This window comes from Paenibacillus sp. FSL L8-0641 (genome assembly GCF_038006265.1).
Classification (GTDB): Bacteria; Bacillota; Bacilli; order Paenibacillales; family Paenibacillaceae; genus Paenibacillus; species Paenibacillus polymyxa_D.
The window spans coordinates 135,001-192,671 of sequence record NZ_JBBOUW010000002.1 but is presented as its reverse complement, the minus strand read 5'-3'; the positions used below and the strand labels follow the sequence as shown (position 1 = coordinate 192,671).

Below are 57,671 nucleotides of genomic sequence, written 5' to 3'. Positions count from 1 at the left end.
GAGCTGCGCTAATGTCCAGCAATAACTCTTCTACTACTGTAAAGATTGCTTCTTCCGCCTCCTCTGAGCGCTTTCCCTGGCTTGGTCTGCTTGCTTTGGCTATGACAGGATTCATCTGTATTATGACGGAAACGATTCCGGCTGGCTTGCTTCCGCAAATAAGCAAGGGACTTTATATTTCAGAGGCAATGGCGGGTCAACTGGTCACTGTCTATGCCATCGGTTCCCTAGTGGCTGCCATCCCTGTAGCTATAGTTACCCGCCAATGGCGGAGGCGTCCGCTGTTACTTCTGGCTATTTGCGGGTTCCTGGTTTTTAACAGTGTCACCGCGATTTCTTCCAGCTACATACTGACGCTGGCTGCCCGTCTACTGGCAGGAGTTTCGGCTGGAGTTCTATGGGGGATGATCGGCGGTTACGCTCTCCGCATGGTATCTGCTACATTGAAGGGGAGGGGGATGGCCGTTGCCATGGTTGGAACGCCGATCGCCTTGGCTATTGGTGTCCCAGCGGGGACGTTTCTGGGGAACCTTATGGGTTGGCGTTCTGTTTTTGGAATTATGTCACTACTGACAGTTATACTGATCGCGTGGGTGCTTTGGAAGGTGCCGGACTATCCGGGACAGTCCTCCGATAAGCAAGCTTCGATCTATGCAGTCTTCCTTACACCGGGGATTCGGCCCATACTATTGGTTGTACTGACCTGGATGACAGCCCATAATATTCTTTACACTTATATTGCTCCATTTCTTGCGGCCAATGGGATGGGGGAGAGAGTGGGGCTGGCGCTGGCTTTCTTTGGCATTGCTGCTCTCATAGGTATATGGATAACTGGCGTATTCATCGACCGTTGGCTGCGTAAGCTTGTTTTGATTAGTCTTATTTCCTTCGTCTTAATTTCTATTGCCATGAGCTTTAGCAACTCCAATGTCCTTATGATCTATATCATTGTTACGGTATGGGGTTTAACTTTCGGTGGCGCAGCAACGCTGTTGCAAACGGCGCTTGCTCAGGCTGCAGGGGAGAGCAAAGTGGATATGGTTATGCCGATTAACACGACCGTATGGAATCTGGCTATCGCTGGCGGTGGGATGGCTGGGGGTATTTTACTTGAAACTTTTGGTGCGGGATCATTTTCATGGGCGTTATTCATACTCTTATTCCTTGCGCTTCTCGTGGCTTGGGGTGGCAAAAAGTATTCGTTCCCTCCACAGTAATATGGTAATTAGTGAAGATTTTTTTAAAAATTTTCTTGTTATGACTTCTAACTTTAATGCACAGAAGATGCTGTCCCAAGGGCAGTTGCAATAAAATAAGGAGCATTGTTCAGGCCGATGTTGTCGACAGGGCAATGCTCTTTGTGTTTGCATTCAATCTTACTATAAAAATGAGGTGCAATACGCACCAGACTGGACAGCCTGTAGTTCGACTTCGCCATCCTCCAGAACTAGTAGCAACTGATGCTCTGTGTCTGCGAACGGCTTGTCGCCTAAGGGGAGTTGGGTATGTACATAGACTATACTATGATGGTCCTTCTTCGTTCCTTCGTAAAGCCAATAAAATGACCCATACTCTTGGTGTAAAACTGATTACGGAGGATGGGAAATCTACAATAAAAGAGAATTTTGCGTTGGTTGAAAAACATTTATTGAAACAATGCACAATTAGATTAAGCCTATATTTATTTCTTAGAAATGTTATCCCGCCGGGTAGGGCTTTATTTGTTTCGTTCTATTTAGTAAATAGTCTGTGCTTGTATGGTGGAAATTAGCTAGTCTAATTAAAATCTCCGTTGGAATGTCTATTTCCCCACGTTCATAATTGCTGTATATCCGCTGGCTACAATTCAGATAATCGGCCATTTGAGTTTGAGTCAATCCTTATCTTCACGTAAATCTCGAATCCGTTGATACATCATATTCACCTCGAACTAAGAATATCTTAGCGAAATAATCGCTATTGATTTTTAGCGAATAATTCGCTAAAATTAGTCAGAGGGTTAATAATACATATCATGAAGGAGTAGAACATGAGTATCTTGGAGAACTTTTATTACGGAAAATGTAACCCAAGTGAACGAATCAAATCGAAAGACACTGAGTTTGAACTGGTCTCTCAGAGAATAGCCGATGCTGAGGAAGCCCTCAAAACAAAATTGCCAGAACAAGATTACAAATTAATTGAAGAGCTTACGGATTTACAAGATGTTTTAATTTCCTTATTGTCCGCTTCGGCTTATATTGAGGGTTATAAAATTGGGGCACTAATAATGATTGAAGTATTTGACGGGAAAGAAGAGTTGAAATAGGTAGTTCAGAAGATTGTAGGGGGCGATTATAAAAAAATTTGAAAGGTAGCTCCTTTATGAGGAGTTACCTTTTTTATTTCTAAAAGTAGCTAGCCTGCGGGATAAGGTTTTTTTTGTTTCGTTCTGTTTAACAAGTAGTCTGTGCTTGTGTTATGGAAATCAGCTAGTTTGATTAGAATCCTTGTAGGAATATCAACATCGCCGCGTTCGTAATTGCTATAAATTCGTTGACTGCAATTCAAATATTCAGCCATTTGGGATTGAGTCAAATCTCTATCTTCACGCAAATCTCGGATCCTTTGGTACATCTTCTCACCTCCAAACCTAGAATATCCCAGCGAAATAATCGCTATTTATTTTTAGCGAATATTTCGCTATTTAGTCAGAGGATTTCATTTAGGTTTAGAGCATGAAGGGAACAAACGTATGTGCATCCATTTATTGTTTGAAGTATATGATTTTGAGACTCAATATTTTTACCAAATATGCGCACCCACCGTTTCTTACTGCGCTTGCTTCTGTAGACATGATTTATGTTCCCTAATTTGGTTTGTTGAAAAATCAAAAGGCCGGCACATTGGCCGACCTGGTTCACCGAGGCTCGAAAGCGGCGGGGTGTTCCTTATTTAATTTAGCATGATATAAATATATCATGCTAAAAGTCTAACGAACGGCCATCATTCGTCAAAAGTTATTTAATAAACAGTCTCTTTTCACAGGTTATAATAACCATTTATTGTCCAAATACTATGAATAGATATTATTACAGGAAAAAACAACTACTATATCCCTCTATTTTACAAGTATATATAATTCATGTTAGTATATTGATGAAAATACCAAATATATGAAGAGAGAATTGATTTTATGCAAAAGTTTAAGCAATTGGGTATCGCGTCATTATCAGCTCTTATGTTATCATCGTTTACACTTCCTGCTTTCGCTAATGCTCAAGCTGTAAACAACGTAGAATCTTCTATAACTTCAGAGACTAAGATAGACTTGGAAAATGGAATTGTTGATGAAAGAGTAGAGCAAGAATTAAGACAAGTTGATTATGATGACCTTTTCAAAACTGTAGGCACTAATCTTGGAATGGTCGATACTCAACGTCCATCTGGGGAAGTAAGTACACAAGGCTGGAGATCAAAGTTCGCAAAGGAAGTAGCGTTAGAATTAATTTCTAAACTGAAAAATATTGGATCACGTGCTTGGAATGAACAGATAAAAATTTATGTAGATAAGATACCACTTTTGACCGACGGTGCAAAAGAAACTTTGAGATATTATCTTGGTTATCAAGTAATAATGCAAGCTTTGGATATCATGGTAGATTTCACAGGCACAGCAGAGGACGGTCTTGCTTACGCCTTAAAATATGTTGGGTTGCCTGCGTGGTTGGCCGAACCCGCATCCAGAGCTATTGTCTTCTTCTTGCTGTAAAATCGGAAAAAAGGGGGACTAAACGTGTACATACTCGCATTGATTATACTTATTACTACAGGTTTGGTATCCATAGCTGATATTTTGTTTGATATAAAAGATTCCGGTGAAGGAATCAGGTTGATGGTTAAAACTTCACAGGCTCTATTCTTTTTATCATTGTTGTTTTTTACAGTAAAAAGCGGTACCAAGAAAAGAGACTGAACTCGTCACACACAGAAAAAGGGTGGAGTTGATAAACTATATCAACTCCACCCTTTTTAGTTATTCGTCGTACGTGTTGATATAACCACTGCTTCTATTGGCTTAGCAAACAACTTCACTTCCATTGTTTGTTTGTTATTTAATCACTTCCAGTCTCAATGCAGCAGCTAAAATACTCAATACCTCGATCTTGATCCTCCTAAACGTGCCCTCGCTAATCCCCATTTCCCCGCAACTAATGTAATCAAACTCTCCTCATCATCCAAATAACTGCGCTGGATAACCTCTCGTTGTATACTGGACAATTTGCTCATTGCAAGCTCCAGCAGCCGATCTTTAGCCTGAAGCTTTGCCTCCCTGTTCACGTTGTATGTGGCGATGTTCTCCGTTTGCTTGGATATTTCATTTGTCGATTGATGCTCTCTATATGAATACGCCTAAGTAATTGCTGCTTCCCGACGTACAAAGCCAATCTGACGATTCTGACGAACTGTTTCCAAATATTCCTCCACCGCAAGGCTGGTTGCTTTTTCGTCGACTAAGTCCTCCTGGTAACCATATTCCAATAAAAATTTTCGATAACCCTTAGTCATAGCGTGCTGCTCCTTAGGGAGATTACCTTGATGTAAATTGACTAAAATAAGATATATATTTCGAATATTCTGCTGAAGATGAGGCATTAGAAAGGTACTTCTTTATAATGAGGAGGAGCTGTATTTAATAAATATAAGTCAGAGGTCGTAGGGATTAAGTCTTCTAATTCATATAACAATTAGTAATAAAGATGGTTTTCCATAAATTTGAATAATGTTATTATGCCTTAATGAACTCAACCGAGGTAAATTATGACAACAATTAAAGTGACACCTGAACAACTTATAACTGTCTCTAAGAAATTTGAGCTTGCGCAGCAAACGGCGATGCAAATGAATAGTCAGTTATCGCAGCAAATTTCGTTTATGGAACGATTTTGGGAGGAGATAACAAAGGAGCAATTCTATTATAGTTTCCAAACATCTCAGAAGAATATGGCTGACTTTGTTACACTAACAGATTCGATTGCTAGAGAACTACGGCAGCATGCAAATAAATTTAGATTAGCAGATATGATGGAGGATGGGAATCTAGACCCAGGTTGCTTGCCACCTCCACCGAATACTTGCGCAGTTCCTGTTGCAGATACACGAAATGCGCTCCAGAAATCGGCGGATAGCTTAACGGAGCTTGGTCAGGATTTTGTAGCAGCTAATTCAGAACGATATGAGAAAAAATTTGATTCAGTATGGAGCTTCCTAGATTATATGTCGTACGGCATTCCGAAGGGAATGTATCAAGGGTACATGGAACGGGCAGCTAAACAAAACGATTCATGGAATGATATGCTCAATTTCGGTACATTTGGTGTAACGGGCATGATTCAGGGAGCATTTAATCCCACAAATGCATGGTCAAAAGAACACTGGGCTAATATGATCGGTACAGCAGGATTATTTGGAGGAGTTAGTTCAGTAATCAAACCTAAGATTAGTTTGAAATCATCGGTTAAGTATGAGGGCGCAGTGGACTTACGACAAATTTCTTCGGACGGTTTGCGTAATGAATTGCCATTAACAGATGTCCAGAAAACGGAGATTATTCAGTATACTAAATCGTTGGATTTTCCCGAAGATAATATAATAATGAGTAGACCTGGTTTTTATGATGAGTGGAATACAGGTATGATGTACGATAGATTTATTATAAATACAGATGTATTACCAGCAGAGCATACAGGAGTTGGAACCTTAAGTGCTAACTCACGTGTGTCAGCCAAGGCAACGATTGCACATGAAATTGTGGGACACTATGAGGCATATAAGGCAGGGAGAGCATTTGAATTATATGATGTTGCTCCAGATGCATTTAAAAGAAATTTTGCTCTAGATGAAGCCCAAGCTAGTATAAGAGCTGCAAGGTTCGCTCCCGATTTAACATCAATAGAAAGGATGACGCTACTGAGGGATGCCATAACCCGATTAAAAAGTGCTGATTTGCGTATAGGTGATGTTAAGGGAGAACTTTATATTGAAGAACGATAAAGGGGTAACGTTTAAAATGGAAAAAATAATGGATGTTAGTTTAACTTTTGAGTCAAAAGATGAAGGTACAATTATAGTAGGAACAAACAAAGGATTAGACCATTTAACCTACCCAGAAATAAAAAAAATCATAGGTGATAAAATTCTTATTAAAAATGCAAATCAAATTGAGACGGTATTAAGCGTTAGCTCTGTTCAAATTTCAACTTCAATGGCTGAAAGGAAAAATATTGGAATATGCATTGGCAAGTTAGCATCTCCTGATCTTGTTCAAGTTGGGGCAAGTATTTACAGTTTGGAACATTAATTAATATCAGTTTAAAGGTGGAATAAAATGAATATATTAAAAAAATTGAAGAAGGAAAATGTTCAATAGATGAGTTAGAAAATTTGCTAGAAGAAAAGAACCCCATAGTTTTATATCATGCAATGACACATATCGGAAAAGAAGGTATTCGTACAGAGGAAATATTTAAAAAATTAAATGGATTATCTTTAAAAAGGGAACATCAAGATAAGCTGATAGGTCATTATAAAGTAGGAGACTTAGCAATAGCTACTATGATAAAACTTGGAGAAAAAGAAGATGAGATGACTGGGTTTAAGATATTAGACGAATTTGAAAAAAAGATGGTTTTCCGTTTATGTGAAGAAATCGAATGGTAATGCCTCCTGTTCGTCTGAATGCACTTAATTCAAAACTTATTTCACCTCGAACCATGAGGAGAAATAAGTTTTTTTCATATCTAATGGAGGTGGACCAAATGAATAGAATACTTATTCAAGCTGTAGAGCGTTTGTATTCAATTCATTTTTGAAAGTTTAGGTGTGTTGTTGAGGTCCAGAAGGCAAAAAGCAAACATCGTAGGTTTAGACAGGTAAAGACAATCGTTATCGATGCTAGTGCGCTTGGACTCCGTAACAATCCGTTTAATATTAAACCCAATTTCATTGAACACCTAAATATCCTTGATCTAAAAATGTTAGTGAAAACAGTTTGGCTTGGATCGTTGAATATGGTTACTGTTACGCATATCCGCGACTAAAAGAAAAGGATCGGGCATTAATGAGAGGGGATAAATGTTATTTATAGATTGAAGTTTGAATTGTAAGATAACTCATGATTGATGGCTATTCTGGTTAGAACTAGTCGCATAAAATGGCATGAATATAAGCTTCGCAACAGCCTGGAATTATTAGCATACTCCACAAGTTGCAAAGCTGTCGCCCAATTTGAACGGTCTGTTAAAGGACAGAAGCCGACACTTCTTGTTGTCGATCTTCGCATTTCCCCCCGGCAACGATTAGAATCGCATGCTTTGCTCTCCCCGGAAGGATAAAGCCTTGGCGAACCATGCAGGAATGATGCCCAATAGTATCGACCACTTGTTCCAAAGTGGCGTTTATGGTATTATATTCCTGGATATCGTTTTCCCGACTGTTTAGCCTAAAATTCGCTTCAACGCTTACTAACGACATAATATTCCTTTGTAATTGTGTAAAAGCTTTCAAGTTCAACTCTAAAGTTAAAGTTTTCAATCGGTACGTGTAATGAAAAAGAAGGGAGGGGAATTTGGGAATACGATCGGTAGTTCGTTAATATACAGGGTTGCCTATGAACCAGACACTATATTTGAGCACCTTGAACTTTGGGGATTGACATTTGTGCACAAACAGCTCGAAGAGCACCATCTTGCATGAAGACGACTGTTATGGCTTGCCATCGGTGAATTAAGGCGCTGATTTATTGGGCGAAAATAAAAATGATGAACTGGCTAATTCGGCTTGATTCGAGTCTCCACCGTAAAATGAAAGCGGTTACAAATTTAGAGGGGAGGCTATAATATCTGCTGAAAATGTTACAAGTCCAAGTTTCGGAGCACCAACCTTCAAATAGGATACAAAATTACTAATTAAATCTATGCATAGGCAATTTGTAAACTTTTAATAGACATAATATATAAAAATGGAGGAATATGTTTATGATTAAAAAATTTTCGGTGTTTTTATTAGCTTTTACATTATTGCTGAGTTGTTTACCAATGGTACCTGTACATGCTGCTAACAATGCAATTGCAAAGCTTCCAGGGAATTCGAATCCTCTTATGGACCATAAATTGGGCGCTGATCCCTATGCGTTGGTCTATGATGGAAGAGTCTATATCTATATGTCCAGTGATACGTATGTGTATAACAATGACGGCTCGATTAAAGACAATGACTTCAGCGGACTGGATCGCATCCAGGTCATCTCTTCCGCGGACATGGTGAACTGGACGGATCACGGTGCCATTCCGGTTGCCGGTGCGAACAACAAGAACAACGGCAGAGGCATTGCCAAGTGGGCCGGCAACTCCTGGGCTCCGGCCATTGCGCAAAAAAAAATCAATGGCAAAGATAAATTCTTTCTCTATTTTGCCAATGGTGGAGCCGGCATTGGCGTTCTGACCGCAGACACGCCGATCGGCCCTTGGACAGACCCCCTGGGCAGAGCTCTTGTGACACATAATACGCCGGGAATGGCTGGTGTAACCTGGCTTTTTGATCCGGCTGTGCTGGTGGATGATGATGGCACAGGGTACTTGTATAGCGGCGGCGGCATTCCGAACGAATCCGATCCGGCCTCCATTGCGAATCCGAAAACTGCCAGAGTCATCAAATTGGGCGCAGATATGACCAGCGTTATTGGGAGCGCTACCACCATTGATGCCCCGTACCTGTTTGAAGATTCGGGCCTTCATAAGTATAACGGAAAGTACTACTATTCCTACTGTATCAACTTTGCCGGGACACACCCGCCACAGTACCCTGCAGGTGAAATTGGCTACATGGTCAGCGACAGCCCGATGGGTCCCTTTACTTATAAAGGGCATTTCCTGAAAAATCCGTATACGTTCTTCGGTGTGGGCGGCAACAACCATCACGCTGTATTTAACTTTAAGAATGAATGGTATGTGGTGTACCATGCCCAGACGGTCAGCAAGGCTCAAATTGGAGCTGGGAAAGGCTATCGCTCCCCGCATATTAATAAGCTGACGCATAATGGAGATGGAAGTATCGCTGAAGTGCAGGGGAATATGACAGGAATCGCTCAGTTCTCCAATCTGAATCCGTATACCAGAGTGGAAGCAGAGTCCATGGCGTGGCAAGCGGGAGTCACAACCGAGCCTACTCAAGCCAGCGGCGGTCCCATTAGTAATCTGAATGTGACAAACGTACACAATGGAGATTGGATCGCTGTAGGAAATGCCGACTTTGGTAGCGGTGGAGCCAAGAGGTTTAAAGCAAACATAGCGTCCAATGCAGGCGGTAAAATAGAAATACGTCTGGACAGTGCAACGGGTCCTCTGGTTGGAACTCTTAATGTCAGTTCTACTGGAGGAACACAGACCTGGAAGGAAGTCGAAACCACTGTAAGCAATGCAACAGGAGTCCACAAGGTTTTCTTAGTGTTTACCGGAACAGGGACTGGTAACTTATTTAATATTGATTACTGGCAGTTTACACCCAATACTACTGGAACAAGGGTTGAAGCTGAGGATATGACTCTCGGTGGGACTTACGCTGGGAAGATCAGTTCTCCTTTCAATGGGGTCGCTTTATACGCCAATGATGATTATAGTGCATACACTCAGTATTTTGCCAACTCTACTCATAGTATTTCAGTCAGGGGTGCTTCGAATAACTCCAGTACCGCCAGAGTAGACTTGCAAATAGGAGGAACCACAGTTGGCTCCTTTTATTTTACGGGAACTACGCCGACGGTCCAAACCTTGTCTAATATCACCCATGTAACCGGAAATCAAGAGGTCAGACTGATCGTAACCACCGATAACGGTACTTGGGATGCCTATGTGGATTATTTACAATTTAATTAACTAAAACTAAAAGCTTTTGAACCTATCAAAGATTAGGGGCGATTCTAATATGTATAGGAGGATAAGTGTGCTTTTATTAGTTTTACCATTATTCATGAGTATGATGTCCAATACTTCTGTATTTGCAGCTACTACTTTTACAAACCCGTTTATACATGCTGATTCTCCAGACAACGATGTTATCAGGGTAGGTAATACTTTTTATATGACTAGCACGACCATGCACATGAATCCTGGAGTTCCGATCATGAAATCTTATGATCTCGTCAATTGGGAAATCGTAAATTATGTTTACGATACGTATGCCAACAATGACGCACAAAATCTTAACAACGGGCAGAACGAATATGGAAAAGGCTCGTGGGCAAGCAGCCTTAGATATTATAACGGCATCTACTATGTGTCCTTTGGCTCCAATTCTACCGGCAAAACATACATCTATCAAACCAGCAATATAGAAACTGGTCCATGGACATCATCAGTGCTTGACAACTATTATCATGACGCATCGCTGCTGTTTGATAATGGACGTGTATTCTTGGTTTATGGCAGTGATAATATCAGCATTATTGAGCTTACTGCAGATGCAAAGGCTATCAAGCCAGGGGGACTTAATCAGGTGATTATTTCCGCTGCCAGTAATATTGCCGGTTCCAGCTTCATAGTCAAGGCTGAAGGCGCGCACATACAAAAGATCAAGGGAATGTACTATATATTTCTTATATGCTGGCCATCGGGAGGCAACCGCACACAATTAACCTATCGTGCAAGTAGCTTGACAGGACCCTATACAGGTCAGGTGTCATTGAATGATTCAGGTATTGCACAGGGGGGAATTGTTGATACTCCTTCTGGCTCCTGGTATGCTATGCTGTTTAAAGACAGCGGAGCAATTGGACGTATGCCGTATCTTGTTCCGGTTACATGGTTAAATAATTGGCCGGTATTCGGTGTTAACGGTAAGGTTCCTCTTACGATGGATGTTCCTGTTGAAGGTTATCCCGAAAAGAAGGTCTATGCGTCTGATGAGTTTTCATCTTCTCAAGCCTCCAGTCAGCTTATTGCAAACGGTGGATTTGAAAATGCCACCATAAGCCCGTGGACGAATAATAACACTGCATTTGTTGCAGCAACCACTACAGACTATTACATCGGCTCAAAAAGCTTGTTTGTCAGCGGTAGACAACAAACAGCTGCTGGTCCAAGACAAGTAATTACCGGAAAAGTAACAGCCGGCGGAATGTATAATTTTTCTGCAAAGGTTAAATACACTGAAGGTCCTGCCACTAAGCAATTTAATTTTGGTATTCAGAATGGTCCAAGTTACACAGGTATATCGATTCTTGGGTCCACCACGCTAACCAAGGGCCAATGGGGCACAATTCAAGGAACATATACACTTCCGGCAGATGCCGACCTCTCACAAACGTTTATTTTCATTGAGACACCCTACAGTTCAACCCCAGACCCAACAAGTGATTTGATGAATTTCTATGTGGACGATGTTTCGTTTACAGGAACCTCGTCTTCTGAAGCGACTCTTAAAAAGGAGTGGCAATGGAACCACAATCCTGACAATACTCATTGGTCCCTTACACAGCGTCCTGGATTTATGAGAATGACTACAGGGAAAGTGAGTAAAAGTATTCTGGATGCCAGAAATACGCTTACCCAAAGGACATTTGGACCGAAAAGTACAGGAATCATTGCAATGGAAACAAGCGGGATGAAGGACGGAGACTATTCCGGTCTTGCAGCTTTTCAGGCTAATTATGGATTTGTAGGCATAAAGATGAACGGGACCTCCAAATCCATTGTTATGGTGAATGCCAGCTCTGGAGCAATGACTGAAGTGGCAAGTGTCCCTTTCACCCAGAACAGAGTATATCTTAAGCTTATATGTGATTTTACAAATCAGATGGATAAAGCATATTTCTACTACAGTCTTAACGGCACAAATTGGACGGCTATAGGCAACACACTTCCGATGTCATATACAATCCCTCACTTTATGGGATACCGTTTTGCTTTGTTCAATTATGCTACTAAATCAACGGGTGGTTTTGTTGATTTTGATTATTTAAACTTGCAGTGACAAACAAGAGGGTTTGAAGCTGTGGACTTAACTCCCTGGATCTATCAGATGTTAAATAATGGAAATTAAGGGCCGATAGACATCTAAGTTCGTTTCTTGCGCTCCTTCAAGGTTCTTCGGTTCGAAAATCTAACCATGCTAGGCCGCATGAATTGAAAAGCTCAGAGGAAATTACGGACTTCTCCATTGAGATAACAGGGGGAAATGAATGGACTAAACCGACTCCATAATTGGAGTCGGTTTTTACTTGCCAATGGGATAACAACGATTGAAGCTATGGAACTACGATTTTTTGATGGGCATGTTGCGTATAAAAAAATATATATTTACAGTTGTTATAGGAACTTATTCATTTCATTAAATGCTAACTCCCTGTGACCTGCTTGGCAGTGTTGCTCGCCACCTGTTTCTTTAGTAAATACTTTGGTTGTAATGGACGCAGCATTGATTAATTCTTGTTGGATTTGTGCGAGTCGGCTAATAGGTACGTATTGATCATCTTCTCCAGCTAGTAAAAGAACATCTTGATTAATGAATGCCCCAATGCCGTGCATCGTGTGCTTTTCGAAATTTTTAATGAGATCAAAAGGCGTTGCTTCACCGGTGTTTTCCATCCCTTTGGTAATCTTCCAATGCAAATCAATATTGTGAGTCATCATCTGTTCGAATAATGAATTCACTTGATCTACTTCATTACGTTCGACTAGCTGCACTATGCTTTGGTAAGTTTCTTCTGGCATTCCCATTTTTAAGGCATCTAAACCACAATAGAAAATGTTAAAAGCAACTACTTTATCGATTCTCTTTTCGAAGGCTGCCGCACGCATAGCTAAATATCCTCCCCAAGAAGCACCTACGAGACTTGCACGATCTAGTTTGAAATAATCAATCACCGTTGATATGGGCTTTTCCCAGTTGTGAATGAATTTTAGGCCGTTTTTTAATGCAGTTCCTTGGCCTGGACCATCAAATACAATAATATTGTAATTAATTCCCTTCATGAATTTCATCATTTTAAGCATCTCTTCCATGTAAGAATCATACCCACCAAAGACAAGTAATGTTTTCGTAGCTCCAGGCGTCAACAATTTTACAGCAGGAAGATAGGAATCTTCATATGGAATTTGGTAGGATTCATAATCAAAATCATGAAAGCCTTTATAGAAGGTATCTCTATATTTTCGATACATTTTTTCTTTATTGGGGTCTGTGGTTGCAAGATAAAATTCTGCAGCTTGATAGTAGACTGAGGCTAAGTCATAGTCCTTGCTGTCTTCGCGTTCCCTTGCAAAATTGAGCCAAGCTTCATACCAGCTATGGGTGTCTTTTAATTTCGGAATCATTTTTTCTAAGTCAGCTTGTGCTCGATCATCTTCTTGATAATAATCATTGATAAAACGATTAATTTGAAGATTGAACTGTTCGTTATGGACATAGGATTTAAACATATATTGTCCTCCTTCAATTTGGGTATGTGCTTACTATAGAGTATAGTTACTACATAAAAAATAATTAGTATCGCATAATCTGTAAGATATCTTACACGGTATATATGAAGTGTTCGAAAACTTACACATAAGGAGCAAGTGGTTAAATGAATGAAGATATCAGAATTTATAAAACAAAAATAGCTATTGAGCGAGCTTTCATTGAATTACTCCAACAACATGATTTTAAAGATATTACGATCAAAAAAATTTGTGATCAATCCCTTATCGGACGTTCTACGTTTTATAGTCATTATTTGGATAAGTACGACTTGCTAGAAAAGATAGTTAAACAGTATGCTTCTGATTTTAAAGTTGAAATTGAGCAGCGTTTTGATTCCATGGAAGATGGCAAGGTGGCAAACGCCATAGAACTTGTAACCGATCAAATGATTAAAAATAAGATGGAAATTTCAACATTGTTAACCGTTCATGAAATATCCGCCGATTTACGTAAAGAATTTGAACAAATTTTGTTTCGGACTTGTTTAGATTATTTAAAGCAACAGAATTCTTCAACTTCGATCGCATTGGAGTATTTAGCTGAACTATATGCTGCTAACTCAATGACGTCTATTCAGTGGGTTTTGAAAAATGGCAAAGATACTAACATCATTCTTCTTTTAGATCAAATGCAAGAATACATTTTTAATCAGTTAAAGTCTGATCTATATACAAGTTAGCACGCGTGGAGTGATGTTTTTATGACTGATAAATCATCAATGGGTTGCAGAAATAAACTTTAAAGAAGGGGTTGAAGGGAGGAAACAGTAGGAGAATTGAAGCACTGGTTCAATTCTTCTACGCTAACAACATCGTTTCACGAAAAGGTAGCTTGCTGGAACTTTAACTTTATAATCCTTGGGTAAGTCCTAATATCTGATCATTCACATGTACATTACTTAATACCCCGTGATAACAAACTACGGATGCAATGTCGAGATCTAATGAGAGACGAGCTGCACCCATATCCGGTGTGGTCGGGACATGAATCCCCCACCAGAATCCCGTTTACACTGTACATCGAATCCCCGGCAATAAGAGTCTTACTTTGCCTTTCGAGGGATCTCAAGGTGACTATCTTTTAAAAGGGGGATATCCCCCTGAATATACGGCTTATCTAGTTCGTGTGCATAGACTTTGATATGATTGCCACACTCCTGCAAAATCTCAGGAAGACTTCCTATAAGATCCACATCTTGATGCGTCAAAATCACAGCTTTTAGTTTGTCGAACGACACGTCTTAGCTGAAGCATTTTCTACTTCCTGTGAAATTTCCATAATATCGGACTTCACGAACACGAATTTTTGTCACATTGCCGTGAACTGCATCACGTACATATTCCGTATATTGTGTTTGAGTCGCAGAAATTGGTTTCGAGCCACCAACAAGTAAATGCGACGTTGCATCATGTTGGTACACCCAACACGTCAACAGCGCTTGTGATACTACCATAGTCGTTATAAGTCTGTGATGTATTAACCACATACTTATTGGTATTTCCTGATTCATCCTTGGTTTTACGAGTCTTCCAATACCGCAAGATCGAATTACAAAATTGTTAGGTTGATGTAAGGCAAATCGATAGCTTAGGCCAGCCTGGCTGGATAAGATTAGAACAAACGAAAATAGAAATTTTTTGAAAGGAGAATCGAGATGAGGCTGTTTGAACTGTTGCTTTTATTGTCAAACATCGGCTTATTTGTATTAACCGTACAATTAAAAAAAGGACGGCGTAGAATTCCAGTATTCGTTGCAAGCGGGATTGCCACACTTTTACTGGTCATTCATTGGACGGTGGAAGGATACAGAGTTCAGCTATTATTCCCATATTGCATAACGATCATTTTTTTAGCCATTTCAAGTTATAGCTATTTTAAAAAAAACGGTCCCAAAAAAATCCCACGATTCATGTTGGGTTCAGCTTATACCGCTATAGCAATAATGCTGGTCGCAACAGCGGGTCTCATGTATGCTTTTCCTGTATTTAAACTACCTGAACCGACAGGCGAATTTAAGGTAGGAACGCAAACTTTTCATTTCGTGGATACAAATAGGGAAGAGATTTTCGACGAAGCCAGAGAGGGTAAGAGAGAATTGATGGTTCAGGTCTGGTATCCGGCTCAAGCTAGCACCGGCAAGTACGCTCCCTTTATTCCCGATACCCAGATTTTACGTTATATGGCCGCGAACTATGGCCTTCCCGAGTTTACGTTTCAACACCTGAAGTACGTATCCAGTCATGCTTATTCGGGGGCCGAAGTCTCTTCGGCACAGACTTCATACCCGCTGATCCTTGCGAATCCCGGCAACGGCTCTTCCAGGTTTCTTCACACGTCGCAAGCCGAAAATCTCGCGAGTCATGGATATATCGTGGCAGTGATCGACCATACCTACAATACATTTGCAACCGAGTTTCCGGACGGGCGAATCACGACCAGCACAACCAACGACTTATTCTCGCCCGACCATGATTACCAGACGAGTAGAGGAAATCGCGACAAGTTGGGAAAAGTTTTAACCGGCGATGTGGCGTTTGCGTTGGACCAATTCGAGCTCATCCAATCGGGGTTGATTCCAAGTCATCTAAAAGGGAGGATTGATCTCGGTCATGTCGGGACGTTCGGTCATTCCATCGGCGGAGCGACGGCCTATGACGCTTCTTATGATCCGCGAATCACGGCTGGAATAGACCTTGATGGAGGGCTTTATCGACTGCGTGACAGAGAGGGTCTACGAAAGCCGTTTTTGTTCATCAACTCGGAAAGCTATTTCGAAAAATTGAAAATGGTGATGGATAACCGGGTCTACACGGATGCAGAGCTTAACCGTATGGAATCAACAAGAGAGTGGGAGGATCAAGTAACGGAAGATAAAAAGTTGGAGCTTGAACGGATGCGCGAAACGGTCGACGAAGGAGGACAAGTCCTCTATATCGAAAATACGGAGCATTTGAATTTTACCGACGTACAGTTCATTTCTCCGATTTTCAAAATGCTGGGCATTACAGGAAAGATTGCGCCCGAAAGAGCGAACTCCGTTATCAATGCCTATATGCTGGATTTCTTCGATAGGTATCTGAAAAATCAAGGCGGAATCTTAATGAAAGGACCGGATAACCGCTTTCCGGAGGTGAAGTTCGTAACCTCGCTATTATAAATTACGGAACAGAGTACCGATTTTGATATGCTCCCCTTCAAGTAGACAGGTTTAATAAATAAACCGCTGCTTGAAGGGGAGTTTTATTTTGTCTAAGAAAAACGAATACAATGCGATTGAGAAACTAGCCATCATACAGGAGTTAAAAGCAGGACAGAGCAGCCGTGTGGAAGTAGCAAAAAAACATAACACAGCGTTACCACCTTAGTGAAGTGGCGACATCGCTATGAGTTGTACGGAATTGAGGGGGAAGGTTTCCTCCGGATAAGAAGATTTGTGGATGCTCGCCGCCACGTGTCTTCTGGTAATCGTAGATGACCGCCAGCGCTACACCGTGTCCGGTGCGATACGTGCTACTACGTTTGTTTTAATGGCAGTTAAATTTCTTATTGATTTATAAAGACCGGCTTTATCTATATGAGAAAGTTATTTTTAAGAAAAAACCTTAAATATAGGTTGAATATGTATTTTGTTTCCATTATACTCCTGCTTGAGCGGTATACCTTTTCAATCGTCTATCTACGATTCTAATTTATGAGCTGTCCAAGAAGAAAAATATAAAGAGAGGTGATTCCCGTTTCAATCGTCAATACCGCTTGAAGGCTTATTTTCCTGAAGTGTCTAAGAACTTGGATTATTATTATTGAGGAGGGAACTAATGCTAAGAAAAGGATTATGTGCGGTTGCGCTGCTCAGTCTCCTAACCGTTCTGCTTCCAGCAATGCATACAAGCGCAGCACCGAACTCGAATCTTGTGTGGAGCGACGAATTTAATGGAACTTCGTTAAACCGGTCCAATTGGACCCCTGAAATCGGTACCGGAAGCGGCGGATGGGGAAACAATGAACTGCAGTACTATACCAACCGTACGCAGAATTTGCAGGTTACCGGAGGCAATCTGGTGATTACGGCACAAAAAGAAGCTTACGGCGGAATGAATTACACCTCTGCCCGGATCAAAACTCAAGACTTGAAAAAATTTACTTATGGGAAAGTAGAAGCGCGCATCAAGTTACCGTCCGGTCAGGGGATATGGCCAGCTTTCTGGATGTTAGGCAGCAACATCAGCTCGGTAGGTTGGCCGAAATGCGGAGAAATCGACATTATGGAACGTGTAAACAACAATCCTTCTGTGAACGGTACTGTGCATTGGGATGCGGGAGGCCACGCTGACTTTGGGCGGGTATCGGGCAATCTGGATTTTTCCCAATACCATGTGTATAGCATCGAGTGGGACTCCAGGTATATCCGCTGGTTTGTCGACGGACAGCAGTTCAATGAATTTTATATAGAGAACGGAACCGGGAACACCGAAGAATTTCAGCAGCCGTTCTTTATTCTCCTGAACCTAGCGGTCGGCGGAAACTGGCCTGGTGCTCCCAATAACTCGACGCAGTTCCCGTCCCAAATGCTAGTCGATTACGTGCGTGTCTATCAATAAAGTGTGGGTATTAGATACAATTCATATGAACATTATAAAAGCAACCCCGGTCATTTACGGGGTTGCTTCAATTCGCTATAAATTAACTCGCCACTAAGTCCTAATATCTGATCATTCACATGTACATTACTTAATCCCCCGTGATAACAAACTACGGATGCAATGTCGAGATCTAAATACTTTTTCAATGAGAGACGAGCTGCATCCATATCCAGTGTGGTCGGGACATGAATTCCCCCGAGAACCCCGTTTACACTGTACATCGAATCCCCGGCTATAAGAGTCTTACTTTGCCTTAAATAAAGACTGATATGACCAGGAGTATGCCCAGGCGTATGGATGACGCGAATCCTGCCGCAAAACGGCAGTTCCTGACCATCTATTAAGGTATCGTCCACTTTGCCCTTCGGGCGATGCACAAGGTGACTATCTTTTAAAAGTGGGATCTCCCCCTGAATATACGGCTTATCCAGTTCGTGTGCATAGACTTTAATATGATCCACATCTTGATGCGTCAAAATCACAGCTTTTAGTTTGTCGAACGACACGTCTTAGCTGAAGCATTTCTACTCCATGTAAAATTTACATAATATAGGGCCTCCGTACAATGTAATTGACACCCATACTAAAATAGGTTCAAGGGGCGAATCCAACTCTATGGCGCTGCCGTTCCTTAATGTCAATGGATACGGTGCGAATAGATGTGATAGGAATAACAAGCGTTTGATATTGCGTAAGATATTTAACGAACTTGTCGTCAATCTGATCCAATATCCCGTCGCATACATTTGCCCCATCTATAAAATGAATAGTTACTTCCTTACCTTGTAAACTTGCTAACATGATATCACCTCATATTTTCTTAAAGTTTCTTGCGGATCATTAGGGTTTGAGCATACTCTATAAAGAAGTGATCACCTGATCAATAACACCATATTCCAGTGCCTCCTGAGCGGACATGTAAAAATCCCGGTCCATATCTTTTTCGACTTTTTCAAAAGATTGTCCGGTCCGTTCAGCTGTGATACGGGTTGCCTTTTCACGAGTCCATAAAATTCGTTTTGCGCTGATCGCAATATCGCTGGCCTGACCTTGTGCGCCGCCGTGCGGCTGATGGATCATGATTTCACTGTTCGGCAACGCCGAACGTTTCCCTTTGGCGCCCGCTAGCAACAGGATCGCGCCAAACGAAGCAGCGAATCCCGTACATATCGTGTGTACATCAGGTTTGATGTACTGCATCGTATCATAAATGGCAAATCCTGCGGAAGTAGAGCCACCCGGGCTGTTGATATACATGTAAATTTCTTTTTCCGGATCTTCTGCCGCCAGGAACAATAATTGAGCAATAATACTGTTAGCCAAATGATCATCGATGGCTGCCCCGACAAACACAATACGATCCTTTAATAGTCTGGAATAGATATCGTACGATCTTTCACCTTGAGCAGTTTGCTCAACAACATAAGGAACATAAACACTCATTTTGATACCCCCAATTTCCTGTTTTCAGTTGATTTCTCCTTGTAAACGAACCGAGGCCGTAAAAAGATACGGAGGTTTCAATGGGAAAACGATTTGCGTAAATGGTGTAACTTTTACACCCCCTTGTTCGTTTACATTGGAGGTAACAAAAGGCTTTGCTCTAGGAAAGGGCAGAATAAGACCGTGGAGGAGAGGACCTATGCGCATAGATGATTCTATACAAATGACAGATAATACAATAAACATCGAGAACTTGGAGGAATTACAGGCAGTCCTGAAGCGTTACTGTCTGTCGCTTACGAAATCAAATTGGGATGCGGAAGAATTGGCTCAGGATACTTGGGTAAAAGCATTAGGAAAGTTAAACAATCTCGAACATACAAACCCCAAAGCGCTTTTGCTGCGGATTGCTAAAAACACCTGGATTGATGAGATACGGAGAAAAGCAGTCTACAGTCGGGTATTGAATAGAGAACAAGCGAAAGTAACTGTGCCGGATCATGGATCTTTTGAAATCGAGATAGTGTTACAGTCCTTAATGAATCATTTATCTCCGCTTCAGAGAACAGTTTTTTTGCTACGAGATGTGTTTGGATATTCGATTCGTGAGACATCCGACATGCTCAAAACAACGGAGGGAGCGGTAAAAGTTGCACTCCACCGGGCACGAAAATCGCTTGAAGCAGTCAAGGAGGATCTCCTCAAAGGAGAGTTATCCTTACCGGAAAGTGAAAACTCGAAAACTTTTCTGAGAGCGTTGACAGCGGCATATCATAGGGGGGATATTGCAACATTGGTTATGCTCTCCCATCAGGATGTAATGGAGCCGGACGTGGTAATCGGAATCGTTAATCATAAGCTGCACCGGAGTCTCGCTTCAGTAAAACAAACGGATTCCCATACCATGAGTATGATAGCGGCGTAGTTTGCGAAGAGAAATGTGGAACTCATCATAGTGGTTATTTCTGATAAAACATTTTCCCGGTCATTCCAATTTATAGCTCTTAGCTGGGATTAAAATGAAGTATATTAAAGAAGATAGCGGAAGGGGAAGGTTCAAATAGGTGAATTAGAAAATTTGTTAGAAGATAATAACCCCATAGTCTTATATCATGCAATGACACAGATAGGAAAAGAAGGCTTCCGTACAGAGAAAATGATAAAAAAATTAAGTGAATTATCATTAAAAAGGGAACCCCAAGATAAACTATTAGGTTATTATAAGGTGGGAGACCTAGCAATAGCGACTTTGATAAAACTTGGAGAAAAGAAAGAAGAAATATCTGGATTTAGAACTTTAGATGAATTTGAAAAAAAGATGGTTTTCCGATTATTTGAAGAAGTTGAATGGTAAGAATTCCTGTTCATCTGGATGAAAGCTTTAAATAAACTTATTTCAACTCGAACCATGAGGAGAAATAGGTTTATTCGTATCTAATGGAGATAAACCAAATGAAAAGGATACGTAATCAATAGATGCATGGGACAAGCAAATTGCGAATTAAAGCAACTACCTGAACGAAATGAGTGTAATATTTCAAACTGTATTTCTATTGATAACGATGCAAGAAGCCATTAACTAGTTTGGCGTTTGTCATCTGAATTACAGACCGATCTTCGAGTTCCTCGGCCATATCATCATCCGTCATGGACACGAAAAAAATAATATCTTCTTTGGCTTGACCAAATTGATTGAAAAGCACGTCGTCTGTTTCCTTAACTACCTTGGCCATAATTTTTATCATTTCATCTTTATAATCAAACACATTTTCGGTTGCATATAGAAATTTGCTCATATGATTCAAGTGTGTTGCATCGCCATATTGATATTCGCAAAATCCCCATCTATAATAATTTTCATCTTCCTTGCTGTCGCACAGGCCTTCGGCTTTCATGTTTGTGATATGTCTAACAAGGGATTCTTCTGTATTAACAGCTAGAAACAAGGTGACAAAATCGCTGTCTGTGCCAAAAGCACAGGCGTAAACCTTCTCATTCTTCACTTCTTCAAGTATGCTTTTAAGATCATCCAAAAATCCTGCCCTAAATCTTTCCTCAAATTCATTCAAAAAATTGTTCATCTGGTTCATATGCTCCTTTATGAGTCTTATGCTTGATTATACATTATCAATATTGGCACGACTCGTGTAGCCTACCATGCTCAGCCAATAGCAAGATTTGCAATGAAAAAATAAACGCAAGACAGGCTAGCCAAGCAGAAAGTGTAAATCCGTAACATCTAGAAGCCGCTCTTAGGATAACGGGGACTCCTGTTCAGCTGGATAAATGCACTTAATTTCAAATTTTTATTCGGAAGCTAAGTTAGAAAGTGTGTCTCACACTCTGGAAAAAGTATTGGGGAGTCGGTTATGGATGGTAAAAAATTTGTTCTTATGCTTTTACTTTTTTGCTTGTTGGGCATTGTAGGGCTAGTTGCATTAATCTACGGATTTATGTGGTTCGTATTCATGGTTAGTGTTTAAAATCAGCTATCTAACAGCTCAATTTTTAATCGCTTGCTTTTTGCTGATATCATTTAGCTGGTCCCAGGTGAGCAGAAGTTATGCTATACTTGCGAGGTAAAAGGGGGTGCCTACTGATGGAGAATCTGTTAGGATTGTCTGTGACTTCTTACACTCATGCAAAGCCAATTATTAAGAAAGCGTTACTTTGTATGGGGCGAAACAATTTTTAACGCTGAATAAGCTTTTTAATATTTTTGGCTTTGCACCTTATTTTAAAAAATCAAAATAAGGGGCGAGTAAAATTGAGATATACGAATGCTTCCAAAGTTTTACCTCAAGAATTAATTATAGAAATCCAAAAATATGTTCAAGGAGAGACTCTGTATATTCCTAAGCCAAAAACGGAATATATGGATTGGGGAAGCTTGAGTGGCGGGAGATGGTTGCTAGAACAGCGAAATGCCGCAATCAGAAATGCTTTTCAAAATAGAAGCAGTATCGAGCAATTAGCTAATGAGTTTTTCCTCTCTACCGAAACCATTAAGAAAATTGTTTATTCACATAAAAAGTAGATGGACATAACGTGATAAGCTTAAGACGCGACCGGATAATCGCTATGAACGACCAATCCGGTCGCGTCTTTTTGTTTGGTAAAAGGTTTGATGTGCCTTCGCATTCCCACAGCCAGATTCCGAAATACTTTTTTGGCATTCCATTTTTTTATAATTTTTATGTCAAGAATGATTCTAACTCGTTGTTTTCATTTATAAAGCTGATTTTAAACTTAAAATATAAATATAAACGACAACAACAATTGAAGGGAAATATGTATTGATTCATTGTCTTTAAAACAAGAAAGTGAGGAAAAGATTACTATGAGGGAGCAAAAAAGTAGAAGTAGACATCTGATTGATCCAGAAATTATCAGTGCAGTTGATTTAATACCAACAACCGATCTTACCGAATCTACACTAAGGGAAGCACGTAAAAATCAATCTCAAATGATGCAACAAATAGATGTAACGCAGATGTTCCCTATTACATTAGAAAAAAAGGCTGTGCCAAGTTATTTTAGTGGTCCAGATATTCAAATCGAAATCATTAAGCCCAAACAATCAAAGCATCATAAGATGCCTCTATATTATTCGATACACGGAGGCGGGATGGTCTTAGGAAGTCCAGTCGTGGATCGTCCTGCTAATGCATCTCTTGCGGCACAACATGGTTTCTGTTGCGTATCCGTGTACTATCGCCTAGCACCAGAGCATGTACAGCCAAGTCAGTTACAGGATTGTTATTCGGGCCTAAAATGGTGCATTGAACATGCGGAAGAGTTAGGGATAGATACTCAGAAAGTTGCCGTAGGGGGCAGCAGCGCTGGCGGCGGTTTGGCGGCTGGCCTAGCCTTGTACATTCGTGATCAGAAGGAATTCGAAATCCATCATCTAAGATTAATGAGGCCAATGCTAGATGATCGCACAAGTACCGCACCAGAGCACCCATACGCAGGAGAGTTTATTTGGACAAAACAAAGTAATTATTTTGGCTGGAAATCTGTATTGGGGGATGAACCGGGTCAGGAGGAGGTAAGTGAGTATTATGTGCCGGCTCGTGCTAAGTCATTGGCCGGATTACCACCGACTTATATAAATATAGGTACCATTGATTTATTCATTGGTGAATCCTTGTTTTTTGCAAAACAATTGGCCTTTGATGGAGTCTTAGTGGAATTACATGTCTATCCCGGGTACCATCATATGTCGCCTGCGTTTCCGGATGCACATTTTTCAAAAGAAGGGGCCAGAACAAGTGAATACGCCTTACTGAAAGCTCTCGAGATCTTTGATATAATTTCTAATGAGTATAATGCTTGAGAGTCATTATCTTTTTTCATCTCTTCCGACTTTTACCACCCATTTAGGGTAAAATAGTACCAAGCATAAAATCCAACTACGGAAGTGGTGATGTCCCATGACAACGAGCAGCAAACCGAATAGACTATCCAAGGAAAAATCACCGTATTTGCTACAGCATGCTCACAATCCGGTAAATTGGTTCCCTTGGTCAGATGAGGCTTTTGAAATGGCTAAACGTGATAACAAGCCTATTTTCCTATCTGTTGGCTATTCCACTTGCCATTGGTGCCATGTAATGGGGAGAGAATCTTTCGAGGATGAAGAAGTGGCTGAGGTATTAAACAGGGATTACGTATCCATTAAGGTGGATCGTGAAGAACGTCCAGATGTGGATCATATCTATATGTCCATCTGCCAGACGATGACGGGGCATGGAGGCTGGCCACTGACGATATTGATGACGCCGGATCAGAAACCTTTTTTTGCGGGGACGTATTTGCCCAAGGAGCAGAAGTTTGGCCGTGTCGGACTGTTGGAGCTGCTTGGCAAGGTGGGTACCCGGTGGAAAGAACAGCCGGAAGAGCTGGTGGAGTTGAGTGAGCAGGTACTGATCGAGCATGAGCGGCAGGACTTGCTTGCGGGTTATCGGGGTGAACTGGATGAACAGAGCTTGACTAAAGCTTTCCATGAATACAGCCACACCTTCGATAAGGAATATGGCGGCTTCGGGGAAGCACCCAAGTTTCCTTCTCCGCATAACCTGTCTTTTTTGCTGCGATATGCACAGCATACGGGGAATCAACAGGCACTGGAAATGGCAGAGAAGACGCTGGATGCGATGTCCCGGGGCGGAATCTACGACCATATAGGCATGGGGTTCTCACGATACTCCGTGGATGAGAAGTGGTTGGTGCCGCATTTTGAAAAAATGCTATATGACAATGCTCTGTTGGCCATCGCGTATACAGAGGCTTGGCAGGTGACAGGCAAGGAACTGTACCGACGGATTACAGAACAAATCTTTACATATATCGCAAGGGACATGACGGATGCAGGTGGTGCCTTTTATTCAGCGGAGGATGCGGATTCCGAAGGAGAAGAGGGGAGATTCTATGTCTGGGACGACTCTGAGGTAAAGGCTGTACTAGGCGATAAGGATGCCGCCTTTTTCAACGATTTGTATGGGATTACACCTTACGGCAATTTTGAAGGTCACAACATTCCAAACCTGATTGATATCAATCTGGAAGCCTATAGGATCAAGCATGACTTGACTGAGCAGGAACTGGAGCAGCGGGTTAGTGAGCTACGGGCCAAGCTGTTTGCTGCCAGAGAACAACGGGTTCATCCTCACAAAGATGACAAGATTTTGACCTCGTGGAACGGATTGATGATTGCTGCACTGGCGAAGGCAGGACAAGCTTTTGGAGACACGAGATATACAGAGCAAGCTCAGAAAGCGGAGACGTTTTTGTGGAACCATTTGAGACAGGAGGACGGACGGCTGTTGGCGCGTTATCGGGACGGCGAGGCAGCTTATCCCGGTTATGTGGATGATTATGCTTTTTATGTGTGGGGCTTGATCGAGCTATATCAGGCGACCTTCGATGTACAATATCTGCAACGGGCATTGACGCTCAATCAAAATATGATCGATTTGTTCTGGGATGAGGAACGGGACGGATTATTCTTTTATGGGTCAGATAGTGAGCAGCTCATTGCCAAGCCTAAAGAAATTGATGACGGAGCCATTCCGTCAGGTAACAGCATTGCGGCCTATAATTTTGTGCGGCTTGCGCGGCTAACGGGTGAATCTGGATTGGAGAACTATGCAGCCAAGCAGTTTAAGGCTTTTGGCGGTATGGTTGCTCATTACCCGTCAGGCCACTCCGCGTTGCTCAGCGCGTTGTTGTATGCGACGGGAACGACGAAGGAGATTGTGATTGTGGGTCACAGGGATGATCCGCAGACCGTACAGTTCATTCAGGCGGTTCGAGCTGGGTTCAGGCCGAATACGGTCGTTATTTTGAAGGATGAAGGACAGTCGGAGATTGCAGAGACGGCTCCTTATATCCGTGATTATGATCTTGTGGAAGGCAAATCAGCCGTATATGTGTGTGAGCATTTTACCTGTCAGGCACCTGTTACCAGGCTCGAAGATCTGAAGGTGTTGTTGGATTAGAACTGAATAAAGCGATCGAACTTAATCCCCTTGGGAGTAGAAAATATATGGCGATTTTCAAAAATGACCCTATGTTTGCTACCTTCAGGGGGATTATTTTCATGTTAAGTGGTAGGTATAGTGAGATGAAACTAACACTTTCTTAACATCTATACTGCATTTTTTTTAATATTTTTTAGGTATATTATATCAAAGAACCGGTTCCGACCAGCCTTGCTGTTTTCGAAAATAAGTACATATACCTATTTAACTAGCGTGTTTATATCTTTTATGTCCAAGCGTTTTAGCAGCAGATGTGAAAAATGTGAAAGAGAGTCTGTCGGGTGATTGTCGTCATCGGCAAGACGAAGAGGTTCGCTATAGGTTGGGAAATACAGGTAATGAAATGGAGATGTTTATTAATGAAGAAGTTATCGGGGAAAAAGTGGCTAGTCGCAAGGAAGCTCAGCAAAAATTTTAAAACCAAGCTAATGGTCGCCTTTATTGCATTTTTGATTTTACCGTCCATGATCGTGGGGGCTTTGTCGTTTATAAGCGCGAGTCAGCAGATTCGAAACCAGATTGAAGAAAGTGCCGAGCAGGCTATTGTCCGCACTAATTTTATTATTGATAGTACTATTGAACCCAAGGTACATGACGCAGACTATTTTGCAGAAAGACTAAAAGGCAATCGGGTAGAGACGGAGGAACAAGCGGCGAATTTGGAAGAATTCTTTAAGCAATATATTGCACTCCATCCTGAAACAGAATCCATTTATTATGGTACGAAGGACGGCAAATTTACAACCTATCCACAGAAGCAATTACCAGATAATTATGATCCACGAGTCAGACCTTGGTACGATAAAGCGATAAAGGAACAAGCGAAGGCAGCAATTAGTTCTCCTTATCTTTCGGCAAGCTCGAAGCAAATGACGGTTACTGTGTCCAAGGCTACGTCAGATGGATCGGGTGTTATTGGCATTGACCTGAAAATGAGTGGTATTAAAGAGACGTTGAACAATATTAAAGTAGGTCATGAGGGTTATGCCATATTGCTGGACAACAACCATACTTACATTGTTCATCCGACGAAGGAACCAGGCACCAAAATTACAGATATTGAATCACGCATGTTTCAGAGTGATACTGGTGAATACGAGTATGAGTATGAGGGCCAGCTCAAATATATGAACTATGCGACTAACAAGCTGACTGGCTGGAAGATAGGCGGAACGCTGTATTTGTCTGAAGTCGATGAAGCAGCAGGGCCGATTTTGATCAGCACTTTACTAACCATTGTCGGTTGTCTTGTGATTGGTATTATCATTGTTTATTTCCTGATCCGTTCCATCATCAAACCGATTTTAAAGTTAAAAGAACAAGCGGTAAATGTGAGCGCCGGAGATCTCACACAGGACATTCAAGTAAAGAGCGAGGACGAGATCGGAGAATTAGGAGTGGCTTTTCAAAATATGCAGAATAACTTGCGATCTGTCATTCAGAACGTAGGGAACAGTGCAGATCATGTCGCAATTTCTTCCAATGAACTGACAATAAGCGCGGAACAAACCAGTGCTGCAAGTGAGCAGGTGTCCCAGGCTGTACAAGAAATTGCCAGTGGTGCAGAGAAGCAGACTACAGGGCTGGAAAATAATTCGGTGGCCCTGGATGAAATTGCACAAGGGATCACCCAAATTGCTGAACGATCGATTTCGGTAGCTGATTTGGCCAAACGATCTGCCTTGCAAGCCGAGGAAGGACGAAAGTCTGTTGAGCAGACAGGCGAGCAAATGAATTCCATTCATCAATCAGTAGAGCGTTCCAACCAGATGATTCAAACCTTGCAAGCCCGCTCTCATGAAATCGGTGAAATTACGAAGGTTATCGGCGATATCTCCAATCAGACAAACCTGCTGGCATTGAATGCAGCTATTGAGGCAGCCAGAGCGGGCGATCATGGAAAAGGCTTTGCCGTCGTTGCTGATGAGGTGCGTAAGCTGGCAGAGCAGTCTCAGACATCCGCCACACAGATTGCCACCTTGATTGCCGAAATTCAGCATGAAACCGAAACAACAGTGAAGACGATGGACAGGGTCACGACTGAGGTGCAGGATGGACTACAGATTTCCAAAGCAACCATTGTCAAGCTGGGTTATGCGATGGAAGGCATTCGAGAGACAACACCTCAGGTAGAGGAGGTCGCTGCGATTGCAGAGCAAATATCAGCCAGTGTACAAGAAATCGCAGCGACAGCCAACGAGCTGGCGACGATTGCAACCGGTAATGCCGCCACATCTGAGGAAGTTGCTGCCTCCTCACAAGAGCAACTGGCTTCCATGGAGGAAATATCAGCTTCAGCACAGTTGCTTTCGACGATGGCTGCTGATTTGAAGATGATGATCAGTCGTTTCAAATATTAAAACGAGCTTGAACCTTATGGAATCTATAGTACAATGAATGCTCGGGACAGTTCTTTAAGCCTTATGGCATAAGGAATCTGTCCTGAGTTTTTTTTGTATTTTTGATATATTCTAAAAATGGAATATTATAGGAGTGGTGAACACTTGGTTCGAGATTTAGTGCTATGTGCTATCGTGATTTTATTGTTAGTTTTGGTTTTTCAGCGTCAACTTGTTCGTCAGGCGATCACAGGTGTATTTTATGGAGGAGCGGGAATTTTGTTCTTATGTTTTGGCATAAGCGATAAAACACCGTTGACCTGCGTGCTAGAGTTAGGGATGGGTCTAATGTTCATGACTCTGTTTGTGCACACTTTAACCACCGCTAAGTATACATATGGACAACGTTTGTTAAACAAAGACCGTGATCTGCTGAATTTACTAGGTGTTCAACCTGGCTTTACCTTCAAGCTGGAGAAAAGCGGTAATGAATTTTATTATAGGCTGCTTGAAGGTGAATTGCTGGAGCGCGTGGGTCTGAATATGCAAGTCAACTACAATAAAAGGGAGCATGTGAAGCGTCTTGGGGACATTTTGGAGCTTTCCTCTGAAACGATGGAGCAGCTTTGCCAATACTACAAACAGGCCTGGTTCGGTGATCGGACCGTATTTGAATTGGAGTTTTGGGAATATTCGGCTCTCATTACCTTACATCCGGTTATGGAGGACGGGGTTACTAGCTCTGTTATCGGTCACGCATTGGATATTACGGAGTGTAAAGCCTCAGAGCAGAAGAGAAAGGAAGTGGACGAGGCTAACCGTGCGAAAAGCATTTTTTTGGCTCATATGAGTCACGAAATCCGCACCCCGCTGAATGGAATCATCGGTCTGTCAAAGCTGTTAAATAAGACTGAACTGACTGCCGTTCAAAGAGATTACCTCCACAAGCTTCTCACTTCCTCTCGTACCCTTTCATCCATGCTCAGTAACGTATTGGACTTTTCCAAAATGGAAGCCGGCAGTCTGGAACTGGAAAAGGTAGAATTTGAGCCGGAAAAAATGCTTCGGCATCTCGCAGATACCGTTGGAACTTTGCTAGAAGATAAGGAAATAGAGGTCGTATTTATAACGGACCCGGCGTTACCGAAAAGCTTTAAGGGAGACCCGCTTCGAATGGAGGAGGTGCTTTCAAATCTTCTGACCAACGCCATCAAGTTTACGGATCAGGGACATGTATTGTTACAGGTAAAAATGCTAAGTCAGCAGGAAGGGCGAGTAGGCGTTTCTTTTATGGTAGAAGATACGGGCATAGGAATTTCCGAGACGTGTATGGACAAGCTATTCGTCCCTTTTATCCAGGCGAGTACAGCAACCAGCCGCAGATATGGGGGCTCTGGGCTGGGTTTGGCCATTAGCAAGCATTTGGCTGAAGCTATGGGGGGGAAAGTAGAGGTGAAAAGCCGATTAGGAGAGTACAGTCAATTTCACTTTAATGTCGAGCTGGAAACTGGGGAATTGAATGCAGGAAGTACACGAATAGAAAAACAAATCAAAGGCAAAGCCTTAATTGTTGCGCAGCATGAACTGGTGAGATACAGCTTGAACGAACTACTGCAAGACTTGGGATTAAAACCTTTCACTATTTCATCCTTCCAAGAAAGTGTGGATGCTTTTCAAAAGGGTGAGCATTTTGATTATGTTATCATTGATATGGGGATGGAAGGTTTGAGAGAACTGGACTCCCGGAGGCAGTGGCTTCAAATGCTGGATAAGCAGATAACTCAGATCATTGGACTTACAACCGTGTTTCAGATGGAAAAAATAGCTGCAGGGGACATGGATCATAGTGTGGATGCCTTTTTGTCCAAGCCCGTTACCCGGAACGCTCTGCTGGAGGTTCTCTGCTGGAAGAAGGAAGATTCAGTGCCTGCAGATGGTAATACTCTGGAGACTCATGCGACGATGAGTTCCCGCAATGAGATAGGGGATACAACACAAAAGTATCAAATTCTCATAGCAGAGGATAACGAAATTAACCAGGTGGTGATTACCGAGTTTTTAGCAGAGCGTAACTTTGAGGTAACGATGGTCACAAACGGAAGGGAACTAATAGCGTTACTTGAACTGCGTTACTGGGATATGGTGCTGCTTGATTTGCATATGCCAGAGATGGATGGTTTTGAGACGGCGAGACATATTCGGAGAAACAAAGCTTTTAACAGGCTTCCCATTATCGCTTTTACCGCTGATGCTGTGCAGCATGAACAGGAAGTTTGTCTTCGTGCCGGTATTAATGCCGTGTTGCTCAAGCCTGTCCATGAACTGACCGCTGCTAGAGTGTTAACTAGCTGGATTAATTTAGCGTGGCTGCAAGATTTACATGGTATTCACGCTGAGCAGTCGATAGCAGGTATGGATGGCAAGGTGTATATTTTTCAATTTGCCCTTTACAAATGGATACAGGAATACCAGTATCTCGATAAAAGAGTTGTGAGAAAAATGGACAATGGACAGTTATCTTCTGCTCTTCGATTAATCCACTCGCTTAAAGGAGGAACGGGGAACCTGTGCGCGCCTGAGTTGCTGGCAAAGGTTATAGAGCTGGAAAAGGCATTGAAGCGCAGCAATGAAACCTCAACAGGAGAACTGTATCCAGACTGGAAAGAGCATCTGAGCGCGGTTCAGAAGGATATTAACCAAATCAAGTCATCACTTCCTTGGAGCTGACCGTGTTATTGCATAAATTTGTAGCCGATTCCCCAGATGGTCTTAATCAATTGCGGTTTCTTAGGGTCTTTTTCGATTTTTCTGCGTAAATGGTTAATATGTACGTCCACGGCCCTCTCGTTAATAAAGGAGTCTGTGCCACGGAGAGCCTGAATTAAAGCATACCTGCTGAATACAATTCCTCGGTTCAAATAAAAAAGCTTCATAAGCTCAAATTCTGAATATGTTGTCTCCACATTTTGTCCGTTAACGGTAATCATTCTTCTCGCTAGATCCAAAGTAATGCCCGTTTCAGGTTCAGGTGCTCTGCCACTTCCTTGTAAGCGCGTGATTTCAATACGACGAAAAAGAGCCTCCATCCGTGCTTTTAGCTCTTGCATACTAAAAGGCTTGCAAATATAATCATCTGCTCCCAACGTAAGTGTACGAATGCGCTCTGATATGTTGTTTTCTGTAGAAATCACGATGATGGGGACGTCCGTATGCTTGCGTATCAGTGGGCAGGGATTCACGCCATCCAAATCTGGAAGCAGCAGATCCAGCAAAATAATATCGGGCTGTACGACCTTAAGCCTTGCAATACCCTCAGACGCTTGTTCCACTCGAGTAACGTTGTAGTCTTCTCCTGTTAAATACAAGGAAAGGGTATCTCCCAGCATATTGTCATCTTCAATAATCAAAACATTAGACATGATCATATTTCCTTATCTTTCTATCAAATTCGAGCCAAATAGTTAGGATAACTGCAATGTTTACAACAAGTTTTGACAGGTTCTGTTGATAGAGTAAACTCCTTTGGACAGTCTGTCAAAAGATCAGGTTTGTTGTGACAATCCTGTGGACAATTAGTCCAGATGTATATCTATTTGATATGGAAATGTACTATTTTTGAGATTTATCACTATAATACGACATTTTTCGTTTTGTTTTAACAATATACTACAAGCCGCTGATGATAAATTACAAAAATTTAACAAAACACCTCAGAAACATGCATTGACTTAAATGAAAATTATGGTATTTTATTACATAGGAGTTGACATCCTCTGATAGGCCTCTTAGAAAAACCCACTATTTAATCTTCTACTAATCTACTCTCATGTGCTATCTCTGTATTTAATTTTAGTACTTTAATTGTTCTTGTAATCGTACTCATGATTCTTTGGTGTGGATATCCCATTGTGAATTCAGACTGTCTTCTCATTTAGATTACATATTTACACTTTTTTTGCTTTCCATGCTTGTATGTTTTTAAAATCAGGTCAGCGGGAGGACGAGAGATCATGAACACATTCGAAGCGCTGGAGTCCAATGTAAGATCCTATTGCAGAAGTTTTCCAGTTGTATTCAACAAAGCTAAAAACGATGTACTGTACACGGAGACAGGCAAGGGTTACATTGACTTTTTTGCCGGGGCAGGGGCTTTGAACTATGGGCATAATAATGATTTTATGAAAAACCGGTTATTGGATTATTTAACATCCGATCGGATTATGCATGGTCTGGATATGTACACGACGGCCAAGCAAGAGTTTATGGAGTCTTTTTCAGAGCGTATTCTCCAGCCCAAGGGCTTGAATTATAAGCTGCAATTTTGCGGACCGACCGGAACCAATGCGGTGGAAGCAGCACTGAAACTTGCACGCAAGGTGAAAAACAGAAATGGTATTTTTGCCTTTATGGGTGCGTTCCACGGAATGTCGCTGGGTAGTTTATCGATTACCAGCAACACCTCCATGCGAGAGAGCGCAGGGGTTCCCCTGAACAATGTTACCTTTATACCTTATAACAGCACATTTAACGGAATGGATACCATTTTGTATATGGAGCAGCTTTTAACAGACACCCATTCAGGTGTGGAAAAGCCTGCCGCGATCATTTTGGAAACGGTACAGGCTGAAGGCGGCATTCATATTGCAGATACCGAATGGCTGCGTGATTTGCGACAGTTGTGCGATGATCATGATATTTTGCTTATTGTGGACGATATTCAAGTCGGTTGCGGTCGAGTTGGTTCGTTCTTCTCATTCGAGCGGGCGGGAATCGTTCCTGATATGGTTGTTTTGTCCAAATCGATCAGTGGATACGGCTTGCCAATGTCTCTGTTGCTACTCAAGCCAGAATTGGATATATGGAGTCCGGGTGAGCATAACGGCACTTTCCGTGGAAATCAGCTTGCTTTTGTCGGGGCAAAGGCTGCGCTGGAGTTCAGAGATACGGTAGAGCTGGAAGCACAAGTGAAGGAAAAAGAGGCTTTTGTTCAGCAGTTCTTGCGTGAACATATCCAATCGATAGATCCTCTTATTGAAATTCGTGGCTTGGGACTGATCTGGGGCATTGATGTATCCCATCTGGGAGAAGCGTTCGCCAAGGAGGTAGCGACTCTCTGCTTTAGTAGAGGACTCATTATTGAGCGTGCTGGACGTAACGATACGGTAATTAAAATTATGCCTGCGTTAACGATAAGTCTGGAAAACTTGCGTAAGGGCTGCGACATTATTAAAGAAAGTATGGCCCAAGTAACCAGTACCTTGGTTACGATGTAATCAATCACTAAAGCCCCTTGGTTGGAGCTGCCGTCTGCTGTAAAGCAGGTATGACAGGCGCCGTCCAAGGGGCTTTCTAGTAAAAAGTTAAGAAATAACTGTTTGCGCGTATTTTTGTGCGGATTGGTCTAGTTGCTCATCGGTCAATACTGCAGCACCATATTGTACGAAATAAGGGAGCAATTTGACACCAATCATATGGCCTGTAGCTTCCAGAGGTCTCAGTAGCTCTTCGATCGTATACCTATTCCGTCCGTCATGTTGATAGTTTTCCTCAACACTGGCAGCAGACAAGGCAATCAACAACTCTTTGCCCTGTAGCTTGCCACCTTCGCTCCCATAAGCCCAGCCGTAGGTTAGAACCTTATCCAGCCATTTTTTCAGTAGGGAAGGAGTGCTGTACCAGTAAAAAGGAAATTGCAGAACGATACGGTCATGCTGCTCTAGCAGTTCCTGCTCCTGGGCGACATTGATTTGCTCATCCGGATATACTTCATACAGGTTGTGAACGGTCACGCCGGATTGTTTCTTGAGTTCTTGCACCCATCTTTTGTTAATGCGAGATTCCGCAAGATCAGGGTGAACGACAATAACGAGGGTTGACATACAAGAATCATCTCCTTAGACTTATTTTTAGTAAGTAAATAACCAATACATATGTAACTATTTTAGTTTCAACTTATGGAGTTGTCAACTCTATTAAATTTTGAGCTCTATATACAAAAAACTCCGGCAAGCCGGAGTCTCATCAAATGAAGCGTTTTTACATTAAGCGGTATGATTAAGAGCAACAATTTTGTTTTTCCCGGAGCGCTTGGCTTGATACAAATAGTTGTCTGTCTCCTGGAAAAATACATCTTTGTCTTTGTTCATATCCTCGGTATAGCCTTTTAATCCAATGCTAACGGTTACGGAAACGATTTGCATTTTCTCCTGAAAGGTCATATTCTCTACTTCACGCCGGATATTCTCAACGATCTGATAGGCTTCCTCAGAAGTATGCTCAAACATCAAAATAGCAAATTCTTCACCGCCATAGCGGGCCGGAATGTCATTCGCTGTAATTTGCTCTGTAATGATTTGCGAGATGCCTTCCAAAATTTTATCACCGAACTGATGTCCGTAATTGTCATTGATTTTCTTGAAATTATCAATATCCACTAACGCCAGATGGATGATCGCTCCTTGTTCGGCATATTCGAGTGCTTTTTCATAAAAGTTTTGAAAGGACAAATGATTGTACAGCTTTGTCAAACCATCAGTCATTGACATTTTGCTGATAATCGCATTACTGATCATTAATTCCTGTTGGGCACGCTTTGTTTTATACAAATCCACTAACAAATCGCGGCCGCTGGCCTGAATAATGAGAGCAAGAAAGGTGGACATAATCAAAAAGGTTGGAATCGCCACAATATCAAAGTCTGACAAATAGCTGCGGAATGATCCATCTGCTGCCAGCAACAGAAAAAAGACGACCACTTGCAATACAAAGGAAAGCCATATTAAGCGACGATTGAAGAACAGAATAGAAGAGAAAATAGGCAACAAACATAGCGCAGGAATAATCCGGATATCATAATTTAGACGAATAATCATCCAGCAAATGACGGTGCTTGCCATAAACAGGATCGCAAAAGAATACCTGTTAAATTTAAAATGAGCCAACTCTGCCAGTAAGTTGGAACCACTCATGATTAGCGTAGGAACAATCAGGGTTCCGACGTAAAATTCATAAGGCGAAGCGGCGTAATCAAGAAATAAGTAGCTGCCCAGCTGGACGATAAAATGTACAGCTATAATCATCCAATACAGTAATAACATTTTGCGTACCCAGTGGGCTTGCTTTGTTTTGTAATCCATGGTTTGAGTAAGCCGTTTTGTCTTGTTCATGATGTCACCACACTTAATGTATCTTTAGCCATTCTCGTATTATAAGATACTATGTGATGAAGTTGAAGCTAATTTTTTTGAAGGCCATGAACTTGTTAACCTAGTAACACTTTTACTTGGTGGATAGCCCCATCCGCTGCAACCGGCAGAATATTATTCGTTAGGAGGGTACCGTCTACAGTAACCGTAGCTACACCCTTGGAGACATGCTGTGGATTAGTGATATGGATCACGTAGGTATCGCCACGGAAGACGCGGGTGACTATGAATTCGTCCCAGGCTGTAGGAATGCACGGGTCAATACGCAGACCGTCCCATTCCGGCTGGATACCGAGGATGGATTGAGTAATAGCTATAAAATTCCACGCCGCTGTACCCGTCAGCCAGGAATTTTTGGCTTCGCCTTCACGAACAGCATCCTTGCCCGCAATCATTTGAGCATACACATACGGCTCGGTGCGGTGAATGTCGCTGATGTCCTCCAGATAGGCAGGTGCAATTTTGCTATATAGCTCAAAAGCGCGATCTCCACGTCCTATTACGGCTTCCGCCATCATAATCCACGGGTTATTGTGGCAGAAAATACCGGAATTTTCCTTATACCCGGGAGGGTAAGATGAGATTTCGCCCAGATTGATGTGGTAACGGGAATAAGATGGATGTTGCAGCACGATGCCGTAGGGAGTTTCCAGTCGATCACGTGTAGAATCGAGAGCTTTATGTGCCAAGCCTTCTTCAACACCAATTCCTGCCATGACACAGAAACCTTGAGGTTCAATGAAAATTTGACCTTCCTCACAATCCTTGCTTCCGATTTTGTCTCCATAATGGTCATACGCACGTAAGAACCATTCCCCGTCAAAACCATGCTCCAATGTAGCTGCTCGCATACGATCCACATGGGCTTGAGCTGTGGACGCTTCTTCATCCAAACCTCTGCGCTTGCAAAGCTCAATAAAATCCGGTCCCGTATATACGAATAGTCCGGCGATAAACACGGATTCGGCTACTCGGCCCTCCAAATTTTGTGTTGTCTGATAGGACTCATCGGGTGTAGCGGAAAAACAATTAAGATTCAGACAATCGTTCCAGTCAGCTCGGCCAATGAGTGGAAGACCATGCGGACCAAGATTATCTATTACATGGTAAAAAGAACGCTTCAAATGTTCAAACAGCGTAGCCGTACGCTCTACATTTCCGTCAAAGGGCACTTGTTCGTCCAGGATGGCAAAGTCTCCTGTTTCTTTGATATACGCTGCGGTACCGACAATAAGCCACAACGGATCGTCGTTAAAGCCACCGCCAACCTCGTGATTTCCTTTTTTGGTTAACGGTTGGTACTGATGATAAGCTCCCCCGTTTTCAAATTGAGTAGAGGCAATGTCGATAATCCGTTCCCGTGCCCGCTCTGGTATTTGGTGGACGAAGCCGAGCAAGTCCTGATTCGAATCCCGGAAGCCCATTCCACGCCCGATACCAGATTCAAAATACGAAGCTGAACGTGACATATTGAATGTAACCATGCATTGATACGGGTTCCATATGTTTACCATTCGGTTCAGCTTGTCGTCGTGGCTTTGAAGGGTGTACTTGGACAGCAGTTTGTTCCAATAGGCTCGGAGTTCACTCAAAGCTTGTTTTACATCGGTTTCATCCGCAAACTGCGCAATCATGGCATGTGCCTGTTTTTTATTAATAACACCGTGGGACTCCCATTTCTCTTCCTCGGGATTTTCCACATAACCGAGTATAAAGTTACAGCTTGTTTCTTTGCCTGGCTCCAGCGTGATCTCAATGCAATGTGATCCGACAGGGGACCATCCGCTGGCAATAGAGTTCGAGGCTTGCCCAGCGGCGACCGTTTGAGGCTGATCTAATCCGTTGTAGAGTCCCAGAAAAGCTTCACGATCTGTATCATAACCCGCTAGCGGACGATTAGCAGAGAAAAAAGCATAGTGATTGCGGCGTTCACGGTATTCCGTTTTGTGATAAATGACAGAGTCCTGTATCTCAACCTCGCCCGTGTTCAAGTTGCGCTGGTAGTTGGTCATATCGTCAGAGGCGTTCCACAGACAAAATTCCACGAACGAAAAGAGTTTGATCTTTTTGGTTTGTAACGATGTGTTCTGAAGCTTAACCTGATGGACTTCGCCGTCAAAGGATAGGGGTACAAAAGCCAGCTGCGTGGCTCGAATACCGTTGCGTTCTCCGATAATTGAGGTATAACCAAGTCCATGGCGGCATTCATACTGCTCCAGCTCCCGTTTAACCGGCATCCAGCCTGGAGTCCAATAATCCCCATCATCATAAATATAAAAATAACGACCACCGTTATCGACAGGAATATTATTGTAACGGTAACGTGTTAAGCGACGTAAGCGAGCATCCCGGTAAAATGCATAGCCGCCACTTGTATTGGAAATCAGTCCAAAAAATCGTTCATTACCTAAATAATTAATCCAAGGATAAGGGGTTTGAGGGGTGTGGATGACATATTCTTGATTGACATCATCGAAGAAACCATACTTCATGGCGCAGAACTCCTCTCGATTTAAAAAAATTAAAAGGCCCAATACATGATTATATTCAAACATGAAGCCGTTCTTCCTTTAGGAAGATATTCCCCTCTTTATGTAAAATGCGCTTGATTTTCTCAACCTTTCTTCTGGGATTTGCAAAATATTTGAAATGGGTAAATATACCTTTTTATGCTAAAATGAAAAAGTTAGAACTTAGCAAGGCAGGAGGTTGCAAGAATGGCACCTATCACATTATTTTTCATCCCATATGCAGGCGGATCGGCGTCGGTCAGCTTCAAATGGAAAAAGTCGCTACTTCCGCAGATTAAGCTTGTTCCACTGGAATTAGCGGGCAGGGGTATTCGTTCTGGGGAACCGCTAAAGGAAAGCATTGAGGAGATGAGCGAGGATCTGATGCACAAGATCAGCGAAGAGATAGCCCCCGGCAATCCTTATGCCATATACGGCCACAGTATGGGGACGATGATCTCATTCGAGCTGTACTACAAGCTGGTGGTCGGTGGATATGGCAAGCCTGCTCATCTGTTCGTTTCGGGTGGACGGGCACCGCATGTCCCAAGAAATTCCCCGTGGTTACACGATCTGCCCGCAGATCAGTTCAGGACGCATTTGCAGCGGTACGGTCAGCTTTCGGAAGCGATTTTTGACAATCAGGAATTATACGACTATTTTATGCCCGTGTTAAGAGCGGATTTCAAAGCTGTTGAGTTGTATAAGTACACGGCTAAAGCCGCACTTTTACATTGTCCTATCACCGCTTTGACGGGAATGACCGATAACACGGTGACCTTACAAGATGCGGAGGCATGGGCACAGCATACGGATCAGCAATTTCGTATGTTTACCTTTGAGGGAGGACACTTTTTTATTCATGATGAAGTGGAGCGGATTACGCACATCATCAATGAGACCTTGGAGCAGAGTACGGTAACAAGTAGCATACAAAAATAAAAATAAGAGGTGAATTTTAGTGACAGTAGGTGTATTGGCACATTTGTTTGGCAAGTTGCCTTATCGCGAATTGGCTGCAAAGGTAGGCGCAGCGGGCTTTACTCATGTTCAGCTGGCTCCGTGGAGAGCGATCAGTGATGTGGATTTTAATAAACCGGGTAAGTTCAATCCGGGATTGGCACTGTCTATCGCAGAAGAATTTCGTAAGCATGGTGTTTCCATATCCGTGCTCGGGTGCTATTTGCATTTTTTTGTACAGGATGAGGAATTGCTGCGTGAAAATGTAGAGCGCTTTAAAGAGCTGATCCGATATGCGGGTCTGTTAGGAGCACCCATGGTTGCAGCTGAAGTGGGACGTAATGAGGATGGTACCACCTATACGGAACGTGACTGGAGAGTTGTAAGGGAAGTAGTGCGTGAATTAGCAGATGAAGCGGAGAAGTGGGGCGTATTCGTAGGATTGGAAGCTGCAAACGATCACTTGGTAGGAACTGCCGTAGAGTTGGCTACCTTTCTGGAGGAAGTGCCCTCTTCACACATCGGTGTTGTGATTGATCCTGGTAATCTGCTGAAAACGGAAAATATGGCGCAGCAGGATGAGATCATTCGGGAAGCTTTCCAACTGCTGGGCCCCCGGATTATCGCTGCGCATGCCAAAGACCGGCGTTTGTCATCGTCGGGTGAAATTGAGACGGTGCCGCCGGGTTTTGGAGACATGAACTATGGCCTCTACATGGAACTGCTGGAGCAGTACAAGCCGGGGGTTCATATTATTATGGAAGCTGCTCAGGAGCATGAGATGGCTGAATCCAGACGTTATATCGAAGGACACCGGATAGCCGCTCAGAAAGGGCAACAAGTGCAGACGAAATAATGTATTCTTTCATAATACTCAGGAATGCTACGTTAATAATTCGAGAGACTTGGAAGCGCCTCCTTTTCCAAGTCTCTGTTTCTTTACCCTTGTTTAACCCTGCACAACCGCCACGATCACAATGACCCAGCTTGCCAAAAAAGCCAACCCGCCAAATGGGGTGATTGCTCCAAGCTTTTTCACACCGGATACACTAAGGGCATACAGACTACCGGAAAACAGGAGAATACCCACCAGCATAACCCAGCCTGCGGTTACGATGAGAGAAGAATGGACAAGTCTGTCAGCAAGAACTCCAAGCAGCAGCAAACCCAGTCCATGAGCGATTTGATATTGAATTCCTGTCTGGAATATGCTCATCATGTCTGCGGAAAGTCTCTTTTTCAATGCGTGTGCGCCGAACGCTCCAAGCGCTACGGCTAAAAACATCACGATACAACCAAGCAATAGCAAAATTTTCATGTTTTAACGCCTCCCTGTGAAATAGTACCGATTCCAATCGATTTCGTCAATTTTCCTTGTGAAACTCTAAACATATATAATTTTTCGACTCTCATTTGGCGCCTAGTGTGGTATATTTTTTCCAGGGCCAATGCGAAGCATTTGGAGCAATAGACAGCGTGTCCTCCACCTTTTTTATGGGAAAGTGAGGTGATGGTGCTGTCTTTTTGTGCTGTCATTTTTCGGAATAAAATCTTGTGTAAAGTCAAAATTGATAATGGAGAGGATGAATGCAAAGTGATCAGCAGAAAATCCGTGTTCAGGAAATCTGTCTCTATGGTCATGTCAGCTATTTTGGTACTTCCGTTAACCTTGGGCTTATTTCAGGCAGAACCCGACCGTGCATCAGCTGCAACATCGGAATCGACACGCTTTCTACAATTGTATAAACAGCTGAAGGATCCGGCTAGCGGATACTTTTCAAAAGAAGGCATACCTTATCATTCCGTTGAAACGCTCATGAGCGAGGCTCCGGATTACGGACACTTAACGACTTCGGAAGCGTACAGCTATTGGATGTGGCTGGAAGTACTGTATGGTCATTATACCGGGGATTGGGGGCATTTGGAATCCGCGTGGGACAACATGGAGAAATATATCATTCCTGTTAATGAAGGCGACGGTAAGGAAGAGCAACCGACAATGAGTAACTATAACCCGAACAGCCCCGCCACTTATGCAGCAGAATATTCGCAGCCGGATCAGTACCCGAGCCGCCTGAGTGGTCAGTATGGTGCTGGCAAGGATCCGCTGGACTCTGAGCTGAAGGCAACCTATGGCAACAACCAGACATATCTGATGCACTGGTTGCTGGACGTGGATAATTGGTACGGTTTCGGAAATCTTCTGAATCCATCGCATACAGCAGCCTATGTAAACACCTTCCAGCGCGGGGAACAGGAATCGGTCTGGGAGGCTGTACCGCATCCATCACAAGATAATCATAAGTTTGGGAAGTCTAATGAAGGCTTTATGAGCCTGTTCACCAAGGAAAATAATGCCCCTGCACAGCAATGGCGCTACACGAATGCCACCGATGCGGATGCACGGGCGGTTCAAGCGATGTACTGGGCTAAGGAATTGGGATATGATAACTCCGTATATTTAAATAAAGCCAAAAAGATGGGAGACTTTTTGCGTTACGGTATGTACGATAAATACTTCCAGAAAACCGGAAGCGCTTCCAACGGTGCCCCTATTGCTGGTACGGGCAAGGATGCCAGCCTTTACCTGATGGCGTGGTATACGGCTTGGGGAGGCGGACTGGGCCAAAGCGGCAACTGGGCTTGGCGTATCGGCGCCAGTCATGCACATCAGGGCTACCAAAATGTCGTCGCAGCTTATGCGTTGTCCGATCAAGATGGTGGATTAATACCGAATTCTCCAACGGCGGGACAGGACTGGGCGACCTCGCTGAAGCGCCAACTGGAGTTTTATACTTGGCTGCAATCTGATGAGGGGGCCATTGCAGGCGGAGCGACGAATAGCTGGGATGGTGCCTACAAGGCTTATCCATCTGGCACGAGCACCTTTTATGGCATGGCTTATACAGGGGCTCCTGTATATAACGATCCACCGTCGAACAATTGGTTCGGGATGCAGGCTTGGCCTGTCGAGCGAGTTGCCGAGCTGTACTACATTTTAGCCAAGAAAGGGGATACTTCGTCCGAGCAGTTTAAAATGGCTAAACAAGTGACGGAAAACTGGATCGCATGGTCCAAGAACTATGTATTTGCCAACGAACGGCCTGTGACTGACGCGCAGGGATATTATTTGGATGCACAAGGCAAGCGTATTCTGGGTGGCAAAAATCCGAAAGTGGCTACTACAGCAGCTAAAGGCGAATTCTGGCTGCCGAGCAACCTGGAATGGAGTGGAAAGCCTGAAACCTGGAGCGGATTTGCCAATCATAAAGGGAATACCAATCTCCATGTGGTAACAAAGAATCCGGGGCAGGATGCCGGAGTACTGGGCAGCTATGTTAAAGCACTTACTTTCTTTGCTGCTGGAACGAAAGCTGAAAAAGGAGACTATTCCGAGTTAGGCAAGGAAGCTAAGGATCTGTCTAAAGCTTTGCTTGATGCTGCATGGGGTTATAACGATGGTATAGGTATTACAACGAAGGAAGCTCGCGAGGATTATTATCGTTATTTTACTAAAGAAGTGTATATCCCGAACGGCTGGAGTGGTAAGACTGGACAAGGCAACACGATCCCTGGCACAGACGCTACCGCTTCTGACCCGTCCAAGGGCGGCAATGGTACCTATTCCAGCTATAGCGATATCCGGCCTAATATCACTAAAGATCCGCAATGGTCCTATCTTAAAGATAAATACACGACTTCTTGGAACAATCAGACCAAAAAATGGGATAAAGGTGCTCCAGAATTTACGTATCACCGTTTCTGGTCCCAAGTCGATATGGCAACGGCTTATGCTGAGTATGACCGTCTCATTAACGGTAGTGGACCAACCGAGCCGACAGTTCCCAAAGCTCCGGCAAATGTGAAGGCAAACGCAGGGGATGCTCAGGTTACACTCACTTGGAGCAAAGCGACGGGTGCCGATAGCTATACGGTCAAGCGCTCGACAACCAGTGGTGGTCCTTATACCACAGTAGCAACGGTAACAGACAGCACTTACAAGGATACAGGAGTGCTGAATGAAACCACTTATTATTATGTAGCAAATGCAACAAATTCTTTAGGAACCAGCCCGGATTCTGTCGAGGTCAGTGCTAAGCCTACGGCAGCTCCCATTCCAGCAACGGGAGACGTGATTGCCCAATACCGCGTGGGCGACACTAATCCGGGAGATAACCAGATTCGGCCACTGTTCCGTGTTGTAAACAAGGGTAAAGAGGCTGTCGAACTGAAAAATGTTAAGCTGAGATACTACTATACCGTAGATGGCGACAAGTCACAGGAATTCCATTGTGACTATGCACAGTTGGGTAGTAGTAACGTTCAGGGACGTTTTGTGAAACTGGATAAGGCCGTTACAGGTGCAGATTATTATCTGGAGATCTCCTTTGGAGCTGGTGCGGGAAGTCTGGCAGCAGGGGAAAATACAGGAGATATTCAAATTCGCATGAACAAGACGGACTGGAGCGACTATAACGAAAGTGATGATTTTTCCTATGATTCTACCAAGACCTCTTATACGGATTGGGACAAAGCACCTTTGTATATAAACGACAAACGTGTTTGGGGCCTGGAGCCTTGATTGCGAACTGAGTGTGGAAATCGCGGGCGGAATGTGAGAGCACTGAACTGAATTCATTTCCGTCCGTTTTTTTGTGATCGGATTCGTGGTACACTATGATCGTTACATCATTACATACATGACCGAGGTGACCTGAGACATGAATGACAATTTGGCACAGGCTCTGAATGAGCAAATGAACTTTGAATTTTACTCCGCTCACGTATATCTGGCGATGGCTGCTTATTGCTCCAGTGAAAGTCTGGATGGGTTTGCAAACTTCTTCCTAGTACAAGCTGAGGAGGAACGGTTTCATGCCATGAAACTGTATAAATACATTAATGATCGTAGAGGACGCGCTACATTGGCTGCATTACCAGAGCCCAAAAACAGCTACGATTCCATGCTGGACGTATTTGAGCATGGCTACAAGCATGAGCAGCAAAACACGCAAAAATTTTATCATTTGGCTGACTTGGCCCTCGATGCACGTGAGCATGCAACGATCCATTTCTTGAAATGGTTTATTGATGAGCAAGTCGAGGAGGAAGCGCTGTTCGACAGTGTTATTCAGAAGCTTAAACGCATTGAAAGAGACAGCAACGCCTTTTATATGCTGGACAGCGAGTTTGCCAAACGCAGCTTTACTGCCCCTGCGGAGTAACACTGCAAACATGTTGTGTTTGAAAATGCCTGAGGCATGGACAGCATTTTATTCGCCTAGAAATTAAAGGAGCCCGGCTTTCGGGCTTTTTTGCGTTGACTTTGATTTACCGAATGCCCCTCTTTCGAGGGGATATTGTTATTTTAAATGGAGTTATAGAAAAAATTAATTTGTCGCTGGATGGTGAGCATGCTACAGTTATGTTAACTTTTATATCTGATTAAATAGATAGGAATAATTATATAGTGGTTCACGCGTTTTATAAAAACACTATAAGGAGGCGGGTTAGTATGAGTGAAATCTATCGTCTGGCACTCCAAGAGGACGCAGAAAGATTGCAGTATGTGACGTATGAGGCGTATGAAACAATTCGGCAGTTGGGGCTTCGATGGCCTGCCGCTCAGGCAGACGTTGCTCTCATTCAAGAAAATATTAAAAATAATGATTGCTATGTGCTGGAAGTAGACGGTGTCATTCAGGCTACCGTAAGCCATCTCAAAAATAGAGCCCTTAATTTTATAACCGATCTACCGTTTGTGATGTGGTTTGCTGTAGACCCGGCTACCCAGGGCAAAGGATATGGGAAAAAATTGTTGAATTGGGTAGAGCAAACGATTATACGTGATCAGGTGGGAGCTCCTGCAGTAACACTGGCGACTGCAGAAAAGCATCCCTATTTGCTATCCATGTACGAGCGTTGGGGATATGAACGTATCCATGCTTTTGACCATGGAACAGGGGACGGGACGATGCATTTACTGCGTAAAGTGGTGAATCCTGAATTATTCTCCACTTACATTCGTGAAAAAAATGAAGCCGAGACAGCCAACCAAAATTAGACCCGATCACCCGGAACAGACGAAGCCGATTCGTTCGCTGAAAGGGGCTTGGAGCGAATGAATTTTCAGTTATGATTGATGAATAACGTTACCCTCTCTCATGAAAGCAACCGAAATAACGGTGTTTTCTGGTCGATAGCGACTGAGAGAGGGGCTTTTTAATTTTGGACAAATTGACAGAAATAAATTAAAAGAGTAACGTAATTGTATAATTATTATAATCAAATAAAATTAATCGGATTAATTAAAATTTGAATATGTGGAATCTGATGATATAAGGAGGAATTTTTTTGGGCGACTCGCAATTTAGCACGACCAAGCGCTGTATAACAGCCGAGGATTTATATCGACTTCACTGGGTTAGCGATCCAGCTATTCATCCTATTAGTGATGAGATCGCTTACGTAGAACAGTATATTAATAAAGAGCGGACAGATTATAACTCAGGAATTTGGCTATTATCGTCCGATGGCGATACCGCATTACCCTTTACATACGGACCGAAAGATGAAACGCCTGTCTGGTCACCCGACGGATCACTACTAGCTTTTCTCCGTACAACAGACGGCAAGCGCCAGGTATGGATTATTCCAGAACGCGGGGGAGAGGCACGACAGCTTACATACGTAGAGAACAATGTTCGTTCATTAGCCTGGTCTCCTAATGGCACCTGCATATCGTTTGTAGCTAAAACGGTCGAGAACCCGTCAAGCCCGATATCCGATGAAGGAACTCAGGAGGCGCAACTTAAGGGACGAGTTGTTAATCGAACAAAAGCTAAATCCGACGGCTATGGACTGTGGGATGATACTCGTGATCACTTGTATGTAACGGATGTGACTTCGGGGCTCACAGTTCAACTGACTTCCGGCGCTTATGATGTGGCGGAGCCCGTGTGGTCACCGGATGCTCAATGTATTTTATTCGTCGCCAGGATAGCAGAACATTCGAAAGAGGATACGGATTTACGTGAACTAAATGATTTGTTTACGATAGCTCCTACGATTTCAAATGGTGATGCCGTAGCACCGCTTAAGCTGACCCATTCTGAACTGCACATCGAGAGTGCTGCTTATTCTCCCGACGGTTCAACGATTGCCTTTTACGGTCATGATCGACATGCCAAAGACGCTACTCAGACCCGACTGTACACGGTTCCTTCCAGTGGGGGGACGGCAGTATGCGTTAGTGAGATGCTTGACGCTCACCTTGGTAATGCGGGTATGAGCGACATGCGTTCACATCTTCATATAGGACCACCACGCTTTAGTGCCGACGGTCAATCCCTGTACACGCTGGTTACCCGTGAAGGAAATGTGCACGTATATCAGTTTGCGCTTGATGGAACTTTTAAAATTTTAACGCAAGGAGAACGAGAAATTTACCAATTCGAGCTTACATCGGATGAGCAGCATATCATTGCCGCTTCCACCGATGTAACTTTACCAGGCGATTTGTTCCGGATTGCGATTCATTCAGGAACTGAGGAACAGCTGACACGAGTAAATGATTCTCTGCTTGATGAGATTGAGATCAGTGTGCCTGAGTGCTTTTGGACGGAGGTTGAGGATGGCCGACGGGTGCAGGGATGGGTGATGAAGCCTGCTGGGTTTAAGGAGGGGGTATCCTATCCTGCCATTTTGGAGATTCACGGTGGTCCTCATGCCATGTATTCCAATTCTTTTTTTCATGAATTTCAGTTGCTGGCCGCTCAGGGATATGCAGTCATCTATACGAATCCGGGAGGAAGCCGAGGGTACGGACAGTCTTTTACCAATGTCGTCCTTGGAGATTACGGCGGACGCGATTACACTGATCTACTGAGCGCAGTGGACGAGGCTATACGCCAGTTCCCATTCATTGATCCGGAAAAGCTGGGTGTAACAGGGGGCAGCTATGGTGGCTTTATGACAAACTGGATTGTTGGCCATACCGATCGTTTCCGCGCAGCTGTAACCCAGCGCTCCATATCTAATTGGCTGTCAATGTATGGAGTGAGCGACATAGGGTACTCGTTTACTGAAGATGAAGTCGGCGGGAATCCGTGGGAGGATTGCGAGCTCTTGTGGAGGCAATCTCCGCTGGCTTATGTGCAGCAAATTAACACACCGCTGCTCATATTGCACGGGGAGCAGGATCTGCGATGCCCTATAGAGCAGGGAGAACAGCTGTTTACAGCATTGCGTCGCTTGGGGAAACCTACGCAATTTGTCCGTTTTCCAGCTTCAAGTCACGAGCTTTCACGAAAAGGGCACCCGCAGCTTCGCGTGGAACGACTGCAACGCATTACCAATTGGTTTGCCCAACACGAATTATAAGTTAAATCGATTTCTTGTGTTGATGTAAAAATGTCAGGTCCTCATCATAGGACTTGGCATTTTTAGTATGCCTTGCTACAATTCTCTCAACCTCATTCAAAAGGAGATATATAATGGCTGAGCCCTTAAAAAATATGTACACGGAGAATTTTCTTCAACAATTCGGTGAAAAAGTACAGTCTGCATACAGGCCGTTCGATACCATCGGATTTATCCATCAAGTGATGGATGAAAAATGGGATGAGCTGGAGCTGAAAGAACGAATACGGCGTATTTCGTTAACATTAGGGGCATTTTTGCCCAGTAATTATGAAGAAGCTCTGGGTATTCTTTTTAATATAGATGAGCATTGCAGTGGTTTTCCGTACTTGTTTTTCCCCGATTTTGTGGAGGTGTATGGGCAGGGAGAAGGGGATTGGGACCTGTCCATGAAGGCGCTGGAGCGATTCACATCTAGGTCCTCTGCGGAGTTCGCCGTAAGACCCTTCCTCCTGCGTGAACCGGAACGGATGATGCAGCAAATGACGACCTGGGCGGGACATCAAAGTGAGCACGTTCGTCGTCTTGCCAGCGAAGGCTGCCGTCCACGGCTACCCTGGGGACAGGCGTTGCCTGTGTTTAAGCGCGATCCTGCTCCAGTATTGGCTGTATTGGAATTACTGAAAGCCGATCCATCACTATATGTACGTAAAAGTGTAGCCAACAACCTGAACGATATTGCCAAGGATCATCCTGATGTGGTCATTGCTACGGCTCAACGGTGGAAAGGGACACATCCTGACACCGACTGGATTGTGCGTCATGGCTGCCGGACCCTGATTCGCAAATCCATCCCCGAAGTGATGGCAATGTTCGGCTATGCGGATGAAACAGACGGGGCACCGTTGGTCACGGGTGCCTCTTTCACCACAGACCCTGCCGTGCTAAAGCTTGGTGATAGCTGTGAGTTGAGCTACGCGCTTCAGCTTCGTGAAGGTGACCCGATACGAGTCCGCATCGAGTACGGCATTGACTTTGTAAAGGCGAGGGGACAAGTCTCACGTAAACTGTTTTTGCTATCTGACAAAACGGTCCCCGGAGGAACCCATCTTACAGGTACACGGACACACCGTTTTGCAGACCTGACAACTCGTCGCCATTATGAGGGAACGCATCGGATTGCGTTGCTCGTAAATGGTCAGGAAGCGGCTTATACAGTGGTAGAACTCCAGTTGTAGATCAAGATTGCAGTGAAGAAAAAGAGCCTGAGATCAGGCTCTTTCTTTTTGTTGTTGGTTTTACCCAATTTATTTTTTTCCAAAAAAATGATTCTGGTATTAGAACCTGGTACTAAGACGTGTTATACTACAGTAAGAAAGTGGATCTCATCTTATGTATAAAGGGGAAGGTATAATTTGACAAATCAACAACAATGGCTTGCGCCTGAATATTACAATATGACTTCGGAAATGGAACGCCATGAGGCTGATAAAACAGCACTTAAGTGGCTGAGTGAGACAGGAGAATACGAAGAAATCACCTATGGAGAGCTGTTGAAAAAGGCTAACCGACTGGCTGGAGGACTCGCAAGTCTGGGATTTAACAAAGGTGACAGAGTTCTGGTCGTAGTACCACGGCGTATTATTGCGTATGTAATTTATTTAGCCTGCTTGAAGCTGGGGCTTGCTGTCATTCCATCTTCAGAAATGCTGCGTGCCAAGGATATTGCATATCGTCTTCGCCATTCTGAAGCACGCGCAGTCATTGCCTGGACCGGAGTAACAGGTGAAGTGGACAAAATAAGCGATGATTTGCCTACTCTGGATTATCGTATCGTGGTCTCCGGGGACGACACGCCAGATGTATCTGGCTGGCTCGTGCTGAATGAGCTGATGGATGGACAGGAAGATACTTTTGAAGCTGTGAAGACGCACCGTGACGACATGGCTATTCTGGCCTATACTTCAGGCACCACAGGAAATCCTAAAGGCGTTGTACATAGCCATGGCTGGGGATATGCTCATCTGCGGATAACATCACCGTGGTTGGATATTCAAGCTTCAGATGTAGTATGGGCTACAGCTGCACCGGGCTGGCAAAAGTGGATTTGGAGTCCGTTTTTATCCGTACTGGGAAATGGAGCGACCGGATTCGTATATAATGGTCCGTTTCGTCCAGGTCGCTATTTGCAGTTCATGCAGCAGTACGGAATCCAAGTGTTGTGCTGTACGCCGACAGAATATCGGATTATGGCGAAAACGGATGGTTTGGATCAATATGATCTATCCCAATTGCGCAGCGCAGTTTCTGCGGGAGAGCCTCTCAATCAGGAGGTCATTAATAAGTTTCAGGAGCAGTTCAATATTACGATTCGTGACGGCTACGGTCAAACAGAGAGCACATTAATTATTGGTAATTTAAAGGATGCACCTCTGCGTACAGGCTCGATGGGCAAATCTATTGCATCGGGACTCGTTGAGGTCGTAGACGAGGATGGCATTCCGCTGGCTCCGGGGCAAGTGGGGGATATTGCGGTGCGTGCCGATCTGCCGGCATTATTCCAAACGTATTACCATGATCCAGAACGCAAATTAACTAGTGTCCACGGAGATTATTTTGTTACGGGAGACCGGGCTCGCAAAGATGAGGATGGATATTTCTGGTTCGAAGGACGTGGGGATGATATCATTATCAGTTCTGGCTATACCATTGGTCCTTTTGAAGTAGAGGAAGCGCTTATGAAGCATGACTCCGTGCAGGAATGTGCTGCCGTAGCCAGCCCTGACGAAATCCGTGGACATGTTGTAAAGGCTTTTGTCGTACTCAAAGCTGGGGTAGAAGGATCACCGGCGTTAGTGAAGGAACTGCAACATCATGTGAAAACATGGACGGCGCCTTATAAATATCCACGAAAAATAGAGTTTATTAAAGAACTCCCTAAAACCAGCTCAGGCAAAATACGAAGAGTGGAGCTGCGTGAACTGGAGAAGCAATCCGTACTGTAATGATGAAATTATTCAATATAATCAAAACGGAACAGGAGCGTGGAAAAATGAGTACATTTGAATCATTGTTGGAGCAATACGCAGAACTGGTTGTAAGAGTAGGGGTTAACATTCAGCCTGGACAGGTGTTTTTGGTAACTGCACCACTGGAAACTGTTGAGTTTACACGCCTGATTGTCAGCAAAGCCTATGAAGCAGGCGCTAAATATGTACAGGTAGAGTTTGAGGATGATTCCATTACACGTAGTCGTTTTGAACATGGTGACGAAGCTAGCTTCGATTACTACCCTGCTTGGAAGGCAGAAATGATGGAGAAATTTGCCGAAGAGGGTGGAGCCACACTAACGATTAAAGTGCCGAACCCCGATTTATATCAAGGCATTGATCCACAAAAGGTATCTCGTGCGACTAAGGCGGCAGCTACGGCGAGAGAAAGTTTTTCCAAATATACCCGAAATCATAAAATTAGCTGGTGTTTAATTAAAGCGCCGACGAAGGCTTGGGCCGATAAAGTATTTGCAGATGTAGCAGAAGAGGATCGTATACGTGTCATGTGGGATACAATCTTCCAAATGAACCGTGTAGATGGCTCTGATCCTATTCAGAATTGGCAGAAACATTTGAAAAACCTTGAACAGGTACAAGACAAGCTGAATCATAAAAAGTATAAAAGTCTCCACTATCGTGCACCAGGAACAGATTTGCGAATTGAACTGGCTGACGGGCATATTTGGCGCAGCGGCGGTGGGGAGAACGAGCGCGGAGATTACTTTGTCGCGAATATGCCGACAGAAGAAGTGTTCACGATGCCTAAGCGTACAGGTGTGAATGGTCATGTCACAAGTACCATGCCACTCAATTTAAATGGACAACTGGTGGATCGCATAACGTTTACCTTTAAGGACGGTAAAGTCACTGAATATACAGCAGAATCCGGCGAGCAGCATCTGACTCATTTGCTCGCTACGGATGAAGGGGCCAGCTATTTGGGAGAAGTTGCGCTGGTGCCGCACGATTCACCGATCTCCAATCTCAATCGTATTTTTTACAATACAGGTATCGACGAAAATGCCTCCTGTCACTTGGCCCTAGGCAGTGCGTATCCATTTAATATGGAAAATGGGACACAAATGAACCGGGAGGAGCTGCTCCAGAACGGTGCCAATGTCAGTCTGACTCATGTTGACTTCATGATCGGCTCAGCTGAGCTGGATATTGATGGCGAACTGCAAGATGGAAGTAAAGAAGCCGTGTTCCGCAAAGGAAATTGGGCTATTTAGTCCTTTTCTCAACCTCAATTCAATCAACCCGCAAACGATCTCATTCGTATGCGGGTTTTTCTATTCCCTAAATCTCAAATCACTCCTTGTTTTGTGAAATATAAAGTGCTAAACTGAGTTCAAACAAAAATTTAAACAATGTTTTAATTGTTGTTTGAAAAGTTGCTTATATAAAGTTGTCCGTTTCATTTGTCCGTTATGATTGAACGAAACAGGAGGAGGAAAAACATGAATCACCCAGACAAAAAACAACAAACCAAAGAAAAAATCTTAGACGCTACGCTGGAATTTATTCAAAAGGAAGGTTTTGAGGCGGTTACAATCCGAAAAATTGCCGATCTGTCTGCTACTAATATTTCATTAGTTAATTATTATTTTGGCTCCAAGGAAAATTTGCTCAGTGAAGCTATTGAAGTGATATTAAATGGCTTTCAACACACCTTTTCTATTTTGGATAATACAGCGATCCCCCCCCAAGATAGACTGAAACAATTTTTACATAACTATTTACAGGTGATTCGTCAATATCCAGAGCTTCTTTCGCGAATTATTGCCATGGGTAGCACGCCCTTCACATCTCAACAGGAATACGGAAGGTTTTTAAACATAATGGGATTTCCAAAGGTTCAGAACACGATCAAGGAGCTGACAGGCGAGCAACAGCCGGAGCGCTTGTTAGCGATGATGCTGCAAATATTCGGAGCTATTTTTCTGCCCGCACTGATGAGTCCGATTCTTGAATCAGGGGCAGTTGTGAAAATACCTTCAATAGAGGAACAATTAAATCTGCTGTTTGAAAGATATTTTGATCAAAAATAAAGCATAGGAGTGACTAATATGAATTATTTGAGAAAATATTGGCAAGATGCAGGGGCTATAATCGGTGTGGTCGTATGTGTTGTTTTGCTTATGAATCAAGCTATCCTTTCGGATATAACAGGCATGTTATGGTTGAGTTTTGTAGCTATATTGTTTCATCAATTTGAGGAGTACCGCTGGCCTGGATATTTTGCTGGTTTATTTAACAACGTTATGTTTAAAAGTGAAGCACCCGATCATTACCCCTTAAACACTCAATCAGCGATGATTATCAATGTTGCAATTGCCTATGTGTTTTACCTGCTCCCCGTATGGTTTCCGCAAGTAATCTGGCTTGGACTCGCACCCGTTTTTATGGGATTTTTTCAGGTCGTCTGGCACGGTATCGTCGTAAATATTAAAGCAAAAACCCTATATAATCCTGGCTTGTTTACGGCACTTCTCCTGCATGTTCCAGTCGGAATTTGGTATATACATGCAATAGTACAGCGAGACATCCCAACGGCAATAGACTGGATTGCGGGTACGATCTACTTTGTTTTTGCTGTATACATCTTCATCATTAAAGGGAATATATGGTTGAAGAAGAGTGACTCTCCTTACTCCTTTTCTAAACAACAGCTGGGATCTTATGGTCGTAAATAGTGTATATTAGAAAATCATTAATGTCCTTGTTTACAAGTTGGAAACAAGTAGAGGTATTCTGGAAACGAGGTTCGGTTACACTTGGTTTGTACCCATGAACAAGGAAAGAGTGATCTTATAATGAAGCATACACATCAATCTTATGATCGTAAAAAGTTGGCTTACAAGCTAATCACCACTAGTGCTTTATTGGCGATAGGTTTTGCTGTGATGACAGGATGCAGCAATATCGGGGAAGCAAAATCAACTGCTCCTACTAAAGCAGAAACAGTCACATCGCCTGCTAGTTCTACAGATCAAAACACGGATCTCAATACTAATGGGCAAGGCTCAACCTCAACCTCGACCCATCAAGAATCTGCCAATAGTACAGCTACACCTCACAGTAAACACAGCCCTGCAGCCGCTATATTTAGCGCAGCCAAGCAGGGAACCTTACCGAATTTGCCTAAAGGTCTTGGCTTGGGAACTAGCAGCGATCTTTTATTTGAGCTGTGGGGGAAATCCGAGTCTGGTTCTACTGGTCCTATGAGAAGTTACGCTAAGTATCATACAGACATCATGCTGGATGGAAGCGATAAAGTTACAGAAATTACATCTTCCGATCCAGACTATAAAAAGTTGCTTATCAAACAAATTGTTGACGATTTAGGCCAACCTACAGAAACCGTTGATACCTCTAGAGACATACCTGACACAGCAGAAGCTAATTATACGATCAATAACACATCAGGACTTAGTTATAATTTAGTATTTTCCTATCAAACAAAAACGCAAAAGGTCAATTATATCCGATTATATTTTAACTCTAAAACGCCATAATTGGATGTATATAACAGAGTCGTTTCCGTTAGAATTGCGGAGGCGACTTTGTTCAAGCTCATTGCATTTTTAGGGTATGTCGTTTATACTATTTTGTAATTGATTAATCACTAATCAGAAAACTGTGTTAAATAAAAGGATGAAAAAAACATGACTAAAGCTACGTCAACATCTATAAATCGCCAAAAGGAAATCATATCTGCTGCCATTGAAGTGTTTGCTGAGATGGGCTACTACCGAGCTACAACAGCCAAAGTTGCAGAACGGGCCAATATTTCTCAACCCTATGTCTTTCGTTTTTTCGCTACCAAGGAAGCATTGCTTGTTGAAGCCCTGAAGGTTTCATTTACACGTATCATAGATTCTTTTCACAGCGTCATTCATTCGGCCTCATCCGAGCAGCTCGAGCAAGAGCTAATTGCAGCCTATTCGCAAATTATGACGGAATACCGTAATGAAACACTTTTGCAAATGCAGGCGCAGACGATCCGCGAGGATGAGGTTGTAAGCGTGATGCAGCAAGGGTTACGTGAAATTCATACGACGGTGTATGATGCTTTCCGACGGGCAGGTATTGAACAAGCAATGGAAAGAACGATGCTTTTTCTCGCTAGAGGTATGCTGTGTAATATTTCAATGTCGCTGGATTTGCCAGAACTGATGAAAAAAAACGATTAATTTTGGTTTATGTTTATGCATTAGAGTCGCGTTTTTGCGCGGCTTTTTTTGCTTTTAATTTTATTTGTTTAAGACATGGTTTTGTTTGCTTCTGAGAAAAAACGGCCAAATAAGTTGACAAGAGAAGTGAGTATCATTATTCTAATACCTATAGGGGTATATGTATAAAAAATTTTACTAAGCTAAGCCCCCTCAAAAAAACAGGCGGAGGTTATAGAATGTCATCAACTAACAATATCCAAGCAGATCATATTCTTGATTGTAAAGGGTTAGCTTGTCCTATGCCTATTGTAAAAGCAAGAAAGGCTATGAATGAGCTCGTTCCCGGAAAGATTATGGAGGTTCAGGCGACTGACAAAGGTTCATTAGCCGATTTTCAGAGCTGGGCCAAAAACACCGGACATCAATATTTGGGCACCCTCCAAGATGGAGATGTAATGCGACATTATCTACAAAAAGCAAATCTAGCTGAAGTGAAGAAGGAGCAAGTATTTTCTTCTACGATAAGCCATGAAGAGCTACAAGCAAAATATTCTGGCAAAGAGAACTTCATTTTACTCGATGTTCGTGAACCCGCTGAATTTACTCTTAAACATATCCCTGGATCTAAGCACATCCCTCTTGGCGAACTGGAGAACAGACTTTCTGAACTGAACTTGGAAGAAGAGATCGCAGTGATTTGCCAAGCCGGAGCACGCAGTGAAATGGCTTGTCAGTTATTAGTTGCCAAAGGCGCTAAGAAAGTCAAATCTGTGCTTTCAGGCATATCCGAATGGGCTGGAGAGACTAAGGGAAGCGAATCCATATGAGCACACCCAAAACAACGATTGTATTATTCAGCGGGGAGCTGGATAAGGCGATTGCTGCATTCATTATTGCGAATGGAGCGGCAGCATATGATCACGAAGTAACTATTTTCTTTACTTTTTGGGGGCTAAATACGTTACGCAAGGATGAAATCGTGAGCACTAATAAGGGAATACTCGAAAAAGCCTTTGGTTGGATCATGCCTCGTGGACCCAAAAAGCTTGCACTATCCAAAATGAATTTTGCCGGACTCGGTCCACAGATGATCAAGCATGTCATGAAAAAACACAATGCGCTTTCCTTGCCGCAGCTTATAGAGTTGGCACGAGAGCAGGGGATCAAGCTCGTCGCCTGTACCATGACCATGGATTTGTTAGGGCTGCAGCAAGAAGAGCTAATCGACGGTTTGGAATATGCTGGGGTAGCCGCCTACTTGGGGGATGCTTCCCAGGGCAAGGTGAATCTATTTATTTAGGGTATCCTATTTATTTTTTTGGTTTATAATATACCTATACGTGTATATGGTAAGTCGAAAAAGGAGTGCATTACTTATGGATTACAATTACAGTGATGAACTGAAAACGCGCCTGAGGAGGATTGAGGGACAGGTGCGTGGGGTACTTCGTTTAATGGATGAAGGAAAATCGTGCAAAGACGTCGTTAGCCAGTTATCTGCCGTACGTAACGCATCAGATAAAGCGATTGCCCAAATTGTAGCAGAGAATCTGCAACGATGTATATTGGAAGAGCAAGAGGCTGGAGGAGACACGGATAAGCTGGTTAAAGAAGCGATTCAGCTTCTTGTGAAAAGTAGATAATCTGACTCCGGAGTCCAAGCTAGCGGGCAATGATGTCACTATGCACAAAATTACGGGAGCTGGCATATTGCCTTTGATTAAGATTATATACTAGCCGTAATTAAAAAGTTCGCTGCCTCTAGTTGGTAGCGGGCTTTTTTAATCGGACATTCCAGGAATAACCCTCTGTTTATGCTGAGGTAGGCCGGTGTAAATAACACATAACAAAACAACTTCTTCCGGGAGGCCTATTTATGGAGGTATTTGTTTCGATTGGTGTCAAATTGATCATCAGCTTTTTTGGCTTGTGGATCATTACTTTTATTACAGGTCGGAAAACACTCAGTCAGTTAACACCACTCGATTTCCTAACATCATTGGTGTTAAGCGAAATTGTGGGAAATACGTTATATGACGATAAGGTGACCATTGGGCAGCTTTTGTTTGCTTTGGCACTATGGTGCGCGCTGGCCTACTTTTTTGAAAAAGCCACGACCCATTTTGTGAAATTTGGATATATGGCAGAAGGTCGAACAGTGCTGCTCGTGGATAAAGGGCAGGTAAATCAAGAAATGCTGGAGAAATATGATATAGAATTTACACAGCTACTCTCCATGCTACGCCAGCAAAATATTTTTTCTCTGCGTGAGGTCTGGTACGCTACGTTAGAGACGAACGGCTCCTTGTCAGTCATGCGCAAACCTGAATACGAGCCACCCGCCGCTCAGGATATGGGAATAGATGCACAGCCTGATCTTTTTTCTGTTACTGTCATTGATAAGGGAAGGTTGCTAAATGAATCTATGCGTGGGAAAACAATTGATATTGGAGAGATTAAGGCTAAGGTGCGAGAGCAGGGATATGATAGTATCGATGAGATTGCCTATGCAGAGTTAAGCGAGGATGGAACACTTCATATCGTGCCAATGAGATAGAAAAAACATTAAAAATAAGACCATTTTGATAATTAAGCCAAAAAAGAGGAGCAAGGTGAACAGTCAGGGTTGTACTTCCCAGCTCAAACAATGAAATACAGATGATCAACTCTGATACCCTGAGTGTATTTTTACTCATTGCTTCCATTCACTGCTCCATATTTATTTCATGCATTTAATTATCATTTTTAGATCCCAGCAGTTCTTTAAAAGATTTTTGAAATAACCCTATAGAATATTTGAGTCCCGGATTGAGGAGACTACCTCATGAGTTTGAAATTTTTCAGAAAGTGGTGATCAGATTTGAGTTTCTCGGATGATCAGCTTATCTGTCTCCGATTTGAGGACGAACTAGGGTGTTTTGCTAAGGCTGCTGCTCCTCC

The 57,671-nt window shown here is 43.0% G+C and carries 50 protein-coding genes and 3 pseudogenes (1 of these 53 running past the window's edge); 37 read left to right on the top strand and 16 right to left on the bottom strand.

The features are described 5' to 3' along the window. Window positions 1-11 precede the first annotated feature (11 nt). Window positions 12-1,217 (top strand): MFS transporter, encoded by a 1,206-nt coding sequence (locus tag MKY16_RS25725; protein ID WP_340957753.1) that lies wholly within the window; start codon window positions 12-14, stop codon window positions 1,215-1,217. A 53-nt stretch (window positions 1,218-1,270) separates the two neighbouring features. Here MKY16_RS25725 and MKY16_RS25720 read toward each other — a convergent pair whose 3' ends face one another. Both MKY16_RS25720 and MKY16_RS25715 read right to left on the bottom strand, forming a co-directional pair. After that, window positions 1,271-1,438: a hypothetical protein gene (locus MKY16_RS25720; RefSeq protein WP_340957751.1), complete on the bottom strand. Its 168-nt coding sequence runs from the start codon at window positions 1,436-1,438 to the stop codon at window positions 1,271-1,273. A gap of 259 nt (window positions 1,439-1,697) precedes the next feature. Beyond that, a complete protein-coding gene (locus MKY16_RS25715) occupies window positions 1,698-1,862 on the bottom strand; it encodes a helix-turn-helix domain-containing protein (RefSeq protein WP_340957805.1) in 165 nt (54 codons plus the stop codon). Window positions 1,863-2,029: 167 nt separating this feature from the next. Between MKY16_RS25715 and MKY16_RS25710 the strand changes: the two genes are divergently transcribed. Continuing rightward, window positions 2,030-2,308, top strand: a complete 279-nt coding sequence (locus MKY16_RS25710) for a DUF6809 family protein (RefSeq protein ID WP_340957750.1) — start codon at window positions 2,030-2,032, stop codon at window positions 2,306-2,308. Window positions 2,309-2,397: 89 nt separating this feature from the next. Here MKY16_RS25710 and MKY16_RS25705 read toward each other — a convergent pair whose 3' ends face one another. Beyond that, window positions 2,398-2,616, bottom strand: coding sequence for a helix-turn-helix domain-containing protein (locus MKY16_RS25705; RefSeq protein WP_029515066.1), 219 nt, complete (start codon window positions 2,614-2,616; stop codon window positions 2,398-2,400). A gap of 559 nt (window positions 2,617-3,175) precedes the next feature. Between MKY16_RS25705 and MKY16_RS25700 the strand changes: the two genes are divergently transcribed. Then, entirely contained in the window at window positions 3,176-3,751 is a 576-nt protein-coding gene (locus tag MKY16_RS25700) for a hypothetical protein (protein WP_340957748.1), read from the top strand. A 641-nt stretch (window positions 3,752-4,392) separates the two neighbouring features. Here MKY16_RS25700 and MKY16_RS25695 read toward each other — a convergent pair. After that, the gene (locus tag MKY16_RS25695; RefSeq protein WP_230585206.1) at window positions 4,393-4,548 is read right to left on the bottom strand and encodes a hypothetical protein; all 156 of its coding nucleotides are present in this window, start codon (window positions 4,546-4,548) and stop codon (window positions 4,393-4,395) included. Between the two features lie 252 nt (window positions 4,549-4,800). Here MKY16_RS25695 and MKY16_RS25690 point away from each other — a divergent pair, with 252 nt between their 5' ends. The 3 genes from MKY16_RS25690 to MKY16_RS25680 all read left to right on the top strand — a co-directional run bounded on the left by MKY16_RS25690 (window position 4,801) and on the right by MKY16_RS25680 (window position 6,699). Continuing rightward, window positions 4,801-6,033, top strand: a complete 1,233-nt coding sequence (locus MKY16_RS25690) for a WXG100 family type VII secretion target (RefSeq protein ID WP_340957744.1) — start codon at window positions 4,801-4,803, stop codon at window positions 6,031-6,033. Beyond that, window positions 6,020-6,340 carry a hypothetical protein gene (locus tag MKY16_RS25685; protein WP_237449070.1) on the top strand — a complete coding sequence of 107 codons (321 nt, stop codon included), beginning with the start codon at window positions 6,020-6,022 and terminating at the stop codon, window positions 6,338-6,340. The genes MKY16_RS25690 and MKY16_RS25685 overlap by 14 nt, the downstream gene beginning before the upstream one ends. An 83-nt stretch (window positions 6,341-6,423) precedes the next feature. After that, window positions 6,424-6,699 (top strand): hypothetical protein, encoded by a 276-nt coding sequence (locus MKY16_RS25680; protein ID WP_318628357.1) that lies wholly within the window; start codon window positions 6,424-6,426, stop codon window positions 6,697-6,699. A gap of 579 nt (window positions 6,700-7,278) precedes the next feature. Here MKY16_RS25680 and MKY16_RS25675 read toward each other — a convergent pair. Next, a complete protein-coding gene (locus tag MKY16_RS25675) occupies window positions 7,279-7,512 on the bottom strand; it encodes a hypothetical protein (RefSeq protein WP_340957743.1) in 234 nt (77 codons plus the stop codon). 503 nt (window positions 7,513-8,015) lie between these two features. Between MKY16_RS25675 and MKY16_RS25670 the strand changes: the two genes are divergently transcribed. Together MKY16_RS25670 and MKY16_RS25665 are read left to right on the top strand one after the other, a co-directional pair. Continuing rightward, window positions 8,016-9,911, top strand: coding sequence for a carbohydrate-binding protein (locus tag MKY16_RS25670; protein WP_340957741.1), 1,896 nt, complete (start codon window positions 8,016-8,018; stop codon window positions 9,909-9,911). Window positions 9,912-9,978: 67 nt separating this feature from the next. Beyond that, window positions 9,979-12,006: a beta-xylosidase family glycoside hydrolase gene (locus MKY16_RS25665; RefSeq protein WP_340885303.1), complete on the top strand. Its 2,028-nt coding sequence runs from the start codon at window positions 9,979-9,981 to the stop codon at window positions 12,004-12,006. A gap of 335 nt (window positions 12,007-12,341) precedes the next feature. Here the strand turns inward: MKY16_RS25665 and MKY16_RS25660 are convergent, their stop codons facing one another. Further along, entirely contained in the window at window positions 12,342-13,454 is a 1,113-nt protein-coding gene (locus MKY16_RS25660) for an alpha/beta fold hydrolase (RefSeq protein WP_340957738.1), read from the bottom strand. 146 nt (window positions 13,455-13,600) lie between these two features. On the opposite strand from MKY16_RS25660, the gene MKY16_RS25655 reads away from it, so the two are divergent. Next, complete coding sequence (locus MKY16_RS25655; RefSeq protein WP_069011159.1) at window positions 13,601-14,176, top strand: TetR/AcrR family transcriptional regulator; 576 nt, start codon at window positions 13,601-13,603, stop codon at window positions 14,174-14,176. Between the two features lie 169 nt (window positions 14,177-14,345). Here the strand turns inward: MKY16_RS25655 and MKY16_RS25650 are convergent. Beyond that, a pseudogene (locus MKY16_RS25650) lies at window positions 14,346-14,734 on the bottom strand (MBL fold metallo-hydrolase); the annotation flags it as partial. A gap of 417 nt (window positions 14,735-15,151) precedes the next feature. Here MKY16_RS25650 and MKY16_RS25645 point away from each other — a divergent pair. Both MKY16_RS25645 and MKY16_RS25640 read left to right on the top strand, forming a co-directional pair. After that, on the top strand, window positions 15,152-16,654 hold the full coding sequence (locus MKY16_RS25645; protein WP_340957736.1) for an alpha/beta hydrolase family protein: 1,503 nt from the start codon (window positions 15,152-15,154) through the stop codon (window positions 16,652-16,654). A 658-nt stretch (window positions 16,655-17,312) separates the two neighbouring features. Beyond that, window positions 17,313-18,092 (top strand): annotated as a pseudogene (locus MKY16_RS25640) (glycoside hydrolase family 16 protein); the annotation flags it as partial. 53 nt (window positions 18,093-18,145) lie between these two features. Here the strand turns inward: MKY16_RS25640 and MKY16_RS25635 are convergent. From MKY16_RS25635 to clpP, 3 genes and pseudogenes are all read right to left on the bottom strand, one after another. Next, window positions 18,146-18,643: pseudogene (locus MKY16_RS25635) on the bottom strand (MBL fold metallo-hydrolase); the annotation flags it as partial. Between the two features lie 88 nt (window positions 18,644-18,731). Next, window positions 18,732-18,938 carry a hypothetical protein gene (locus tag MKY16_RS25630; RefSeq protein WP_039275041.1) on the bottom strand — a complete coding sequence of 69 codons (207 nt, stop codon included), beginning with the start codon at window positions 18,936-18,938 and terminating at the stop codon, window positions 18,732-18,734. Window positions 18,939-18,995: 57 nt separating this feature from the next. After that, a complete protein-coding gene (gene clpP / locus MKY16_RS25625) occupies window positions 18,996-19,580 on the bottom strand; it encodes an ATP-dependent Clp endopeptidase proteolytic subunit ClpP (protein ID WP_013310269.1) in 585 nt (194 codons plus the stop codon). Window positions 19,581-19,779: 199 nt separating this feature from the next. Here clpP and MKY16_RS25620 point away from each other — a divergent pair, with 199 nt between their 5' ends. Together MKY16_RS25620 and MKY16_RS25615 are read left to right on the top strand one after the other, a co-directional pair. Beyond that, window positions 19,780-20,505 (top strand): RNA polymerase sigma factor, encoded by a 726-nt coding sequence (locus tag MKY16_RS25620; RefSeq protein WP_029515053.1) that lies wholly within the window; start codon window positions 19,780-19,782, stop codon window positions 20,503-20,505. Between the two features lie 153 nt (window positions 20,506-20,658). Then, the gene (locus tag MKY16_RS25615) at window positions 20,659-20,934 is read left to right on the top strand and encodes a hypothetical protein (RefSeq protein WP_039275043.1); all 276 of its coding nucleotides are present in this window, start codon (window positions 20,659-20,661) and stop codon (window positions 20,932-20,934) included. A 196-nt stretch (window positions 20,935-21,130) separates the two neighbouring features. Here MKY16_RS25615 and MKY16_RS25610 read toward each other — a convergent pair whose 3' ends face one another. Continuing rightward, window positions 21,131-21,661, bottom strand: a complete 531-nt coding sequence (locus MKY16_RS25610) for a DUF4303 domain-containing protein (RefSeq protein ID WP_340957735.1) — start codon at window positions 21,659-21,661, stop codon at window positions 21,131-21,133. Between the two features lie 686 nt (window positions 21,662-22,347). Between MKY16_RS25610 and MKY16_RS25605 the strand changes: the two genes are divergently transcribed. The 5 genes from MKY16_RS25605 to MKY16_RS25585 all read left to right on the top strand — a co-directional run bounded on the left by MKY16_RS25605 (window position 22,348) and on the right by MKY16_RS25585 (window position 31,191). Next, a complete protein-coding gene (locus tag MKY16_RS25605) occupies window positions 22,348-22,617 on the top strand; it encodes a CD3324 family protein (protein ID WP_039275052.1) in 270 nt (89 codons plus the stop codon). A gap of 303 nt (window positions 22,618-22,920) precedes the next feature. Further along, entirely contained in the window at window positions 22,921-23,919 is a 999-nt protein-coding gene (locus MKY16_RS25600; RefSeq protein ID WP_340957734.1) for an alpha/beta hydrolase, read from the top strand. 97 nt (window positions 23,920-24,016) lie between these two features. After that, the gene (locus tag MKY16_RS25595) at window positions 24,017-26,083 is read left to right on the top strand and encodes a thioredoxin domain-containing protein (protein WP_039275054.1); all 2,067 of its coding nucleotides are present in this window, start codon (window positions 24,017-24,019) and stop codon (window positions 26,081-26,083) included. 401 nt (window positions 26,084-26,484) lie between these two features. Further along, window positions 26,485-28,485: a methyl-accepting chemotaxis protein gene (locus tag MKY16_RS25590; protein WP_340957733.1), complete on the top strand. Its 2,001-nt coding sequence runs from the start codon at window positions 26,485-26,487 to the stop codon at window positions 28,483-28,485. A 144-nt stretch (window positions 28,486-28,629) separates the two neighbouring features. Further along, a complete protein-coding gene (locus MKY16_RS25585) occupies window positions 28,630-31,191 on the top strand; it encodes a response regulator (protein ID WP_340957730.1) in 2,562 nt (853 codons plus the stop codon). A gap of 5 nt (window positions 31,192-31,196) precedes the next feature. Here MKY16_RS25585 and MKY16_RS25580 read toward each other — a convergent pair whose 3' ends face one another. Then, window positions 31,197-31,883, bottom strand: coding sequence for a response regulator transcription factor (locus MKY16_RS25580; RefSeq protein WP_029515042.1), 687 nt, complete (start codon window positions 31,881-31,883; stop codon window positions 31,197-31,199). A gap of 591 nt (window positions 31,884-32,474) precedes the next feature. Here MKY16_RS25580 and ectB point away from each other — a divergent pair. Next, window positions 32,475-33,737: a diaminobutyrate--2-oxoglutarate transaminase gene (gene ectB / locus MKY16_RS25575; protein WP_340885318.1), complete on the top strand. Its 1,263-nt coding sequence runs from the start codon at window positions 32,475-32,477 to the stop codon at window positions 33,735-33,737. Window positions 33,738-33,824: 87 nt separating this feature from the next. On the opposite strand, the gene MKY16_RS25570 is transcribed toward ectB, so the two are convergent. From MKY16_RS25570 to MKY16_RS25560, 3 genes are all read right to left on the bottom strand, one after another. Next, window positions 33,825-34,343: an NAD(P)H-dependent oxidoreductase gene (locus MKY16_RS25570; RefSeq protein WP_039275063.1), complete on the bottom strand. Its 519-nt coding sequence runs from the start codon at window positions 34,341-34,343 to the stop codon at window positions 33,825-33,827. Between the two features lie 162 nt (window positions 34,344-34,505). Beyond that, window positions 34,506-35,630, bottom strand: coding sequence for a GGDEF domain-containing protein (locus tag MKY16_RS25565; protein WP_029515039.1), 1,125 nt, complete (start codon window positions 35,628-35,630; stop codon window positions 34,506-34,508). A 95-nt stretch (window positions 35,631-35,725) separates the two neighbouring features. Then, window positions 35,726-38,161 carry a GH36-type glycosyl hydrolase domain-containing protein gene (locus MKY16_RS25560; protein ID WP_340957726.1) on the bottom strand — a complete coding sequence of 812 codons (2,436 nt, stop codon included), beginning with the start codon at window positions 38,159-38,161 and terminating at the stop codon, window positions 35,726-35,728. 225 nt (window positions 38,162-38,386) lie between these two features. On the opposite strand from MKY16_RS25560, the gene MKY16_RS25555 reads away from it, so the two are divergent. Both MKY16_RS25555 and MKY16_RS25550 read left to right on the top strand, forming a co-directional pair. Further along, the gene (locus MKY16_RS25555; RefSeq protein WP_340957724.1) at window positions 38,387-39,121 is read left to right on the top strand and encodes a thioesterase II family protein; all 735 of its coding nucleotides are present in this window, start codon (window positions 38,387-38,389) and stop codon (window positions 39,119-39,121) included. A 19-nt stretch (window positions 39,122-39,140) separates the two neighbouring features. Continuing rightward, on the top strand, window positions 39,141-39,995 hold the full coding sequence (locus MKY16_RS25550) for a sugar phosphate isomerase/epimerase family protein (RefSeq protein WP_340957722.1): 855 nt from the start codon (window positions 39,141-39,143) through the stop codon (window positions 39,993-39,995). Window positions 39,996-40,088: 93 nt separating this feature from the next. Here the strand turns inward: MKY16_RS25550 and MKY16_RS25545 are convergent, their stop codons facing one another. Beyond that, window positions 40,089-40,457: a DUF423 domain-containing protein gene (locus MKY16_RS25545; protein WP_029515033.1), complete on the bottom strand. Its 369-nt coding sequence runs from the start codon at window positions 40,455-40,457 to the stop codon at window positions 40,089-40,091. Window positions 40,458-40,772: 315 nt separating this feature from the next. On the opposite strand from MKY16_RS25545, the gene MKY16_RS25540 reads away from it, so the two are divergent. The 16 genes from MKY16_RS25540 to MKY16_RS25465 all read left to right on the top strand — a co-directional run. Next, entirely contained in the window at window positions 40,773-43,721 is a 2,949-nt protein-coding gene (locus tag MKY16_RS25540) for a glycoside hydrolase family 48 protein (protein ID WP_340957803.1), read from the top strand. 139 nt (window positions 43,722-43,860) lie between these two features. Continuing rightward, window positions 43,861-44,364 (top strand): ferritin, encoded by a 504-nt coding sequence (locus MKY16_RS25535; protein ID WP_039275069.1) that lies wholly within the window; start codon window positions 43,861-43,863, stop codon window positions 44,362-44,364. A gap of 290 nt (window positions 44,365-44,654) precedes the next feature. Continuing rightward, on the top strand, window positions 44,655-45,203 hold the full coding sequence (locus MKY16_RS25530; protein WP_029515029.1) for a GNAT family N-acetyltransferase: 549 nt from the start codon (window positions 44,655-44,657) through the stop codon (window positions 45,201-45,203). Between the two features lie 290 nt (window positions 45,204-45,493). Then, window positions 45,494-47,521 carry a S9 family peptidase gene (locus tag MKY16_RS25525; RefSeq protein ID WP_340957721.1) on the top strand — a complete coding sequence of 676 codons (2,028 nt, stop codon included), beginning with the start codon at window positions 45,494-45,496 and terminating at the stop codon, window positions 47,519-47,521. Between the two features lie 113 nt (window positions 47,522-47,634). Then, on the top strand, window positions 47,635-48,738 hold the full coding sequence (locus MKY16_RS25520) for a DNA alkylation repair protein (RefSeq protein ID WP_340957719.1): 1,104 nt from the start codon (window positions 47,635-47,637) through the stop codon (window positions 48,736-48,738). Window positions 48,739-48,915: 177 nt separating this feature from the next. After that, window positions 48,916-50,505: an acyl-CoA synthetase gene (locus MKY16_RS25515; RefSeq protein WP_340957718.1), complete on the top strand. Its 1,590-nt coding sequence runs from the start codon at window positions 48,916-48,918 to the stop codon at window positions 50,503-50,505. A gap of 47 nt (window positions 50,506-50,552) precedes the next feature. Then, window positions 50,553-51,785, top strand: coding sequence for an aminopeptidase (locus MKY16_RS25510; protein WP_029516797.1), 1,233 nt, complete (start codon window positions 50,553-50,555; stop codon window positions 51,783-51,785). Window positions 51,786-52,013: 228 nt separating this feature from the next. Beyond that, complete coding sequence (locus MKY16_RS25505) at window positions 52,014-52,604, top strand: TetR/AcrR family transcriptional regulator (RefSeq protein ID WP_029516796.1); 591 nt, start codon at window positions 52,014-52,016, stop codon at window positions 52,602-52,604. A gap of 18 nt (window positions 52,605-52,622) precedes the next feature. Continuing rightward, window positions 52,623-53,249: an HXXEE domain-containing protein gene (locus tag MKY16_RS25500; protein ID WP_029516795.1), complete on the top strand. Its 627-nt coding sequence runs from the start codon at window positions 52,623-52,625 to the stop codon at window positions 53,247-53,249. 120 nt (window positions 53,250-53,369) lie between these two features. Further along, window positions 53,370-54,071, top strand: coding sequence for a DUF4309 domain-containing protein (locus MKY16_RS25495; RefSeq protein ID WP_340957716.1), 702 nt, complete (start codon window positions 53,370-53,372; stop codon window positions 54,069-54,071). A gap of 150 nt (window positions 54,072-54,221) precedes the next feature. Continuing rightward, a complete protein-coding gene (locus tag MKY16_RS25490; protein ID WP_340957715.1) occupies window positions 54,222-54,749 on the top strand; it encodes a TetR/AcrR family transcriptional regulator in 528 nt (175 codons plus the stop codon). A gap of 218 nt (window positions 54,750-54,967) precedes the next feature. After that, window positions 54,968-55,558: a sulfurtransferase TusA family protein gene (locus tag MKY16_RS25485; RefSeq protein ID WP_322252616.1), complete on the top strand. Its 591-nt coding sequence runs from the start codon at window positions 54,968-54,970 to the stop codon at window positions 55,556-55,558. Next, window positions 55,555-56,031 carry a DsrE/DsrF/DrsH-like family protein gene (locus tag MKY16_RS25480; RefSeq protein ID WP_039275080.1) on the top strand — a complete coding sequence of 159 codons (477 nt, stop codon included), beginning with the start codon at window positions 55,555-55,557 and terminating at the stop codon, window positions 56,029-56,031. The genes MKY16_RS25485 and MKY16_RS25480 overlap by 4 nt, the downstream gene beginning before the upstream one ends. Before the next feature lie 76 nt (window positions 56,032-56,107). Beyond that, on the top strand, window positions 56,108-56,374 hold the full coding sequence (locus MKY16_RS25475) for a metal-sensitive transcriptional regulator (protein WP_013310304.1): 267 nt from the start codon (window positions 56,108-56,110) through the stop codon (window positions 56,372-56,374). Between the two features lie 233 nt (window positions 56,375-56,607). Continuing rightward, entirely contained in the window at window positions 56,608-57,288 is a 681-nt protein-coding gene (locus MKY16_RS25470) for a YetF domain-containing protein (RefSeq protein WP_029516790.1), read from the top strand. A 303-nt stretch (window positions 57,289-57,591) separates the two neighbouring features. Next, window positions 57,592-57,671, top strand: partial view of a trans-sulfuration enzyme family protein gene (locus tag MKY16_RS25465; protein WP_029516789.1) — the beginning only. Its footprint extends 1,081 nt past the window's final position; only the first 80 of its 1,161 coding nucleotides appear in the window; the start codon lies at window positions 57,592-57,594; its stop codon lies beyond the right edge, outside the window.

Excerpts from the sequence above, each read along its gene's own strand:
- MKY16_RS25725 (WP_340957753.1), top strand. The coding sequence starts at position 12 with ATGTCCAGCAATAACTCTTCTACTACTGTAAAGATTGCTTCTTCCGCC.
- MKY16_RS25720 (WP_340957751.1), bottom strand. The coding sequence starts at position 1,438 with ATGGCGAAGTCGAACTACAGGCTGTCCAGTCTGGTGCGTATTGCACCT.
- MKY16_RS25715 (WP_340957805.1), bottom strand. The coding sequence starts at position 1,862 with ATGGCCGATTATCTGAATTGTAGCCAGCGGATATACAGCAATTATGAA.
- MKY16_RS25710 (WP_340957750.1), top strand. The coding sequence starts at position 2,030 with ATGAGTATCTTGGAGAACTTTTATTACGGAAAATGTAACCCAAGTGAA.
- MKY16_RS25705 (WP_029515066.1), bottom strand. The coding sequence starts at position 2,616 with ATGTACCAAAGGATCCGAGATTTGCGTGAAGATAGAGATTTGACTCAA.
- MKY16_RS25700 (WP_340957748.1), top strand. The coding sequence starts at position 3,176 with ATGCAAAAGTTTAAGCAATTGGGTATCGCGTCATTATCAGCTCTTATG.
- MKY16_RS25695 (WP_230585206.1), bottom strand. The coding sequence starts at position 4,548 with ATGACTAAGGGTTATCGAAAATTTTTATTGGAATATGGTTACCAGGAG.
- MKY16_RS25690 (WP_340957744.1), top strand. The coding sequence starts at position 4,801 with ATGACAACAATTAAAGTGACACCTGAACAACTTATAACTGTCTCTAAG.
- MKY16_RS25675 (WP_340957743.1), bottom strand. The coding sequence starts at position 7,512 with ATGTCGTTAGTAAGCGTTGAAGCGAATTTTAGGCTAAACAGTCGGGAA.
- MKY16_RS25670 (WP_340957741.1), top strand. The coding sequence starts at position 8,016 with ATGATTAAAAAATTTTCGGTGTTTTTATTAGCTTTTACATTATTGCTG.
- MKY16_RS25660 (WP_340957738.1), bottom strand. The coding sequence starts at position 13,454 with ATGTTTAAATCCTATGTCCATAACGAACAGTTCAATCTTCAAATTAAT.
- MKY16_RS25655 (WP_069011159.1), top strand. The coding sequence starts at position 13,601 with ATGAATGAAGATATCAGAATTTATAAAACAAAAATAGCTATTGAGCGA.
- MKY16_RS25645 (WP_340957736.1), top strand. The coding sequence starts at position 15,152 with ATGAGGCTGTTTGAACTGTTGCTTTTATTGTCAAACATCGGCTTATTT.
- MKY16_RS25630 (WP_039275041.1), bottom strand. The coding sequence starts at position 18,938 with ATGTTAGCAAGTTTACAAGGTAAGGAAGTAACTATTCATTTTATAGAT.
- clpP (WP_013310269.1), bottom strand. The coding sequence starts at position 19,580 with ATGAGTGTTTATGTTCCTTATGTTGTTGAGCAAACTGCTCAAGGTGAA.
- MKY16_RS25620 (WP_029515053.1), top strand. The coding sequence starts at position 19,780 with ATGCGCATAGATGATTCTATACAAATGACAGATAATACAATAAACATC.
- MKY16_RS25610 (WP_340957735.1), bottom strand. The coding sequence starts at position 21,661 with ATGAACAATTTTTTGAATGAATTTGAGGAAAGATTTAGGGCAGGATTT.
- MKY16_RS25600 (WP_340957734.1), top strand. The coding sequence starts at position 22,921 with ATGAGGGAGCAAAAAAGTAGAAGTAGACATCTGATTGATCCAGAAATT.
- MKY16_RS25595 (WP_039275054.1), top strand. The coding sequence starts at position 24,017 with ATGACAACGAGCAGCAAACCGAATAGACTATCCAAGGAAAAATCACCG.
- MKY16_RS25590 (WP_340957733.1), top strand. The coding sequence starts at position 26,485 with ATGAAGAAGTTATCGGGGAAAAAGTGGCTAGTCGCAAGGAAGCTCAGC.
- MKY16_RS25580 (WP_029515042.1), bottom strand. The coding sequence starts at position 31,883 with ATGTCTAATGTTTTGATTATTGAAGATGACAATATGCTGGGAGATACC.
- ectB (WP_340885318.1), top strand. The coding sequence starts at position 32,475 with ATGAACACATTCGAAGCGCTGGAGTCCAATGTAAGATCCTATTGCAGA.
- MKY16_RS25570 (WP_039275063.1), bottom strand. The coding sequence starts at position 34,343 with ATGTCAACCCTCGTTATTGTCGTTCACCCTGATCTTGCGGAATCTCGC.
- MKY16_RS25565 (WP_029515039.1), bottom strand. The coding sequence starts at position 35,630 with ATGAACAAGACAAAACGGCTTACTCAAACCATGGATTACAAAACAAAG.
- MKY16_RS25560 (WP_340957726.1), bottom strand. The coding sequence starts at position 38,161 with ATGAAGTATGGTTTCTTCGATGATGTCAATCAAGAATATGTCATCCAC.
- MKY16_RS25555 (WP_340957724.1), top strand. The coding sequence starts at position 38,387 with ATGGCACCTATCACATTATTTTTCATCCCATATGCAGGCGGATCGGCG.
- MKY16_RS25545 (WP_029515033.1), bottom strand. The coding sequence starts at position 40,457 with ATGAAAATTTTGCTATTGCTTGGTTGTATCGTGATGTTTTTAGCCGTA.
- MKY16_RS25540 (WP_340957803.1), top strand. The coding sequence starts at position 40,773 with ATGGTCATGTCAGCTATTTTGGTACTTCCGTTAACCTTGGGCTTATTT.
- MKY16_RS25535 (WP_039275069.1), top strand. The coding sequence starts at position 43,861 with ATGAATGACAATTTGGCACAGGCTCTGAATGAGCAAATGAACTTTGAA.
- MKY16_RS25530 (WP_029515029.1), top strand. The coding sequence starts at position 44,655 with ATGAGTGAAATCTATCGTCTGGCACTCCAAGAGGACGCAGAAAGATTG.
- MKY16_RS25520 (WP_340957719.1), top strand. The coding sequence starts at position 47,635 with ATGGCTGAGCCCTTAAAAAATATGTACACGGAGAATTTTCTTCAACAA.
- MKY16_RS25510 (WP_029516797.1), top strand. The coding sequence starts at position 50,553 with ATGAGTACATTTGAATCATTGTTGGAGCAATACGCAGAACTGGTTGTA.
- MKY16_RS25505 (WP_029516796.1), top strand. The coding sequence starts at position 52,014 with ATGAATCACCCAGACAAAAAACAACAAACCAAAGAAAAAATCTTAGAC.
- MKY16_RS25500 (WP_029516795.1), top strand. The coding sequence starts at position 52,623 with ATGAATTATTTGAGAAAATATTGGCAAGATGCAGGGGCTATAATCGGT.
- MKY16_RS25495 (WP_340957716.1), top strand. The coding sequence starts at position 53,370 with ATGAAGCATACACATCAATCTTATGATCGTAAAAAGTTGGCTTACAAG.
- MKY16_RS25490 (WP_340957715.1), top strand. The coding sequence starts at position 54,222 with ATGACTAAAGCTACGTCAACATCTATAAATCGCCAAAAGGAAATCATA.
- MKY16_RS25485 (WP_322252616.1), top strand. The coding sequence starts at position 54,968 with ATGTCATCAACTAACAATATCCAAGCAGATCATATTCTTGATTGTAAA.
- MKY16_RS25480 (WP_039275080.1), top strand. The coding sequence starts at position 55,555 with ATGAGCACACCCAAAACAACGATTGTATTATTCAGCGGGGAGCTGGAT.
- MKY16_RS25475 (WP_013310304.1), top strand. The coding sequence starts at position 56,108 with ATGGATTACAATTACAGTGATGAACTGAAAACGCGCCTGAGGAGGATT.
- MKY16_RS25470 (WP_029516790.1), top strand. The coding sequence starts at position 56,608 with ATGGAGGTATTTGTTTCGATTGGTGTCAAATTGATCATCAGCTTTTTT.